This window comes from Bacillus sp. AFS001701, assembly GCF_002559405.1.
Taxonomy (GTDB): Bacteria; Bacillota; Bacilli; order Bacillales; family Bacillaceae_G; genus Gottfriedia.
On the sequence record NZ_NTZO01000004.1, the window covers coordinates 1 to 44,548 of the forward strand.

The 44,548-nt window shown below is 34.4% G+C and carries 29 protein-coding genes and 3 pseudogenes; 8 read left to right on the forward strand and 24 right to left on the reverse strand.

The window, feature by feature from the left end; translation table 11 throughout:
* Positions 1-589: 589 nt before the first annotated feature.
* Positions 590-1,513, reverse strand: a complete 924-nt coding sequence (locus CN514_RS00235; RefSeq protein ID WP_176525732.1) for an FtsK/SpoIIIE domain-containing protein — start codon at positions 1,511-1,513, stop codon at positions 590-592.
* Positions 1,514-1,724: 211 nt separating this feature from the next.
* A pseudogene (locus tag CN514_RS26970) lies at positions 1,725-1,877 on the reverse strand (alpha/beta-type small acid-soluble spore protein); the annotation flags it as partial.
* 1,535 nt (positions 1,878-3,412) lie between these two features.
* Between CN514_RS26970 and CN514_RS00240 the strand changes: the two are divergent.
* The 4 genes from CN514_RS00240 (at position 3,413) to CN514_RS00255 (ending at position 6,496) form a co-directional block, all read left to right on the forward strand.
* Entirely contained in the window at positions 3,413-4,207 is a 795-nt protein-coding gene (locus tag CN514_RS00240; RefSeq protein WP_286141491.1) for a ParA family protein, read from the forward strand.
* Positions 4,179-4,643: a ribbon-helix-helix domain-containing protein gene (locus CN514_RS00245; RefSeq protein ID WP_098230811.1), complete on the forward strand. Its 465-nt coding sequence runs from the start codon at positions 4,179-4,181 to the stop codon at positions 4,641-4,643. Before CN514_RS00240 ends, CN514_RS00245 begins: the two co-directional genes overlap by 29 nt.
* 311 nt (positions 4,644-4,954) lie before the next feature.
* Positions 4,955-6,097, forward strand: coding sequence for a ParM/StbA family protein (locus tag CN514_RS00250; protein WP_098230813.1), 1,143 nt, complete (start codon positions 4,955-4,957; stop codon positions 6,095-6,097).
* 3 nt (positions 6,098-6,100) lie between these two features.
* Positions 6,101-6,496 carry a hypothetical protein gene (locus CN514_RS00255; protein ID WP_098230815.1) on the forward strand — a complete coding sequence of 132 codons (396 nt, stop codon included), beginning with the start codon at positions 6,101-6,103 and terminating at the stop codon, positions 6,494-6,496.
* A 583-nt stretch (positions 6,497-7,079) separates the two neighbouring features.
* Here the strand turns inward: CN514_RS00255 and xerS are convergent.
* From xerS to CN514_RS00310, 11 genes are all read right to left on the reverse strand, one after another.
* Positions 7,080-8,225: a tyrosine recombinase XerS gene (xerS, locus tag CN514_RS00260; RefSeq protein WP_098230816.1), complete on the reverse strand. Its 1,146-nt coding sequence runs from the start codon at positions 8,223-8,225 to the stop codon at positions 7,080-7,082.
* 82 nt (positions 8,226-8,307) lie between these two features.
* A complete protein-coding gene (gene hepT, locus CN514_RS00265; protein ID WP_098230818.1) occupies positions 8,308-8,730 on the reverse strand; it encodes a type VII toxin-antitoxin system HepT family RNase toxin in 423 nt (140 codons plus the stop codon).
* Positions 8,723-9,127: a type VII toxin-antitoxin system MntA family adenylyltransferase antitoxin gene (gene mntA, locus CN514_RS00270; RefSeq protein WP_098230819.1), complete on the reverse strand. Its 405-nt coding sequence runs from the start codon at positions 9,125-9,127 to the stop codon at positions 8,723-8,725. The genes hepT and mntA overlap by 8 nt, the downstream gene beginning before the upstream one ends.
* Before the next feature lie 726 nt (positions 9,128-9,853).
* Positions 9,854-13,954: a S8 family serine peptidase gene (locus tag CN514_RS00275; RefSeq protein ID WP_098230820.1), complete on the reverse strand. Its 4,101-nt coding sequence runs from the start codon at positions 13,952-13,954 to the stop codon at positions 9,854-9,856.
* A 661-nt stretch (positions 13,955-14,615) separates the two neighbouring features.
* Entirely contained in the window at positions 14,616-15,827 is a 1,212-nt protein-coding gene (locus CN514_RS00280; protein WP_098230852.1) for an acyl-CoA dehydrogenase family protein, read from the reverse strand.
* Between the two features lie 104 nt (positions 15,828-15,931).
* The gene (locus tag CN514_RS00285; protein WP_098230822.1) at positions 15,932-16,708 is read right to left on the reverse strand and encodes an enoyl-CoA hydratase-related protein; all 777 of its coding nucleotides are present in this window, start codon (positions 16,706-16,708) and stop codon (positions 15,932-15,934) included.
* A gap of 55 nt (positions 16,709-16,763) precedes the next feature.
* Positions 16,764-17,969 (reverse strand): acetyl-CoA C-acyltransferase, encoded by a 1,206-nt coding sequence (locus CN514_RS00290; RefSeq protein WP_098230823.1) that lies wholly within the window; start codon positions 17,967-17,969, stop codon positions 16,764-16,766.
* Positions 17,966-18,838, reverse strand: coding sequence for a 3-hydroxyacyl-CoA dehydrogenase (locus CN514_RS00295; RefSeq protein ID WP_098230825.1), 873 nt, complete (start codon positions 18,836-18,838; stop codon positions 17,966-17,968). Before CN514_RS00295 ends, CN514_RS00290 begins: the two co-directional genes overlap by 4 nt.
* A 64-nt stretch (positions 18,839-18,902) precedes the next feature.
* On the reverse strand, positions 18,903-20,171 hold the full coding sequence (locus tag CN514_RS00300; RefSeq protein WP_098230826.1) for an MFS transporter: 1,269 nt from the start codon (positions 20,169-20,171) through the stop codon (positions 18,903-18,905).
* Between the two features lie 290 nt (positions 20,172-20,461).
* Positions 20,462-21,652, reverse strand: coding sequence for a CaiB/BaiF CoA transferase family protein (locus CN514_RS00305; RefSeq protein ID WP_098230827.1), 1,191 nt, complete (start codon positions 21,650-21,652; stop codon positions 20,462-20,464).
* 46 nt (positions 21,653-21,698) lie between these two features.
* Positions 21,699-23,498, reverse strand: coding sequence for an acyl-CoA dehydrogenase family protein (locus tag CN514_RS00310; RefSeq protein WP_098230828.1), 1,800 nt, complete (start codon positions 23,496-23,498; stop codon positions 21,699-21,701).
* A 451-nt stretch (positions 23,499-23,949) separates the two neighbouring features.
* Between CN514_RS00310 and CN514_RS00315 the strand changes: the two genes are divergently transcribed.
* The 4 genes from CN514_RS00315 to lhgO all read left to right on the forward strand — a co-directional run bounded on the left by CN514_RS00315 (position 23,950) and on the right by lhgO (position 27,581).
* Positions 23,950-24,681, forward strand: a complete 732-nt coding sequence (locus tag CN514_RS00315; RefSeq protein ID WP_286141492.1) for an IclR family transcriptional regulator — start codon at positions 23,950-23,952, stop codon at positions 24,679-24,681.
* Positions 24,682-24,813: 132 nt separating this feature from the next.
* On the forward strand, positions 24,814-25,128 hold the full coding sequence (locus CN514_RS00320) for a DUF3870 domain-containing protein (protein ID WP_483294989.1): 315 nt from the start codon (positions 24,814-24,816) through the stop codon (positions 25,126-25,128).
* Positions 25,129-25,381: 253 nt separating this feature from the next.
* On the forward strand, positions 25,382-26,317 hold the full coding sequence (gene glaH, locus CN514_RS00325; protein WP_098230831.1) for a glutarate dioxygenase GlaH: 936 nt from the start codon (positions 25,382-25,384) through the stop codon (positions 26,315-26,317).
* A gap of 49 nt (positions 26,318-26,366) precedes the next feature.
* Complete coding sequence (lhgO, locus tag CN514_RS00330) at positions 26,367-27,581, forward strand: L-2-hydroxyglutarate oxidase (protein WP_098230832.1); 1,215 nt, start codon at positions 26,367-26,369, stop codon at positions 27,579-27,581.
* 581 nt (positions 27,582-28,162) lie between these two features.
* Here the strand turns inward: lhgO and CN514_RS00340 are convergent.
* From CN514_RS00340 to CN514_RS00390, 11 genes and pseudogenes are all read right to left on the reverse strand, one after another.
* Entirely contained in the window at positions 28,163-28,597 is a 435-nt protein-coding gene (locus tag CN514_RS00340) for a hypothetical protein (protein WP_098230835.1), read from the reverse strand.
* Between the two features lie 340 nt (positions 28,598-28,937).
* On the reverse strand, positions 28,938-29,255 hold the full coding sequence (locus tag CN514_RS00345) for a hypothetical protein (protein ID WP_098230837.1): 318 nt from the start codon (positions 29,253-29,255) through the stop codon (positions 28,938-28,940).
* Positions 29,255-30,133, reverse strand: a complete 879-nt coding sequence (locus CN514_RS00350) for a ParM/StbA family protein (protein ID WP_098230838.1) — start codon at positions 30,131-30,133, stop codon at positions 29,255-29,257. The genes CN514_RS00345 and CN514_RS00350 overlap by 1 nt, the downstream gene beginning before the upstream one ends.
* A 1-nt stretch (position 30,134) precedes the next feature.
* Complete coding sequence (locus CN514_RS00355; protein WP_098230840.1) at positions 30,135-30,716, reverse strand: hypothetical protein; 582 nt, start codon at positions 30,714-30,716, stop codon at positions 30,135-30,137.
* Complete coding sequence (locus CN514_RS00360) at positions 30,717-31,085, reverse strand: hypothetical protein (RefSeq protein WP_098230842.1); 369 nt, start codon at positions 31,083-31,085, stop codon at positions 30,717-30,719. It lies immediately after the preceding gene.
* Positions 31,086-31,344: 259 nt separating this feature from the next.
* Positions 31,345-31,749: a helix-turn-helix transcriptional regulator gene (locus tag CN514_RS00365; protein ID WP_098230843.1), complete on the reverse strand. Its 405-nt coding sequence runs from the start codon at positions 31,747-31,749 to the stop codon at positions 31,345-31,347.
* A 679-nt stretch (positions 31,750-32,428) separates the two neighbouring features.
* A pseudogene (locus CN514_RS00370) lies at positions 32,429-33,148 on the reverse strand (YhgE/Pip family protein); the annotation flags it as partial.
* Positions 33,149-33,234: 86 nt separating this feature from the next.
* Positions 33,235-34,662 carry a YhgE/Pip domain-containing protein gene (locus CN514_RS00375; protein WP_286141494.1) on the reverse strand — a complete coding sequence of 476 codons (1,428 nt, stop codon included), beginning with the start codon at positions 34,660-34,662 and terminating at the stop codon, positions 33,235-33,237.
* Between the two features lie 865 nt (positions 34,663-35,527).
* A pseudogene (locus CN514_RS00380) lies at positions 35,528-35,980 on the reverse strand (JAB domain-containing protein).
* A 709-nt stretch (positions 35,981-36,689) separates the two neighbouring features.
* Positions 36,690-40,421 (reverse strand): S8 family serine peptidase, encoded by a 3,732-nt coding sequence (locus tag CN514_RS00385; RefSeq protein WP_098230848.1) that lies wholly within the window; start codon positions 40,419-40,421, stop codon positions 36,690-36,692.
* Positions 40,422-40,977: 556 nt separating this feature from the next.
* Entirely contained in the window at positions 40,978-44,493 is a 3,516-nt protein-coding gene (locus CN514_RS00390) for a S8 family serine peptidase (RefSeq protein WP_098230850.1), read from the reverse strand.
* Between the last annotated feature and the right edge of the window lie 55 nt (positions 44,494-44,548).

The window sequence follows — 44,548 nt, forward strand, 5'->3', positions numbered from 1 at the left end:
AGCTAACAAATTTGTTAGCTTTTAAACTTTATTTTTAATTTTTTTCACTTGCATTGCAACAAATAGGATAAATACTTGATTACAAAAGGATATCTTAATCCTTTTTTAAACTATTAATATAGTTAAAAGCTTATGCTACAAGGCCATTTTTTACCAACAAATTTAATTATATTTCCATGGAATTGATAACTAATTTTTTCACGTTCTTATTCAACTAAACTGCCATTTAGTTTAAGTGAAATCTTTCACAAATAATCTTAAATCAGTATTCTACTCTTAACGTTTCCCCCACGTCAAGCCCTTTATATAAAACTTTCTTTAACCAGCCTTGTGATTAGCATTATCTTATATGGGTATGAACTACCCTTATGCTTGATATAGATAACAACCAGTTATGGTGTTGAGTGATAAATGTTCTTACACTTCTTCTTCAAGAGTAGTATGATATTGGCAGTATAATCTTAAATAAAAGTAAGGATTTAATGATTCTCTTCCTAATTAAGAAAAAATTTTTCCCATATTTTTAATGATAAAATTGATCTAAAAATAAAATGAGCTGATTCTATTATCAGCTCATTACATTCTTATGTTAAATTATTTTATATCTTCTTTCTTTACCAGAGGGAGCTTCTAACTTCCCTTCGCTCACTAATTCTCTCATGATTTGAACTAATTCTCCCATATCACCACCAACTTCTTTTAAGATTGAACGTAACCTAGTATCACTTGTACTACTGATAAAATTCCAAACTAGTTCCTTCTTTGTGGGTGGCACATTGGGTATTGGCAATGGGTAGTTTTGTTTTTGTTGCATGCTTTTTGAAGTGATAAGTTGCTCAATTATTGCATCTACTTCACTTTCTGTTGGAGCGACAAGACAGCTTTGTATACGCATAAAGTTTTCCTTACCTTCTAATTGAGCAACACTATCACCCTTTCCCATAAGTACGAATGGTGGCTTTCCATCCAGCACGGTTTTGTAATCATGCATAGTAGTAAGTCTAAATACAACTCGACTTGGGAGATTTGCTTTGACTAAACCTGATACCACATCAACTGATGGTCTTTGAGTGCATATGCACAAAAAAATCCCCGCAGCTCGGCTCTTTTGTGCTAATAAACAGACGTATTTTTCAATTGATTTATCATATAGAAAAAGGTCTGCATATTCATCTATTATGACAACGATGTTCTTTATAATATGCCCTTTCTTACGATAATGACTAATATTGCGAACTTTTTCTTTTTTAAATAATTCGTATCGTTTTTCCATTTCAAGTACTAACGAATTTAATAAATTAATTGCTTTAGCTGATTTTGTTATTACTTTTTCGACAAGTGGTAAATCTTCAAATGGTGTAAATTCAACTTGTTTCGGATCAATTAAATAGAGTAACAGTTCATCAGAACTCTTTGTTAAATGAAAGAAAATTAGTAATGTAGTTAAAAATACACTTTTACCACTGCCAGTCGAACCAGCTACGTGGAGAAAATGAATTCTGTAGCAAAACAAGGAGTTTCTAAAGAACTGGCAAAAGCATTTGCGGAATTTAAAAACAAAAAAAGTGGAATAAAAATAATATCTAAGAAAATTAATAAAGCTAGTAAATAGGGAATCCTACTTACTAGCTTTATTTTTATTTAAATATGTATTTTTGTAATTCTTTAATATTTTGTATCTTTCATTACTTTATGTAATCCCTTAGAGACTAGTTTAAAAAGATTCATTTGTAAATAATTACAGTATGTGAAATTTCTCTTATTCCTAAGTTTGAAGATATATATAATCCACCTAAACTTTGTTCAGCCATTTGAACTAAGCATTTTGTAATTTCTCCACAACCATAAACATTTGCACGAGCAGGTGATTCTGGGCCCTAATGAACTTCAAATTAAGTTGCTATTTCATTTTTCTGTTAATCAATTGCTGATAATTTAGTTCAACTGTTGACTTTTCCATTTACAAACTATCAAACTTTTATTTTTTTCTGGAATGAGTGGAAAAATGAACATAAAAAAGAGACTCTTCTTTTTTGAGCCCTTTATACCTTCGATTTAAAAAATTATCTAGAATACCCACCTAAACTTTGTTCAGCCATTTGAACTAAACGTTTTTTGAATTAGTATTCTAAAGAAATACGATAAAACGCTTCTCAAGAATCTGTTCCTATCACTGTATATCAGTAGCTTCCTCCATTATAGAACCCTTTTGATTTAAGAGCTTTATTTCCTTGGAAAAGCAATCTGTTTTAATAGTCATTTCTATTTCTCTAACGAACGATAAGCCGTTTACGAGAAATTCCCCATATTAGGCAATATCTTTAATGGGTGTTCCATTGGCAGAAAATTAAAATCCAAATTAGTGGAATATTATTAAGTTGATATCAAGTATAAAAACTAGATCATTTTTATTTTTATCAATATCGTCTTAATATATATATAACTTACCAAAGATATTATCTTCGAATTTATGTATTTCGTTATCCTATTTAAAACACTCACGTCATATATTTTATCATATATAATGACATATATTATTTTAACAATATACACATATATCATATTTTCAAATTCGTTAGCAAATTATATATATACATATAACTTGCTAACGATATTACATTCGCAATACTTAACTTTCTTGTTATCTTATTTAAAAACAAAGACATCATATTTATTATCATATATAATGACATATATCACTATAACAAAATATACATATATTATATTTTTATATCCGTTAATATTGTTATGTTATATAAATACATATAAATTGATATCAATATTATATTCAAAATATTTATTAACATTTATATATTACGATATATGTTATCATATACAATATCATATTATTAAATTCAATCTCGTTATCAATTTTAAGGTATACGTATACCTTAAAATTGGTATTAAATTCGTCGTATTTATATAAACCATCTCATTTATTTTATATGTAATATTATTTTTAGGAAATCCACATCAGGCGTATTTTCAAATTCGATCTAGAAAGATCAATATTGTCATATTCATTAAAATATATGACATATTTTGAGATTAAAATGTTCTTATGTCATACTGTCGATTTAAAAAGATCATTATTAATTTACTATACATATTACTCAACATTAGTATTCTAGTTAAAATATATATCAACACAATTTTTAGAAAGTTCAATTCTCAGAAAGGAATTTGTCTCTAAAACTAGAAATCTACTAATTGAACTTTGTAAATCAATTAGATTTTCAATAATAACAACAACCATAACATACGTGTTACTATATATAATGACATATGTTATAATGATAAATCATATACAGTCTAGGTTTTGATTAAAATCTTATATGAACTTAGTAGAAAGATAATCAATGTTCCATTCATTTTTTTAGTCTTATTATTTTTTTTGAAAGAGGTGTTAACCTTGACAGCTAAAATTGTCACATTTGGTATCAGTAAAGGTGGTTGCTCTAAATCGACTAGTAGTGGCATTACATCCTATTTATTAAGTAAAGAGGAGAAAGTGCTGGCTATTGACATGGATGGTCAAGGGAACTTAACTAGTTTCTTAACCGGAGAGTATGACATCTGCAGCGTGTTTGAGGAGAAGAGCATTTTAGAAGCGATCTTAAACGAAGATGCACGTTCTTACATAATTAAAATTAAAGAGAATCTAGACTTAATCCCCTCGAATGATTTTCTAGCAACTTTACCTAGAAGAATGTATGAAAAGGGTTTAAAGTTAGACGCACTACAAAAAGCACTAGAACCTGTAATGGAAGATTATGACTGGATCATTATTGATACGCCGCCAGCGTTATCCGAACAAACTGTTTTGCCGTTAAGTACATTCTCCGAAGCTGGTAGCTACGCAGTTGTCATGTTTGATGGCTCCATGTTTGCTTATTACGCGATTCCAAAGTTTTTGGAGATCATTGAAGGAGCAAAGGAAAGATACAATCCAACCTTAGAAACATCTGGCATTTTGTTCTCTTTGATCGATGCAAGGGCGAAAGAAAATGATGTGATGGAAGAAGCTATTGAAGAAGATTATCCTGGTCTAAAATTCCATTCTATTATTCGAAGAAAAGCCGCTACTAGACGTTTAGCCATTACAGGTTTTGAGGAAAATGCAGAATTAAAAGCAGCATTAGAATACTATATCCCCTTTGTGAAGGAGTTGAAGGAACGTGTCCACAAAAATCAACCTCAAAGATAAAATAAAAAAACCGAATGCTACTCAAACCTTCTTTAATTCATATGATACTGACACGGTTGATGATAAGATTGACGAAAAAGTCGATATCAAAGAAGGGTTAGAAAACAAAAACATAATTGATAACAACAATGAAAACATTGATATAAACAATAAAAACAACGACAATGACATAAAAAATGAAACATATGTCAATAATGACAATGATGTTGTTGTTAATGTTAAAATTGAAGATGAAGAAGATGACTATCTTCGTAATCTCGCTTCAGGAAAAAAGACTTTGAAGAAAAAAGAGAAGAAAGTTTTTACTTCATTTTATATGGATCCCGACTTGGCCACTGAAGTGGATAAGATTGCCGCTAGAGGACAAAAAGGAGACAAATCAAAACTTATTAACCAGGCTTTACGAAAATTATTAGAAGACTATGGCGTATTGTAATCTATTAATTAAAAAAATGAAAAACTAAGAACTATACAATCATTCTATTTATTAATCCTACACAATTCAACGATCTGGGTTTATGAATGAACTCAATAAGCAAGAAAGCTGGTCATAACAGATCAGCTTTTTTATTTTTGCTCAGAAAGCCACTTAGTAAAACATAGAATTTCCTTTCCTAGTTGACTAATAAAAATTGAGTAGTATCAAAAAAGTATTACTTAAGTATTACTAGACAATTGAATAAGTGTTACAAAAGTGTTATTATTTGAACATAAGGTAAATAAATCCAAATTAGGAGATGATTGTCAATGAAGTTTAAGATAGCTTCGCTGGATGCTGGAAATGATAGTTTAAAAGGTTTTATCGGAGGACTTTCTGAGGAAAATCGTATTTACATACCAAATGTGATTAAAAGAATGGATTCACGTTCAATGTTGTCAGATGAAAATGATCCAATTGAAGAACTACACGTTCATGTCACCTCTAGGGCTTTAAAAGAATCTGCAATTTATGCGGTTGGTAATTTAGCAGCAAAAGAAGTAAATAACGATGTCATATCTTCTCGTGTTAAAAAAGGAGATTCTGAACAAACTATCATTCTACTTCTTACCGCTCTTGCATTAGATGCAGCAAAAAATTCAGATAAAGATGTAATAAACGTTAAATACTTATTGAGTACAGGGTTACCATTAGATGAGGTTAAGGATGATGAAAATGCACGGATTAACTTTAAGAAAAAACTAACAGAAAGTATGCATGAAGTGAAATTCGAACAAACTCCTGGAGGATTAAAAGGAAAAACAGTTCGTATCGAGTTTGAGGATGTTATTGTCAGTATCGAGGGTTATGCAGCGATGATCAATCTAACGATGGATGATCATTTTAATAAAAAAAATCAAGAACTCATGTCTAAAAATCTATTAATCACAGACATTGGTGGAAATACTAGAGATAAGGCGATTATCCGAAATGGAAAAATTGATAATGAAAGCTCTGAAGGTGATATTGCTGGAATCGGTAAATACCTTGATTTAATCAATAAAGATTTAGACCGTGAATACAGAAAAACCATTTTTAAATCAAGACGTCAGCTTGTAGAAAACATTGTACGTGAGAATGATCCATTTATTATTAAGCCTGATGGGAAACCTGTATCAATTAAAACGACTGTCAATAAGTATCTAAAGACTTTCGCTCAATTGCAATACAATGATATCGTTAGCACATGGGATAATGTTGGCGATTTAGATGAAGTTTACATAGTAGGTGGTTCTGCAGCAATCATTCGCGAACAATTAGAAATTTTAAATAAAGAAGGAAAAGGGTATGAACTACATTTTTTAGAAGCAGATGAGAGTGTTTGGAGCATTGCAAAAGCATATTTCAAAATCTTATATATCGTTTCTAAAAATAAAGGGATTGAACTGTCGTTACAAAAAGTAGGTGTTTAATGCGTGTCCAGTAAAAAACTATTAGAACCTGGAAAAACATTTTCCGTTAAGCTCCCTGTAGAGATAAGTGATGAAACATTAAAGTTTTTAAATGGATTAGAGAAACGTAATTCAAAAATATTAAGTCTTCTTGATGCAGCAGCAAAAAAAGCAAATGAAGAATTAAATAGTGATGAGTTACATGTACGTTTAGACTATAAACTTACAACAGAAGACAGGAAGTTATTAGATGATCCGGTTATCCAAAAATCAATATCTGCATTCATTGCAATGTTGATCGGAAGTAAAAATACCATCCAAACACAAAGACTCTATCCAACTAATCATAATGAACATACAAATGAAAAGGATACGAATGAAGATTTTTCTGATTTTGCAGGTATGCTTGATTTTGAGTAAACATTAATTAAGAATAAAGAAAATAGTTAAAAATTAGACCTTATTCAAAGATTACTTGCTTTTCTTTTCATTAATAGAAAAATAGCCGATTCCTATTTTCTTTATTATAGGAATCGGTTTTTTTATTATTGATAAGCCTAATGTAAACTAGGTTTATATATAAATACAACATTATTAACATATAAGTTAAAGTATATGTCAACAATGACTTTATTGTTGTTATTGGCACTGACATTAAAAATGATAATTATCTTCGAATTTCTTCTTGGAAAAAGACTTCAAAGATAAAAGTGAAATAGGTTTTTACCTCATTCTAAATAGACCCGGACTTGTAAGTCATATTTTCCACAATGACTAAAATCTTGTTACCATTTCTTGATGTCTTGCACTTGCTTGGAATGCAACCTCTGAAGCGTACATATTACTCTACCAAGCATAGATTCTCTCATAATAATAAGCTGATTATAAGTTCAAAATCATTTCATTAACATTAAAGATACTAGTAGTATGCTCATAAAAAAAAAACAAACCACCATTTATAAAAATTGGTGGTTGCTAGCATGAAAAATATTCCTTAAAAATTTTAATCTTCAAGCTTATCCATGTTTTCCAGATTCTTATGTTGTTTATCCTTTCCAACATGAGTATAACTAGAGGTAATTTCACTTGATGTATGCCCTAATTGGGTTTGGAGTCCAATTAAGTCTTTATTAGCAGTCCAATGCTTTGTAGCAAACGTATGACGTAATTTATGTGGAGTTAATCGTTTATTTGCATTAAATGCTTTCGAATATTTTTCAACTAAATCTTGAATCGATCTGGTAGAAAGGGGAGAGTAACTTCCTTTATATCTAGTGAAAAATACATGCTTTTCATCTGCAGCACAACCATAATTTTCAGTTCTAGTATGTAAGTATTCTTTTAATTCGTCCATTGATCTTGGATTTACAGTAACATATACTTTTCCTGATTGACCCTTACGATAAACCCCTAACAGGTTTTCCTCAAAATTTATATCTTCTAATTGTAAAAATGTTAATTCAGATAAGCGTAAACCGCTGCCTAAGAAGAGTGATAGGATAGCCAAATCTCTATATTTATCTCTTAAGAAAAATCTTAATTGAATAGTCGAGAGGGACTTTTCATATTCAGCCGCAACAAAATCTAAAAAACGTAAATCTTCGTTCCCTTTATATATCTTTTGTTCAAAAGAATCTGCACGTTTTACAGGGTCAGTACTTACCTTAGTTGTTTCAATTTTTGCAAATACATTGCGATAAAAAAAAGGTTCTTTTGTTATTGGATCTTCGGACTTTTGAGTAAGATAATTAAACAAACTCTTCAAAGCACTTATTCTTCGATTAACTGTTCGCGGCTCATATTTCCCTTCTAAATAACCCTGAAACTCTTCAGCTTCTTGTAATGGTAAATCTGCAAGAATAGAGAAAGGTATATCAGCTGGTGAATTAATTTGAACATTTAACTTTTCAAACTGCTCTAAAACCCAAGAGTTATCTAATAAGAAATTAAAAAACAGTTTATAATCATTTGAATAATTAAATAAAGTAGTAGCTGATCGTTTACGATTTCTTTGAAAATATTTAAACACATAGGGTGGAAGAGAAGGGAGCAACACTTTTAATTGCTGAAGGTGTCTTGCTTGTTGTAGATTCTTAGTTTTAACTTCAAATTTTTCAATTTCCTTTAATGTAATAGGTGTATGACTCATAAAATCAGTCCTTCTTCATTACGTTTTTCGACAAAGTTCGCATATAATCCAATTTATACGCGAATTAATTAACAGAATTAGATTATTGGTTAGAATCATTAGATTGTAATAATATGTGTTTCGTAAATTTAGTGAAGTCTCCAAGATGGTTCTCAATGATTTTTTCTACAATTTCTAGGTTAACACTTTGATAATCATGCACTGCGATATTTCGAAATCCGACCATTGCTTTTAATTTATTTGAAAGATCTTGTGAGATTAGGGTGTTAGCTACTAAAATATCAAACGCATCACGACTAGATTGAGGAATTCCTAATTTATTTATCGCTACTAAGTGCATCGCTAAATCTATACAAGCTTCACAGGCTCTTTGAATATTTAAAATAATTGAATCTTGCTTCGTATAATCCTTAAGGTTTAATGGATTATTGTCATAAACTTCATTAATTCTGTTTATACAGCGTTCTATTGTTGATATTTTATTTAAAATAACTTGATTATTCATAAATAGAACCTCTTTTCTTGATATTGTTTAAGATTTCAATTCGTTCTTCATTCAATTTTGCATACATTTTTAGGGTTTGCATTTCAAATTTTTCTCTTCGATTATCATCTGAACAGTAAACTATTTTACCGTTATGAACAATTTCAGCCTGAAATACGGTTGAAGCATCGTTTAAATCAATTAAATCTACGTTTAAATTCAATATATTTGCTAATTCTTGAGACAATAAAAATCGTTCATAATTACTTATTTTGGTATCACTTAAGTATGCTAGATCCAGGTCACTATCTAGTCGCATTCGATTTTCAGCTGCTGAACCAAACAAAATTATTACATAGGGATTAATTTTTTTTATTAACACCTTTATTATTTCTTGTAGTTTTTCTTGAGGAATCATACAGATTTACCTCCTAAAATATGTAAATTATATAAATCATTATACCACATTTCAAATACTTTAAACTACTTCGCGTTTAATTGGAATTATATGCGAAGTTGTTTATTATTATCAATATTCATTATATAACGATTGGGATAGTTGCTGTAGTACTCCCCTCTCTTTTAACCGTAAAACTTCAATAGAATTTATTATTTAATACTCTACAAAAATCTGCTTTTCAAAAAATATAAAAAGAATTGAAAAACGAGCAGATCAAAGACTAGAATTTGAACGAATAAATACTTTAAATCAAGAAAAACCAACATTTTTACTTCTTTGTAAGCGAGTATATGTTGAATAGCCGGCAGTTGTAAAAGAAACTTAGGTAGCAACAGTTGCGGCTCCATTAAGTACAGCAGCTGACTATGCACCTACTTCATTTAGATAAGAAGGCTTATTTATGCTTGCTACAAAGTACTTTCATAAGCATCAATATATCCTTCAAACTTGTCGAGGGTTCTACTATTATTTCCAGAGCTTACTTTTCCAGTAATTTTTACATAGTTATGTGATCCCGAACCTAACGCTTGAACTATTTTCTAACTTTAAATAAATAGAGATATCTGAATTATTACAACATTACTTATTCAACTAAAATACTATAAGTTGAATGAAAAAAGGTAGCATGGTCGCCCACACTACCTTTTGAGTCGCTTTCTTTTAAAATTCTTAATAAATGTTAGATTACAAACCTAGTTCACTCTTTACAATCTCGAGCGTTTTCGTTTTATACTTACTTTTTGGTTTTGGTGCATTTTGTACTGAAGGATTTTGCATTAAATAGTTCTTTTCGACGAATGCAAAATCTTTTGCATCTACTTTACCATCAATATTAATGTCTGCATTTCGTTTGTTTGTTCCCCAATATGTCTGAATATACAGGGCGTCCATGACATCGATTACATCGTCTCCATTAACGTCTCCTCCAAGTAATTTAGGAAGATCAATCTTTTTATATTGACCCATCAATTCTCCGGAATCACTTAGCATGCCAATTTTGAAATCATAAAAACTTCTAAAGTGTCCCGGAACTTTTACAGTCATTCGGAGAGGTTTGTCAGTAAGTGCTAAATGTAAAGCTTCAATTTTTCCATACTTAGTAAAGATTTGATTATACGTATTCCCATTAGCATCTTGGACTGAAACATCTGCTCCCACTAAACTGTAATCTCTTCTACTATCAAACTGTCCACTACTTGTTAATAAACCTTCAGCAAATAAAACAGATTTCATTTTTGAATAAGTCGGAACAAAATCAACAAATGGTGAATTTGTGAGAAGAAAATTGCTCTTACCTGATCGGTCTACATATGAACCGGATGTAAAAACAAGAGAACTATCAGGCCTTATTTCAAAATTATAATCTTTTACTCTATACGTAACCTCAGCTAATGGAATATCTCCATTTAAAGTTTGTGTATTACTATCAGCAGCTTCGAGTGTTACGCTATTTGCTGAAGTTTTTGTGAATTTCATTTCTCCTAGTTTACTAGAGTCTGGGTGTATTTCAATGTTTTCAATAGTTAAGTAGTCTGAAGCAACACTTAAGTTTACAGTTCCCTTTTTAAAATTGATAGCGTTTTTTAATACGATTTTCGCTTTAACTATTTCATCAGGTTTCGCATGATCTTTATCTACGATTGCAACCATGTATGGTGTACCTTTTTTCACAATTTTAATTGTCTTAGGTGTGACACTACCGTTACCTGCAGGATCGACTACAATTAATTTAACAACTTTTATTCCAGTACCAACCGGGACATCGTATTTAAATGTACCATCTTTATTTACAGGTATTTCAATCGGTACTTCTCCTTGTGATGTATCGTAAACCTTGTTAGCAGACTGGTCAATATTCATACCCTCCGCTTTATAATCCTCAATATCCTGGTCAAATACTGATCCAGTTATTGTAACTGACTTTTGCCCTTCCTCATATTCAATCATATCCCCTACTGGTCCATCAATCGTATAGTTAGGCTTTCTATTATCAATTACTAAATCACGAGTTTCTGTGAACTGCTTACCCGTGTCAGATGTTGCAAGCATTTTAATTTTATAGAAGCCTCCATCCGCTACAACACGGGTTGGACTTATACCAGAAGGAGATGAGCTATCGAATGGGAAATACGTACCAGTAAAAAGACTCATATTAACTAGAGCACCTTCATTTATGCTAAATCCATTTACTGTTCCAAGATAACCTATTTCCTGGTTTGTTTTTCCATCTTCCAAAATGAAATCAATATTTCTAACGTTTGATTTCATTTGAACTTGAACATTTAATCCTTTAATTGTGTTCGGGCTTGAATAAGAATCTCGATCTCGATCTACTGACAAGCCTTGTGATGACGTTTCAAATACTCCTATCCCTTCCTCAACAGCATGTACAGCAAAAGGAATTTTATATGTTTCTTTAGGATCATTCTGATTTGTATAAACGATATACCCTTCATAATTACCTTTTTCTGCTATTTTCGGTATAAAGATAGAAGCCTTTGTATTTTTTTGAGAATTTGCAGCTAGTTTAATAGTTGGCTCAATTGTAACATTTACGCCATTTTTCTCAGCATCTTTAGCTCCTCTTAGCCCTGTTTGAAATTTAACTGCTACATCAAATGTTTTTGGTTCATCACCTGAATTTTTAACTACAATTTTACGTTCTTCATTAACATCTGCACTTAGATTGACTGAACCAAAACTAAGTGCACCTGTTTCATCTTTAATCGTTTTTTCTTTTCCATTTTTTATCATTGGCGTTTGATTTTGAACTTTAATTTCAATTGAAGAATGCACCGCTTTATAGGGGTCAACTCTACCTGATCCAGCCTCATATACGCTATATTCCTTACTTAAAGGATCAGCTGTATTCATAAGAATTGTCTTGACATCGCTTGGTTGTATGTTTGGTTTTACTTGAAGTAAAAGTGCAGCCACCCCTGCAACATTAGGTGTTGCCATCGACGTACCTGATAGACGTTCATATGCATATTTATAATCGTATGGCGTATTTTTATTAATGATATAAGCTGGCACAGTTGAGAATACCCCAACACCTGGTGCTGTTACTTCTGGCTTAATGTCGTATGTAATACGAGCTGGTCCACGTGAACTGAAATCTGCTAATTCATCTGCTTTTGTTTGAATTTCATTTAGTTCATTAAATGTAAAAGTACTTGCTGTATTGACTTTTGATTTCAAAGCTAGACCTTGCGCATTTGTTAATGTGAATGTTGGAATATAATCTAAACCTTCACCTAAATAGGAAGGTATTAGCCCTTCATCTGGATTATTATTGAAAAGTAGAGCAGCTGTTGCACCATTTTGTTTAGCAAACTTTACTTTGTCGCTCAAAGCTATATTATTCCCACGACTTATTAATACAATTTTCCCTTTTACGTCTTTATTTTTATAATCAGCCGATGCGCCATAACCAACATCTATAATTGAATATGTTTGACCATTTAATTGCTCCGGATGATCAGTATATCCTTTAGCCATTTCTTGTAAGTCGGCAGAATTTGTTTCAGTACCTGATTGAAGTGTACCCTTATATGTATATACATTATTTGGTTCATTACTTGCACCAACAGTCAGTGCAAGAGCTGCCGCACCAGGAGAGCCTAAAGTGTACATATCATTTCCACTGTTACCAGCAGCAATTACTGCTGTAACTCCGCTAAGGACAGCTTGATTGATTGCGATACTTGTAGAATATAAAGGATTATTAATTCCTGCACCTAAGGATAGATTAATAACGTCCATTCCATCTGCTACAGCTTTATCGATCCCTGCCAAAACGTTATCTTCTGTGCCTCCACCATAAGGTCCTAATACACGATAAGCATATAAATCTACATCAGGAGCGATACCTTCCATTTTGATGTCACCGTCATTTTTCCCTTGTCCTGCGATAATTCCTGCTACATGCGTTCCATGTTCAGTATAATATGGTGCACCTGTTGCCCAGAAAAATTCTGCCCATCCAGATTTTTTCCAATCTTCATATGTTGCTTCCATCGGATCGTTATCATTATTAACAAAATCATATCCACCTTTATATACATCCTTTAAATCTGGATGATTATAGTCAATACCGGTGTCAATAACTCCAACTTTAATCCCTTTTCCAGTAATACCTTCTTGGTGAAGTTTATCTACCCCTAAAAATGAAAGAGCTGATTGATTACTTGATCCTCCAGTTTGCATTTCTTCTTGCGTATTAGCGACTTCTGCATGTACTTCTTCATTACTCCAAACTGCTTTAACAGCTTTCGATTTTAATAGATTTTTTATTTGATTCGCTGGTAAACTCATTGAAACACCATTAAATGCATATTTAAATGAACGTTTAACTTTATAATTTACATTTTTACTATTGTCATTTGTTAATACTTGTCCTAAGTCATTCACAAAAGTTGAATGATCTTGATTAACTAGATTGGACGCTTCGTTCATTGTTAATGACTGGCCTTTTAAGCTTGATTCAACACGTGCTATTTTTGCTGGTTTATTCTTAAATTCAAAAATTACACTCGTTTGGGTAGTAGAATCTAAATCGATATCAGGATTTACTTGAAGTCCCGTTTCATTACTCGTTGAAAGCTGATGAAGTGCTGCCCTCTCGGCTGGTGATAAATTCGCTAGCATTTCATCTACTTTCGAATAAGTTGCAGCTTTTGATGAGATTGTTACATGACCTAAAGAGCCAAGAATAAAGCTGGACGATACCGCTAACACTGAAAAGCTTTTGACAATCTTGCTTCTAGAAATATTTTTCCCCATTTTCTACCTCCCATTTTGAATAAAAAAATCACTTTTATTATTAAATATTCTAAAAATTCAGTTAACATAGGTATCCATGTCCTATTAAATCAACCGTTTTAAATAATTTTTGACGAAGTTTCCCCTTCATTTTACATTCTCCTCCTAGTATCCTTTAACGCAAGTAAAATCTAATGACGACTGCTTATATGAATCTATTAAATATAATTTTTAATGTTCATACTCAATCCTTCACAAAAAGTTACTTTACAAAACCTATTATCAAGAATATTCAGAATTTTTTCAATTGGGTTATAAAATTCTTGTATTTAGAGAGTATTTAGAGGAATAATCCAAATTCTCAACGATGTTCGACATAATTTTCGGAGAAAGTTTATAAACTTTGTATAATATAATCTTTTATACAAGGAATGACTTTGTTAAATAGTTCTAATGATTATGCTCCATTTCCCAAAAACAGTTTATAGTTTATCTGAATTATGACCTGAGCAGTTTAATTAAAAAAAGCTGTCAGCCTTACAAGGCTTACAGCTTTTTTTGTTTGAATATTTCATCTTTACAAGTTACCAAGAAAGGAATCTACTTTATTATGAACAATCAAAATAATTTCCATGAATGTCTCAAATAGTCTTTGGATTGGAATCAAAAATATTAGATCATATTATCTAACACTTTCTAATTTCTCCTCAAATGGCCACGACGGAAGCATTTTGCTTATCGTTTTATCTTCTCGATACCCTAAAGCATATTCTGCCTGCATAATCGTGTGAATTTCCCTAGTTCCTTCATATATAACTGGTGCCTTTGCATTTCGTAAGAATCTTTCTACCGGATATTCATTGGAATATCCATAAGCACCATGTATTTGAACGGCATCACTCGCTGCCTCAAATCCAGCATCACATGAGATCCATTTAGCAAGTGAGGTTTCTTGTGTATTGCGTTTTCCTTCATTTTTCAAACATCCCGCACGATAAACAAGTAAGCGAGAGATTTCCAGATTTGCAGACATTTTGGCAATCATTTGTTGGACCAATTGATGTTTTCCAATTTCTTTTCCAAATGTCTTACGTTCATGACAATATTTAATACTTTCTTCTAAACACGCATTAATTAGACCACAAGCTCCTGCTGCAACCGTAAATCTTCCATTATCCAACGCTGCCATTGCAATTTTAAAGCCTTCACCTTCTTGTCCCAACAAATTTTCTGCCGGTACGTGTACTTCCTCTAAGAAAACTTCACCTGTATTTCCTGCACGAATTCCTAATTTCCCTTTAATCGCCTTTGTTGTAACACCTGGAAAAGTACGCTCTACAATAAAGCAGCTAATGCCATGATGAAACTTATCTTTTTCTGTTTTGGCAAAAATTAAGAAATGATCTGCTACATCACATAAGGAAATCCAGGTTTTAGATCCGTTTAAGATATAATGATTACCTTCTCGTCTTGCTGTAGTTTGCATTGCCGCAACATCTGAACCTGCATTTGGCTCAGTTAGACCAAAAGCTCCTATTTTTTCTCCACGAGCTTGCGGAACTAGATATTTTTCTTTTTGAAATTCATTGCCCCATTGCAACAATGTCATACTATTTAAACCTGTATGAACTGAAACTGCAGTACGGAATGCGGTATCTCCACGTTCTAATTCTTCACAAACAATCGCAAGGGTATTATAATCCATACCGACACCGCCATATTTCTCTGGAATACACACACCCATCAGCTCTAAATCAGCTAATCGTTTTAAGACATTTCTTTCAAAATGTCCCTTCTCATCCCATTCTTGAATAAAAGGATTAATCTCGCGATCAACAAATTTACGGACCATTTTTTTTACCGATTCTTGTTCTTCTGTTAATGAAAAATTCAACATACTAAGTTCCTCCAGATAATTTGTTTTAAAAAAATGAATTAATTATTATTTAATTTTCTAAATACAACAAAATGTCTTGATATGTTCATATTAAAACAGGCTTATTGGCCGGTAAATTGTGGTTTTCTACGTTCGCTAAACGCACTAAGAGCTTCTATACGGTCTACTGTGGGAATCGTAAGTTCATATGCCTTGGCCTCAATAGCAAGTCCAGTTTGCAAATCTGTATTCATTCCATGAGTGATGGCATATTTCGCCTGTTTTAATGCAACCGGACCATTTTTCATCATATCTGCCGCTAATTCTTCACAAACAGCCTTTAGACTGTTACGCGGGACCACTTTTAAAAAGATGCCTAAATCAAGTGCCTCTTTTGCTGTCAACTTTTTAGCAGTAAAGATCAGCTCTTTTGCTTTTGTTTCACCGATTAACCTCGGTAGTCGCTGTGTACCGCCAGCGCCTGGAATGATTGCCCAACTTGTTTCCGTTAATCCCACTAAAGTTTCTGGGACTGCTATGGAAAAATCACACGACAATAGCCATTCAAAACCTCCACCTAGTGCATAGCCATTAACGGCTGCAATTGTCGGCTGAGGAAGTCCTGCAATACTATTAAACAATTCTCGAATTGCTTTGACATTTCTTTTTACTTCCACTTCATCTAACGACTTTCTTTCTTTCAAATCCACTCCAGCACTGAAAGCTTTATCGCCCGTTCCAGTGAAAATAACAACACGTATAGCTTCGTTAGTATAAATCGCATCTACTACTTCCTGCAGTTCAACTAGAGTCTCATAATTAAAACAATTCAATACTTCAGGACGATTTACTGTGACATAACCGATATTATTTTCCACTTTAAAGAGTACGTTGGTCATGAGAATTCCCTCCTATTACTTAAAACAATATCCCTTAACGGACCGAGATTTATTTTTAATCTTCCGTGTTTTCAATGATTGCAGATATGCCTTGTCCAACACCGACACACATGGTAGCTAGTCCATACTGGACATTTCGCTTTTTCATCTCGTGAAGCAATGTTGTTAAAATACGTGCTCCACTCGCTCCAAGCGGATGACCTAATGCAATTGCACCACCGTTTACATTAACTTTTTCTGGATCTAACTTTAATTGGCGGATACATTCAAGTGATTGGGAAGCGAAGGCCTCGTTTAATTCAATAAGTCCAATATCGTCTATTTTCAAATTTGCCCTTTCTAATGCTTTCCGGGTTGAATAAATTGGACCTAGCCCCATAACAGATGGTTCCAAACCGGCAACTGCTCCGACTACATATTTGGCTAGAGGCTTTAATCTGAGTTCCTTAGCCTTTTCTGCACTCATTAATAGTAATGCGGAAGCTCCGTCATTCACCCCAGAAGCATTACCGGCCGTTACAGTACCATCTTCAAAAAGTGGTTTCAGTTTTCCGAGTTTTTCAATCGTTGTATCCGAGCGAGGATGCTCGTCTTGATCAAAAACTACCTCGTTCCCTCTTCGGTCCGTAAATCTAACAGGGACAATTTCATTTGCGAATCGTTCATTTTCAATTGAGCGTTTTGTTTTCTGCTGGCTTTGAAATGCGAATTGATCTTGATCTTCTCGAGAAACAGAGAAGCTCTTAGCAATATTTTCTGCTGTTTGCGGCATTGAGTCTGTTCCATACATCTCTTCTAGCTTGTTATTTGTAAAACGCCATCCAATCGTAGTATCCATAAGCTCCATTGATCCTCGCGGAAAATCACTTTCAGGTTTTGCCATGACATAAGGGGCTCTCGTCATGCTTTCCGTCCCTCCAGCTATGTAGATATCTCCTTCACCTGCAGCAATGGATTTGGCAGCGTACATAACAGCATCAAGTCCAGAACCACATAAGCGGTTAATTGTAGTTCCGGCCACACTCACAGGAAGTCCCGCAAGTAGAGCTGACATTCTCGCTACATTGCGATTATCTTCACCAGCCTGATTGGCATTACCAAAAATTACATCCTCAATTTGTTCTGACGGTAGATTAGGATTTCGTTCAATCAGTGCCTTAATGACGATTGCTCCCAAATCATCCGGACGTACACTCTTTAACGCACCTTTATACCTTCCAATTGGCGTTCTAACAGCATCTATGATCACTACTTCTCTCATTTGCCAACCAACTGTTCTTTCTGCGTATAGTCATATACACCTTTACCAGATTTACGTCCAAGTCGTCCTGCCTTTACATATTGTTCAAGTAAAGGTGCTGGACGATATTTTTCGCCCAATTTTTCATGTAAATAGTTTAAATTATTCAGACGTGCATCAAGACCGACCATGTCTGCCAATTCAAAGGGACCCATCGGATACCTAAGCCCTAGTTTAATCGCTTTATCAATTTCTTCTGGTGTACCTAGTCCTTCTTGAAGCATATAAAAGGCTTCATTACCAACTAGTGCACTAATTCGGCTTGTCACAAATCCAGGGAATTCATTAATAACAACCGTTTCTTTTCCCATCTCTTCTGCCAATTTTTTGATAGCTTCCGCAGTTTCATCGCTCGTTTCAAGGCCGCGAATAATCTCAACTAGTGGCATTTTATGTACTGGATTAAAAAAGTGCATTGCTATGGTCAAAGCGGGACGTTTTGCATAAGAAGCAATTTCCGTTGGGCTCATTGTAGAAGTATTCGTTGCAAAAATACAATGAGCTGGTGCGAATTGTTCGATCGCTTCAAATACCTGTTTTTTAATTTCAGCTTTTTCAGTTACCGCTTCGATAATGAAGTCAGCATTAGAAGCTGCTTTTTGCAAATCAGTCAAATAAGATAAGTTCACTTTTGCCTGCTGTTCCTGTACTTTTGTAAGCTTTCCTCTTAATAGTGCATTTTCAAATATAGTATTCAATTCAGCTTCAGCATTTTTAATTGCAGCTTCATTGATATCAACTAAAGCAACAGTTAAACCGCTAACAGCTCCAACATAAGCAATTCCACGTCCCATTACACCTGAACCGATTACAACCAGATTTTTCACTATTACCCCTCCTAATTCGAATCAAGTTTCTTCATATTAAATAATTGATAAACCAACTAGTTTAAACTTACATAGAACTGATATCACGAACGCTTTCTTTTTGTTCGAAGGAAGCGTTTTCTTTTTTTTCAAAAGGATCATACATTTTTTCTCGAATAAACAGTGCTGGTATAACTGCTGCTAAAACATAGGCAATTGCTAGAGAAGCTAGACCGAATCCAATTGATTGGGATTCCGCAATCACACCGATTATAAAAGGTGCCATCGCTGACCCTACTCTACCAACGTTATACGACCCTCCAACCGCAGTACCACGAATATGAGTTGGAAAACTCTCACTCATGTATGTAGCATTCACTGCATATGGCATACCATAAAGAAAGCCAAGTATAGTTAGTAACACAATAATATTTGCTGGTGAATTATAAAGATAAACAATAGGTAAAACAATTGCGGTGGCTATCCCACCAATAATAAACATCGTACGTCGTCCGAATCGGTCTGCCAGCCAACCTGTAATCATCTTACCTAAAATTGCTGCTGCATAAGTTCCAACAATATATCCTGTCATCTTTTTAAAATCAAAACCTAAATCAGATACAATATACGTTGGAAGCCAGGTACCAATACCATAATAAGCAAATTGTAAGAAGGTAGAAGTAAGTGCCCAGAATATAAAAATTGATCTAGTTTTTGGTTCTTTGAAAATCGTGATCCATTCGTTTTTCTTATCTGCCTTTGGTTTTTGCGTTCTATCTTTCCACCCTTTAGGTTCTGGAATCTTGTATCCGATATAAACTGCCAAAATCACTGGGATAATCGCAATAAAGTAAAGAGGTCTCCAACCGTAAATTGGTAAGATTGCGCCCGCCAATAAAGCTGCTACTAAATACCCCGCTGAATAAGCTGCTTGTAGTGTTCCTAAGATTGTCGTTCTTTTTTTTGTAGGTACGTATTCCGCCATAAGCATAGTACAGATAGTATATTCCGCACCTATACCTATTGCAGAAATAAGACGAATAATAATAAATTGTTCGTATGTTTGGGCAAATCCAAGTAATGCTGTACCGACAGAGAATAGAACCATCATCCAGGTTGCCATCCGTACGCGACCAAGTCGATCAGATAACCAACCACCAATAATTCCGCCGAGAGCCATACCCACTAGGGACCAAGTAGCAATAAGCCCCGCATCAGCTTTACCAATATTAAACTCTTTCATCAGACTAGGCATCGTTATCGACAGCATGATGAGGTCCATACCATCTACTAAAAGTGCTAGAAAGCAAGCAACAAAAACTATAATCCAAGTTCGTTCTAATGTAATTTTACCCATTATTAACACCGCCTTTTTTACACATATTTGTTAAAACTCCCTCAGTTATTGAGTTCTTCTTTTGTAAATGCTGTGTATGGGTGGTTTAAAATCTATTACATAATAGGAATGTATGATAAGTTAGTCTTCATCACAGCTTCATTTTCCAATTTTATTTTTGATTATGCCTATATTACTAACTGCCATTTAATTACTCGGTGATTAAGAGATTTTCGTTTAAAAATAATGCATTTTTAGTAGGGTTCCTCTCTTTACTAAACTAAGTAGTTGGGGAACGATGCATTTTATTTTTAAATGATTTTTTCTTGTTTGAATAATTTGATTTTTTTGCTGTCATACCCTAACTCTAGCAAAACTTCCTCAGTATGCTCCCCATGTAAAGGGGGATGTCTATCAATCGTAACTGGTGTATCTGAAAGTTTGATAGGTGAACCTAATAGTTTAACAGTCCCGACTGTAGGATGTTTTACTTTTTGTATCATTTGCCTTTCATGTACTTGCTTATTATCAAACACTCGATCTAATGTATTAATAGGACCACAAGGAATATTGTTTTCCTGGAAGATCGTCAGCCACTCATCTGCTGTTTTTGTTAACAACAAGCCATTTTGAATCAGAGGGATCAATTTGTCCCTATTAATGATTCGTGCGTTTGCTGTTGCAAAACGCTCATCATGAGCCAATTCATCCACTTCTAATAAAGTACAAAGACGCTGAAACTGTCTGTCGTTACCTACTGCAATAATAATCTCATAATCTTTTGTTTTAAAATTTTGATAGGGTACTAGTGTTGGATGTTGATTACCATAACGAATAGGTAGATTTCCTGTATTTAAAAATCCAGTCCCAATATTAAGTAAAGAAGCTACCATTGAATCCAAAAGGGAGATATCACAATGCTGACCATTGCCTGTATGATTTCTTGCTTGTAAAGCAGCTAATATACTAATTACAGCATGTAGACCTGTATATAAATCGGCCATAGCGATACCAGCCTTTGTAGGTTCACCATCCGGTGTGCCATTTACACTCATAAATCCACTCATTGCCTGAGCAAGAAAGTCATATCCTGGCAACTGCCTATAAGGTCCTGTATGCCCAAATCCAGTGATAGAGCAGTGAATTAATTTAGGATTTAGCGCTTTCATTTCTTCATACCCTAATCCTAATCGTTCCATGGTCCCTGTTTTAAAATTTTCTACAACAACATCTGTATCCTTGAGGATTTCTTTAATGATCCGGATTCCTTCTTCTGTCTTTAAATTCACTGTAATTGCCCGTTTATTTCGATTAACTGCCATAAAATACAAACTTATATCCTCAACATCAGGTGGAAACCAAGTTCGTGTTTCATCTACAATATCTGGACCTTCCACTTTAATTACATCTGCTCCTAAGTCCCCTAACATACTAGTACAAATCGGACCAGCTACCACCCGACTTAAATCGAGAATTTTAATTCCGTCTAATGCTTTAGTCATCGAACTCTCCTCTATTCTATATCGTTGTTATACAACTACTGTTTGTTTAGAGTGTTGTGGATTGTTGCACATTTTTTAACAAACTTTCTACAGCCTTTTCTGGAACTTGTTCCCAATCAACAATCGCATCAAACCATTGTAATAATGATTGATCTGAATAACTAAATTCATCCAAACCATTCGAAAGCAAATAACGATGGATATATTGTAAAGTCATGTATAATTTTCGGTAGCTCCCTTGTTCTGAAATTTGCACATCTGCTTCATCTAGTAAAAGACTGGCAGCAAATACATGGTACATACGGTTCATTAATTGTTTAGCAGGTAGTTCTCTCTCTTGCTCATGGAGATTCATTATTTTTTTCGATTGTGATTCAATTTTATTGATAATTTGTAGAAGGATACTTCTAACCTGGTGAGCCAAAGAATCTGAGATATTTTCATTGAGATTATAAATTGTGCTAAAGAAGATCTCCCCTGCTTGATCTTTCACTAGTGCTCTTATAACATCTAAGGCAACAATATTTGTGGTACCTTCCCAAATCGAACCTACATGCGCATCACGTACAATTTTAGAGTCAACCCAATCCTCAATATATCCATTTCCTCCTCTAGCTTCCATTCCTTCAGAGGTAACATATCTTGCTCGTTTACAAATGTATCCTTTTAATAAAGGTGTTAAAATTCGTAATAGCTTTTCATCGGTTTTACTTCCCTGATCCCATTTATCATAAACAGATGCTGTGTAAAAAGTGATCGCTGCCGCAGCCTCAGAATCTAGTAGTAATTCAAAAAGTGTTTCTTTCATGAGTGGTTTATCAGCTATCGAACTTCCAAATGCAACACGTCCTCGAGCTGAAACGAGTGCTTCTAGAAAGCTTCTTCTCATCATTGCTGTAGAACGTACGGCATTTGATAATCGAGAAGAGTTTACCATCGACATCATTTGTTTAAATCCTGTAGTAATATCACCTACAACATAAGCGGTTGCTCCTTCAAACGTTACTTCACCCGAAGCCATATCTCGCGTACCGAACTTATCTTTTAAACGATTGACTCTATATTTATTTAGAGATCCATCTGGTAATTTTCTTGGCATTAAAAACATTCCAAGACCTTTTGTACCTTCAGGAGCACCTTCAGGACGTGCCAAAACTAAAGCAACATCTGCTGAAACATTGGAACAAAACCACTTGTCGCCCCAAAGCTCCCACTGGTCACCAACTTTTTTTGCCATTACTGTGTTGGCACCAACATCAGAACCTCCTTGCTTTTCTGTCATAAATTGGGCTCCTGTCCATAATTCGTTCATATCAGTGCTAGTCATACGAGTTAAATAAGTTTGCTGCAATTCTTTATTGCCGAATTTTCCTAAGACTCGTGCAGCAGAATCAGTCATGCTCATTGGACAAGCTAAACCGAATTCAGACTGTACAAATAGATACCAAAAACCATACTTAAGTACATGTGGTAGTTTCGTAGAGAACCCTAGCACAGGCTTATGTGACATAGCGACCAAACCAAATTTACTATATCCCAAATATTCCATTTCTTTATAGGAAGGATGGTATTCAACTTTGTCTATACGCTCTCCCTTTGAATTATAATTTATCAATTCAGGAGTGTGCTTGTCTGCAGTGCGTGATAACTCATCTAACCGCGTTCCAGCTAGTTCTCCTAATTCTATTAGGAATGGAAGGGCACGCTCATAGTCTTCACTAGAAAGATAACGTTTAAGTATAAAAGGTAGATTTAAATCTTCTTTTAAAAAGTTTAATCCTACTGTATCTGGCATTGCACCTGAATGAGCTTTTGTAGGATTAGAATTTAATAGATTTACACTCATTTTAATTCCCTCCGATTAATGTTTTTAGTTTTTTCATAATGAAATATCTTGTAGTATTCATCACTTTTTCAAGCTAGTTAGTTAGAAAATTATAAGATACTTGTTTTTTTGATTTTAAATTCACATCCTTCACTACTAAAATAATTAACATTATCGGAATCTAAATTCCTATATTATGAATATATAGATAATTTTCTGAACAGTCAAACTTTTTAAATTAGAAAAATTGAATTTTTTACCAAATACCAACACATATACGTGGAAATACAATTTAACAAAAAGGACGCTCCATAAAGAGCACTTTTCGCGCTCTTTATGAAGCGTCCTTTTTCAAATTATAATAATGACATACAAAAAAAAGACTATCCCTATAGTTTAGCTCATTATTTTAGCATGCTATAATACATTTAATACTTAATACGAAATGGAATTTACTCGGAGGATTTTATTTATGAACTCAAAGATTTCGACAACGGTGCAACGTGCAATCAAAATTATTAATTATTTAAATGAAGCACCCGGTCCACAAGGAATAAAAACTATTAGCGAAAATTTAAATATCTCCCCTCCTATCACACATCGTATCCTTGCTACTTTAAAAATGGAGGGTCTGGTATTCCAAGAAATAAACTCTAAAAAATATTCCCTTGGAACGATTTTTATTGATTATGCAAATAAAATAATTACTGACATATCCCTTATCAATTTAATTGATCCGCATTTAATTAATTTGAGAGATGAAACTAAGGAAACGGTCGGCTTGTATATGTTAACAGGCATGGTTAGGATGTGTGTAGTTGAACACGAAAGTAAACAAGAAATAAGCAGAAGAGCAGGTGTGGGTAACAGAATTCCACTACAACTTGGGTCAAGTGGTCGGGTAATTTTGGCATTCCTTAGTGAAGATTTACAAGGACAAGTATTAAACGCTCTCCCAGAGGAAGAAATAAATTTACTTCGACCAAAATTAGACACGATTGTAAATACCCGTTTCTCAATAAATGAAGAAGAACTTACTAAGAATGTAGCTGCGTTATCAGCTCCAGTCTTCGGTGCAAAAGGAAAAGTCATTGGTGCCATTTCAATTTCCGGACCAGTTTTTCGTTGGAATAAAAAAACAATGGAACAATATATCCCTTTATTGTTAAAAACTGCAGAAGAAATTTCAAAATCCTTATATTAAAGTAAAATTCGCATGACTTTTTTTAAAATAGAGTTTGTAAGAGTTTCATAGAATTCTTAAAACAGTATCTATAAGGTTTTGTATAAAAGACATTTTTTTATCGTTTTTATTATTGAATGGGAGGCAAAGATATTGAAAAAAACAGTGATGTTGGCCGGCCATGCAAAGCTCCCGCAAGGAATGGCTGCTAGTGACATTTATCAAACATTGACAGTAACACTTGAAACAGATTTAAAATATTGGGTCATTCTTGATGCTTCATGTACGTTGGCAACTGGTCATGCACAGAATTTTTTAGGTCAATTACTAAAAGGAAATAGTCTTTTAGACGGTCTGGATCCAATTCTTAATTTAATTGAAAAATATTATTACGGCAAAGCACAATCGGCATTGGTTGCTGCAATTAAAGATGCCTATAAGCACTACGCTCACATGAAAAACAGTTGAAATATTCAAAATCATCAAAAGTTATTGACAAATGAAAGTCAGATACATAAAATAAGATTTATAAATTACTTGTAGAAAGGTATCCCCTTTCACAATCAGTAATTGATGCGACTAAATAATATAAAAATAACTGTAAAGACTATCGGACTTCCCAAAAGAAGCCATAAGTAGTATATAGCCAGTTATATCATTTCAAATTGGAATGGTATAACTGGCTATTTTTATTGCCTAAATTTAAAAGGAGGAAAAAAAAATGAATCTGATTCAAGAAAATTTAAAATCATTTGTAGGAAAATATGATACGTTTGAGGTCAAAGAGCACCCACATCATCATCGCCTTTATTCTATAGAAATTGATAATCAAGCATTAATTGCATTCTTAACGGAAAACAAATCTGTAAATGCACAGCAACTAGAATATGTACCTTTTATGAGAATGGTGTTAGCAGAACGTCTTCAAGAGGTACTTGGTAAATCATTTTCCGAAACTGTGCGTTCTATTTTACACGACCGTGAGTCCGGTGGTTTTACGATCGGAATGCAAAATCAAACAACAGATGACCAGGACTATGTCAAATTTTCAACAGCGCTAACGCACTTATTAGGCGGAGTAAACTTCGATGCAATGTCTGGAACCTATTATGCTAGATTTACTGTAAAAGATACAGATAACAGTGACTCCTATTTGCGCCAAGCATATCGTTTATTTACCCTCCATACAGATGGTACATTTGTCGGTGAGCCTACAGACTGGCTATTAATGATGAAATTTGCAGAAGAAAATGCTGTTGGTGGAGAATCAAGGTTACTTCACCTAGACGACTGGGAAGACTTAGAAAAGTTTTCAAATCACCCAATTGCAAGCTGCCGTATCGAGTACAAAGCACCTTCAAGTAAAAATGTTGAACAAACTATTTATAATCAAACCTTTTATGATCAAAATGGAAAGCCTTGTATTCGCTTTATAGATCAATTTGCTTATCCTACTACATTAGAACAAGCAACCTATTTGAATGAGCTTTCCGACTCAATGGAAAACAGTCCAGCTACGATCGCATTACCACTCCCTGTCGGTGACCTTGTCATGATTAATAATACATTTTGGCTTCATGGAAGAGCAGCTTTTGAGAAGGATCCAAATTTACATCGTGAATTATTGAGACAAAGAGGTTATTTTGCAAAAGTATAAGTAACCATTAGGGATTTAGCATTGTTGGCGTATTATTGGAGGGATAAAAATGTATGATTTTGCAATAGTTGGTGGGGGTATTGTAGGGCTTTCAACTGGGATGGCCTTAACCAAACGGTTTCCAAACGCTAAAATACTTGTGCTCGAGAAAGAATTAGAGTGGGCTGCTCACCAGACAGGACATAATAGCGGTGTAATTCATTCTGGTATTTACTACAAACCCGGTAGCTTTAAGGCAAAATTTGCACGAGATGGTAGTAAATCAATGATAGAATTTTGCCAAGAACATGGAATTGAACATGAAATATGCGGGAAAGTGATTGTAGCAACAAAAAAAGAAGAAGTCCCATTACTTAATAATTTGTATGCACGAGGATTAGCTAATGGACTAGAAATAAGTAAAATCGGATCTGAAGAGTTATTCGAAATTGAACCACACGTCAACGGATTAGTAGCAATTCGAGTTCCGATGGCTGGGATCGTGAACTATAAGCAGGTTTCAAATAAATTTGCATCGATTATAGTTCAAAGTGGCGGAGATCTACGTTTAGGTATCAAAGTTAGCAAGATTATGGAAACCAGCACCGGTGTAGAGATAGAAACCAGTAATGGTTCGTTTCTTGCATCCTTTTTAATTAATTGTGCTGGATTGCAGAGTGATCGGGTGGCTCAAAGTGGCGGAATGAAAACAGATATGAAAATTATTCCTTTCCGTGGAGAGTACTATCAATTAAAACCAGAAAAACAGCATCTTGTTAAACACTTGATTTACCCAGTTCCAAATCCAAATTTCCCATTTCTAGGTGTTCACTTTACACGTATGATTGGCGGTCATGTGGAAGCCGGCCCGAATGCAGTCTTAAGCTTTAAGCGAGAAGGATATCACAAGACTGATTTTAATCTAAAGGATTTTACAGAAGTGATGGCTTATCCGGGTTTTTGGAAGATTGCCGCTAAGTATTGGAAAGAAGGGATGGAAGAAATGGTCCGTTCCTTTAGTAAAAAAGCTTTTGTACGAAGCTTACAACAGCTGATTCCCGAAATTCAAGCTGAAGATCTTGAAATGGCTCCTGCAGGAATTCGGGCACAAGCTCTCAAGGCAGACGGGACATTAGTTGACGATTTCCATCTAATAGAAGGCAAAAATTGCATCCATGTTTGTAACGCACCATCCCCTGCTGCAACCGCGTCGATACAAATTGGGAAAGCGATTGCTGATCGTGTTCCAGAATCGATAGTAGGAAAAGTATATTCTATATCATAATTAATTTTGTTTAATAAAATTTTAAGTTTGCAAAAAGATTTGATTTAGGAGCTGACAATGTCAGTGGAGGTTATCCTGTCTGTCATACTGTATATTCATAAATAAACGGAAAGGGAACTTCAAATGAAGTTCCCTTTCCAATGCGGCTAAGAATAAATTGAAATTGTAAGAAAAGAGTTGTTTTAACAAATGACCTTGAACTAATGCAGAGTGTTAGTAACCGTTAGTTGAACAAGAAATATTTATAATAACTAAGCCTTGTAATATTCATCATAGCTATACCGTCAATTAGTTGTGAATTTCTTTTTGGTCCTTCAATTTTAAAACCCATTTTTTATATAAACCTACTCCTGCTTCATTTTTTTCACAACAGTCAGCCCCAATCTTAAAATACCATGCTTAGCTGCCCATTCTTCTAAGCTTTGAAATAATTTGGTACTAACGCCTTTACCAGTGTGTATTCCTCTATGACCCCAATGGCAAGATAGACCGAATGTTTTTTTCTTATCGCAGTACTCACAATCGCTAACGGACAACCGACTATTATTCGAGAAGTCTTTTCTAAACCCTTCATGCTTTTATTAAATATTCGTCAATCGACTCCTTATTAGTGCTTTATCTAATTCACGAACTTTATCATATGAGTGTAAGAGCTCCTCAGAAATCAATGTTCTTCCATAATCCCAAGCATTCGCTTCTATTATATATTTAAGCTCTTCTATTTCTTCGTCGTCACCATACTTTAGAATTCTTAAATCATGTTTATTTTTCTTAAAATCTAAGTAGTAACCAATCACATGGTAAAGTATAATTTTAACAAAATTTTCATCTGTCTCTTTAATTCTAATATTACTGATATAACCGTTTACTTGAAGATAATTAAATTTTATAGTATTTGTCGATACATTATAACTCATTGGTACTGTGAGATTATTGTAAAATTCATAGTTAATATTTAAATTGTGCTTATCAAGTGTATCTTTAATGAACTTCTCAATATTCCATGTATAAATCATTTTACTATCACTTCCCTTAAAGTATATAAAACTAGTTTTAGTCTACTTGACCTAAAATTAATTATCTAGCGCTGTGTAGTCAAATGACATATAAATAAAGTCTCGTTTAAAGAAATTCAAGTTTATGTTTTAAATGTCCTTCTTTTATTCTACAATTATACCGATTGGCGAAGACGTCTTTTGGTATCTGGTTTGTTTAGGCGCTATTATATTGAGAGGTTAATCAACTGTTTTCATCAATTAGTGAAAGTTTGTATGATATGTTTCGCAAGTATAAAATAAAGTGTTTGAAAAAGCATTGTAAAAAACGCATTAGCAATCGCTAATGCGTTTATATTTATTAATAGTAGAAATCGTCCATTGCGCCAACATCTTCTTGTAAACCTTCCTCATAAACAATCTCTAACCCTTCTGGAACAGTATCAAATCGAAATTCATTATTTCGATCATAAATCTCAACATCATCTATTTTATTCTGCTCTGGAACAAATTGTTTATGAGTCATTCTCCACGCATTTAATAATAACTCCCTACCTGCAGCACTATTACTGGTCGCCTGTGTGATAAACTCATAGATCTCCTTATCTTCTTTGTTTGAAATAAATAATGTAATCTGCACTCTGGCTGTTTCCTGTTTTTTTCTCCCTCGTTTTCCCATTATATTTGCACCAGGTCACTAAATTTTTTCAGAGCCAAATTATACATTCCGACAACATTACTAAAAATTGGTTGAGCGAACTTAATGCCATCAGTTGTCCATATCTGCGGTGTAATTATTTCTGTGTTTTTATAATGATTTTTAATAAAAGGTACAATGATCTCAGCAGGTCCTCCTACCACTTTTACTTTATCGTCTTTTTTCCATTTCTTAGACGTATCACCAATAATTCCTCTTGCAATTGCAAATGGACTCGCTTCACCATACTTACTTGTCAGCATTCCATAGTCTGTTGTAAAGCTTTCTATATCAATAATTCTACCTCTAAGAATACTGATTAAATTCACGGTTCCACTTCCAACGTCAATGATTCGAACTAATTCAGTCGTGTATGGTACTGAATGAAATGCTGCAGCTCCCTCAGCAGCAACAATCACATCTTTAATGACGAACTTCTTCATGTGACCATTTACTTTTATTTCATGCGTTCTAATTAAGGAATTTTTTATGTCTAGTGCTACTTCTTTCGTTAATGAATCATATGGATTACCTACAGCTAGATACACTTCTTTTTCGTTTGTATTTCGGTGTAATGCTAATAAAATCCGCATTGTCGCTTCGAAGTGATTTTTAGAAGCTCCGTACATTCCACTCCCAAATTCGGATTCTATTTTTGCTAATGTTCCTCCGAACCCCTTCACACCCTCGTATTCCCATTCCATGTCATCTGATCCATGTTGTTCCTGTTGTGGTCTTTTATGCCAATCGGCTATCGCGGAACAAAATTTATCTAACTTACTCCCATAACATACCTTTACTTCGTTATTACCAGCATCAATCGCAATAATTTGATTTAAAGGGTTGTAAGGTGTAGTCATTTTAACATTCCTCCCCTAGATCCAGTTTAGTAGTCAATTCTTTCATTACCTTTCCTAGGCCGGATTGTTGAATATCGATGACGAAAGCAGATACTAGGTATCCAATTAATTTTTCGGCTGTATATTCATGCTCATGTAGTACATCTAAATCAGCTAGTATGACTTCTAATCGATAAATATCATCATATTTAAATATGACTCTAGTAGACTGTAAGTTAGAAAAATAGGAATTTGGTAAACTATGAATCTTTGAAACTTCATTATCATTTATCCCAGTAATTTCAACAGAATGGTCCATATTGATAATCCTTCTATAGATATCTTTTCTATTTGCTGTCATAGAGATTTCTTCAATAAAATCTTGAACGAGGAATTCAATTAATTTATTGATGAATATTACTCCACCTGTTTTTTTTCTAAATTCTCGGCAGATCGTAGTTAATCTAGTAAAATGGGCTGAAGGGATTTCGATATTCAATGCCACGCCAAATAATTTATTCATCCCTCTGAAAAACGTTTTACCTTTCCGATTACAATAATCATAATATAGTAAATCAGCTTCGCTATAAGACTTTGTTATCATTTAAACACCCCTTATATACAAAATGTTATTAAAAATATTTGTCGCTGCTTTACGTTTGTTCATCATCCATTCTCCAGCATATCTACCAAGTGTCTCATTATCTTGTTTGCATAGTTTTACATGAACCATGTAATCAGTAATCGTGTATTTGAATTGCTGATAATCATATCCTCTTCGAAACATCACATAAAAAGCATTAGAAACAAGTTCTGTCATACTAATATCCAGTGCACTTGATTTTTTATATAAATAGTTATAAGTATTTTCTGTAACGTAGATTTTAATATCACTTTTTTTATCAGACCTTGTTTTCTTATTAGATTGTCTTTTCTTGTAGTTTTCATTATTGAAAATCGGATTAAGATTCATTCCCTCTCTCTCCTTCCTATAAATCATTTAAAAATTTGCGCTTATCCTTAGGTCGGTCGGTTTTTTCTCTAAGAAGCACCTCTCCCCTACTAAGTTCTGTGTAATTTTGAGTAATAGTAAGTAATTGTGAGTAACTTTTAGTAATTCTTACTCTTTGCTAAAATGTATTAGTTGTCGTGCTTGTCCTATTCCACTAGAATGAAATTTTCAATCCAGTTTGTTGGATTTTTTCTAAATAAAATAAAAAAACCTGCAGGATCTATTCAGATTCCACAGGTTTAATCTTTAATATTTGCTCTATTGGTGGCTTACCTAAAGCTAGCCAAATTCGAATAAAATTCTCTAAGGTAGGAACGGCACCGTTCCAGATATTACTTAAAGTACTTCTGCTTACACCAGTTAATTCTGTAACTTCTTTTTGATTTTTTCCTTGATTCTCAAATATGCTTTGAATCTTATTTTCAATTTTAAAAGATTGATTAGATACTAATGGTCTACCTTTTGCCGGTAACCAGGAAAGATACATTGCGATCGCGCCCTTTATGACATCTTCTATTGTCGCATCATTCTCCTTTCCATATAATAGATTGTTGTGCTTATAGTACTTTACTAACTTTTCTAATTCAGCAACAGTTTCCTCAGACAGATTTATTGTTATTTCCACGAATAGAAATCTCCTTTTCTGTTCATAATGTGAATAAAAAAAGTTGGTGTTACTTTATGTATATTATGGCTGATAAAGACTTTGACAATCGATTAGAAGAAAGTATTGAAAAAGGTAGAAAAGTTTAATATTAATAAACGTATCGAATTTAAATGGATATTAATATCTATTTATTCGATGCGTTTTTTATTTGATCGATTTTGAAAAAATTTTAAATGTTTTAAACTAATATGAGTCCTTTACGTACTAATTCGTTACCAAATATACACTCTCCTTTTTTTGACGATTCCACTTGCCTTCTTACTATAAATTTAAGTCCTTTTTAATCTTTTGATTTATAACGCTCTTAACTCAGATATTTTCATCTTTGAGAATCGGATTAAGATTTCCCCTCTTATCTCTGGGTCGGTCGGTTATGTCGCTAGAAGACCTCCCCCTGCTAAATACTGAGTATTTGTGAGTAAAAATTAGAAATTCTTACTCTTTGGAATTAAAATCTTTCCACTTAAAATATCATTTTCTCAGCATTATTGGTCTTTACACATCCAAGTTCGAACATGCATTTTAACATGATTGAATGTAGCAATCGATTCTTTTAAAATCATTATTTCTATCAATTAGAAAAAAGTCAATATAAAAAAGCCCACTATCTCTATTAAAGAAATAATGGGCATTCATTTTAATTTAATGTTTGCTTAAGTGACTGAGATGTTTTTTTATGTTTTAATTGAAAAACAAAAAATAAGAAAGTGCTAGCATTAAAGACCAATCCAAACACAGCTAACATTAATGCTTGATTCCATACATCGTGCAGACCATTTCCAATCGAGATAAGATCCCTAAATCCTTTTATAGCGTATGTCATTGGAAGGAATGCATGGATATGTTGATAAAATGGGGGTGCTAAAGCTATAGGGAATATACCTGAGCTACCGCCAATTTGTAGTAAGAGTATAATGAATCCAAGCATCTGTCCTATTTTTCCCAAAATGGTACAGAGCATTTGAACCAACGATAGGAAAGTAAGACTCGTCAAAATTGTAAAAAGATATAACCCCCATGCATGTTTAACATCTAGGCCCATGCCTTGAATAAGAATTGTTACTGCTAGAATTGATTGAACCAACCCAACCATAATAACTACACTGTGCTTACTGAGAAACCAAGACGCACCAGATGATGGTTCTAAAGTTGTTTCTTTAAGTTGATAAGTAGAAGAGAAAAATGATGCACTAGCCATCAAGCCAATAGCCAATATATAAGGAATTAATCCTGCTCCATAATCATTTACCTCACTGATTTTGTGAGATTCTAACTTTATTGGATTAGATAACATGTCGTAATTTTTATTATTCAAATTCAGTTCATTCGTTTTAGCAGCACCGAATTGTAAGGAAGAACGTAATTGTTTTGTTCCATCAGAAAGATGGGATGCTCCTTTATATAATGATGCGGAACCAACTGCAAGTTTTTGAGAGCTTTCACTTAATTGATTGGCACTAGAGTTAAGCTTTTAATCCCTTTTGCATATTGATTACTTGCATTATCCATCTTTAAAATACTGTCAGAAACAGCGCTTGTTCCATCGGTTAGTTTGTTAGCACCATTATGTGCTTTGGCTAACATTTGGTTAAATGTTCCTAGATTTGAACTAAAGTTATGTTGCCCTTCTGCCAATTTTTTAGTGCCTTCATACATCAATTGTTGTCCTTTTACAAACTGATCAAGTTGACTTTGCACTTCCTGTGAACCTTGTGAAACGGTTAACAGCATAGACTCAAAATCAGTGATTCCTTGTTCTAACTCAACCGACGCTCCTGCATTGGAAGGAGACAATAAATGATCCAAATTCGAAAGCAAACCTTGTTTCTCTTGCTCTGAAAGACTTTTGCTTTTAATGATCAGTTCTTTTTGTTCATTTACTAGCTGATTCTGAACTTGAATTGTTTGTTGTAAAGAGTTCAGTTGGCTAATTATTTCAGGTTGTTTTTCATTTACTCCCTCCATTGCGATCAATAGTGGGGCAATTTTTTCTTGAAATCTAATTGTCTCTTGGTATGATTGCTGTGAGCTTACTCTTAGATCGTTAGCCCCTTGTTCTAATTCTTTAGAACCTTTAGAAAGATTTTCACCTGTCTTGTTTAAAACACCCAAGCCATTTTCTAAATGATCCATACCACTATTAAGTGTTTGTATCCCATTAGAAAGACGGCCAATTTCGGTTTGAAACTCCTGCGTTCCATTGTAAATTCTTTGTGAGCCGTCTTTAAATAATAAGGTACCAGCAGCAAAACTCTGCAAATAGTCTTGTAGAGTTTTAGAAGCATTTGTAATTTTGTTTGCAGCCTGATCTATTTTATTAGCCCCAGTACTTGCATTTTGTAAATGATCGCCTACTTTATTTATGCGATTAAATAATGTGACTACATATTGTTTTGTGATTGAATTTGATATTTTCTCATTGATTTTATTAATTCCAGAGGTTGCTATTGTTGATGCAGTATAGTTTTTCCCTGGATTTGTGTAATATCTCAATCCCATTTTACTAGGATGTTCATCTAACAATGTAGCTCCATTTTTAGAGAAATCATTTGGAATTTCAACTACCATGTAAAAATCTTCATTTTTTAACCCTTTAAACGCTTCTATACGACTGGTAAATTTCCATTTAAACGAGTGGTTCTGTTTCAAATCATGAACCAAGTCTTTTCCCAGCTGTAAATTCTGATCAGCAAATGCTGATCCCCTATCTTCATTTACTACTGCAATAGGAAGGTCTCCAGTTTTAGAATAAGGATTTCTAAAAGCAGATAGAAAAATGCTGCTATAAAGCAACGGTACAAAAAGAATGGCTATCAATGTTAATCCAGTTTTGCGATGGCTGAAAATATTTCTCCACTCGCCCTTTATCATATCCAACTATATTATCCTCCAATGTTTCCGGTTACAAATTATATTTTGTAGGACCATTAATTCAAAGATTAATTTTACTATATAATATCCTTTAGTGTTAGATACTTTATTTTTCCATTTTGAATACCAATCCGTATTCTTAATGTACTTATAGGTCATACTTCATAAGAAATAGATTGGTTAATAACCGTACGATTTAAAGAAGTATTGATGAAATTAAATTAAAATCTACAATAAGTGCTTTATTAACATTTCCAGAGAACATCAATATATATATTAATAATAACAATATTCATAACTTTAACATTAACAATGTTTATATTAATACTAATGATGATGATTAATCTCTTTTACCATCACAAGAACGATTTCATCAGTAATCGTGTAATTGAATTGCTGATAATCATATCCCTCTTCGAAGTTAGGCCCTTCCTTTTCTAACAATATTTAAATTTCCACTCTTATCTCTGGGTCGGCCGGTTTACTTCGTTAGAATCCCCTCTCCCCTGTTAAATACTGAGTAATTGTGAGTAATTATTACTCTTTGATTATGAAATTTTTCCTTTATTAAAAAATTAATATCCAGCATTACCGAAACGCATCAAAGTTTGAACAAAAAAAACTTATCTTCATAATCAAACGTTTGTTTAATTGATGATTTTTCAATCCGCTTCATTACTTTCTTTCGAATCTTCTTATGAATTTCCTTTTAAAAAAGATGCGCAGCAGCCCCCAGTAGGCTCAATGCATGCTTTCTTCAAAGAAAAGCGTATGCTTTTCTACCATGCGTAAAAAAATCGTTACGCAGATCCCCACCCTATATAAAAACTTCATTTTAACAAAAGGAGGGAATCTCCCTTTTTTGCTACATCTTCCCGTGTTCTTTCAAACTGTAATGATTCCCTTTATAACAAACGATGATATGTTCAAAGACTTCAATTCCCATGATTTTTCCTGCTTCAACAAGTCGCTTTGTGACTTCGATGTCTTCCCTTCTCGGTGTACTATCTCCGCTAGGATGTTGGTGACTGACAATAATAGAAGCCGCATTATTTAAAATGGCGCATTTCATCACGTCTCTTGGATGGACGACGATTGCATTTTAGCTTCCTACATGAGCTTTATGTAACCCAACAACTTCATTTTTTGTATTCAGCATGAGGACAAGAAATACTTCTCTATCTTCGTCTGCAATGAAAGAAGCCGCTAATTTTTGTGCTTCTTGAGGCGATGTAATTCGACCAAATTCAAACGTTTCTGATACTTCCCTAATTTCCTGCTTAATTCGTACCACTTCAAAGATTGACGTTAATTCCATTTTTCAACACTCCTTTCCCTTGTTTTTTTCTTCATTTTTTCTTTTACTTGACGGAAAGATTCGGGTGTCCTACCGGCTGGAAAGTTAGTCGGCTTTCGCTGTTTTACGATTCGGAAGGCAAATGGGAAAAATCACAAACAAAAAGCAGCCGTAATGGCTGCTCTCCTTTTATCTTTTATTCTTTCAATCTTTGATTTTACGGTTTCCGGGCTCGTTCGGTGTGGCGGCCTTGTCGTAAATGGAACAGGAACCTACGGAATATAGGTAGCAATGTATAGACCGTGGTTATCGGTCGATTTAATACCGAAGCGACACATACGGAAATGAAAGTAAGGTACACTTTTCCTTCTATTCAATCCGTTGTGCTGTCCGACCAGATTTTATAATAAAGATGATGAAAAATACTCTAGACCATTACTAATGACTCTCAAATAGAAGAATTGGTTGAGTTCATTTTATGGACATTTATCGTTATGCTGGATTAAACACATTGTTGATTAATCATCGATTACGTCTTGAGTAATTAGTTATTCGAGTTTAAATTCACCATTCCTTTGTTTATTTGTGGCATTTTTCTTGAAGATTTATTTTCAACAGCATGAAGGGAGATTAACTGAAAAGACAATCTCCCTTTATAATACAATTTAAATGAATGAACAAGACTACAAACTAAGTCATTTCCTGTAAAGTTGACAATATTTATACTAACTTATTTTAGACCAAAAGCCTTAATAATTTCTTGTTTAATGCTGTTACCTGCATCATCCCAAGCACTAGCTCTAAGTGAAACAGAAGTTGCACCTTTGCGATTCTCTATTTTCGCTGTCCATCCATCTCCTTCAGAAACTAATTCTACTTTTTCCCATGTCGTACCTTCGTCATATGAAACTTCAAGAGATGCACCATTAATTTTGCCGTTTTCTGGTACGCCAGTTACCTGGATAGCATTCAAGCCTAAATCGATCCATCGGCCTGGTTTTGCGTTACCGTTCATGTCAGTATCCACTTTATAATCAAGTGATATAAATGGAAGTTCTGTCTGTTTATTTTCATGATTTTTAGACCAGAATGTCCACTCTGTATGTGTTCTAACGGATGTGTTCCAGCGTTCTGCGTTGCGCCAAGCATCACTAACTAGTCGGTACTCAGTGTTTTCAATAGGATTATTATTTGAGTAAAGTACATCTTTTGCTTCTTTCACAAGCTTTGATCCTTGATACAATTTAAGTGTTTGATTTTGTTGAGAAGTTGTTTCTGAATAACCAGTATGTCCTAATCCTGAATCAGCCCAAGCAGGTATATTTAATTGGAAGTTGTTACCTTGTCGAACAGGCTTCCAGAAGTTGTCACCTAAACGAGGACGTACAACTGGTGCGAACCATTCTTCATTTAGTGTTTGACCTGGCTTGTAGGTCACTATTGGTTCACGCACTTCCCATGGGCTGTCAAGCACGTAAGCTTTATGATACCAGGAATTTCCATCTTGGGCTGATACCCACTCAGTTCTTACTGATGGTAAATTCAATTTAAATGGGAAGCCTACTGCACTCGAACTATATGCTGGAATATCCCATCTGAACTCAGCTCCTTGTGCAGGGCGGTCTGATTTGTATTGAGCATTAATCTTCACAAGATCTTTCGATTTAGGGGAATAAGTTAAATCAGTTGGAATTGCATCATGATGATGATCGACAAGATCATAAACGTATTCAGTATCAGGGTTACCTTTTACGTTAAGTCTTACGTTGCCACTTTTCGCAGCTTCAATAAGCTCTTGACCCTCAGTTCCACTAATTGAAGCAACCGCAACGGGCGTATCTCCAGTATTTGTTCCTACGTATTCACTGAATTCTTGTGGACCATTATTTACGGTAATTACTAATTTTGCACCTGCTTCATATGCTGCTTGAGCTCGAGCTGGTCCAGATACTTCACTACTACGTTCAACGATAACTGTCTTACCCTTCACATCCAGACCATTGTAATCTTCCGGAGCACCCTTTCCTGCGTAAACAGCTTCAAAGTCGAAGTCACCTTTTAGTAACGTACTTCCAGCTTGAGGGATTTCATCAAGTATGTGGCCACGGAAGTTAATCTCCATTACAGGTTCTACAAGTCTCCAGCGTGTGTTCATTGTGAATTTTCCATTTTTAACTGGCTCAGTTGGTGCAGCATACATTTTATCTACAGTAACTGGCATTACGGAAGTTTCACCAACAGCTTTTCCATTGATCGTACGGAAATATTCCATTTTTCTAAAAGTCACTTCAGTCTTATTTGGAACATTTGCTGTTATTTCAGTTGCTTTACGAGCATCCAATTCAACAGTTTGTGGACCATTCAAGTTAATTTCTGGATTTCCGACAAGTGCAACACCAGCGTGATCTGTTTCACCGTCAACTTTCATCATTGACATTGCTGAATAAGTTCCTGGCTTCAGTCGTAATTCCTTTGTACCATCAATTGCAATAAACTCTGGAACGCCACTTGGTCCAAGTAGATTGATATACGTCAAGGTAGGATTTCCTTCACGATCAATCGCCTTTAAAGTAAGTGGGTATCTTTCATCTTCTTTGATCATAGCCGTTGCAGTATGCACTATCGTTTTACCATCTATATCTGCAGAAATCTGTCCTTGATAGCGTGAACCAAGAGCTCCAAGTTTCGGATCAAGTGTTACAGTAACTTTTGCACTTCCTTTTGCTGGCACTGTAATCTTGTTTGTTGAAAGCTTGAATAAACCTACTGGAGCATCTGAACCACTCTTATCTGTAATCTTTGCTGATAGATCTAGTGTTACAGACTCATCACCATCGTTTGTGTATGTAATCGTTTTATCAACAGGAACATCATTATTATGTGGCCAATCGTAGAAACCAAAGTCCAGTGATCCTGTTGCACGTATATTTCCTAATGTTGCAGCTGCAACATCAAGTCGACCAGTTCCTCCTTCAAGTGGCTTAATATTATCTAGTTTTTTCGTTGTACTCATTAAGGCATCCTTCAGCTGCGCTCCCGTCCAATCAGGATGACGTTGTGCAAGAATAGCAGCTGCACCTGCTACATGTGGCGTTGCCATAGACGTACCACTCATCGAAATATAAGAACCGCTACCTTTAGTTGTATATTGTGAACGAGCAGCGTTAATATTAACACCCGGTGATGTGAGATCAGGCTTTAATCCCGAACTTCCAAAACGTGGACCCCTTGATGAAAAATAAGCAAGTTTATCAGATTTATCAACCGCACCAACTGTTAGTGCCGCATCTGCTGCTCCAGGAGAACCAATACCCTCAGCACCTGTATTACCAGCCGCAATGACAAATAGCGAACCCGTTTCTGCACTTAAGTTATTTACAGCTTGAGACATCGGATCAGTTCCATCACTTGCCTCACTACTACCTAAGCTCATACTTACAATTTTGGCATTATGCGCAGCCCATTCCATGCCGTCGATAATCCAGGATTCCAAACCAGATCCTGCATTATTAAGTACTTTTCCGACAAGTAAACTTGCTCCTGGAGCTACCCCTTTATTTTTTCCACCTGAAGCTGCGCCAGTTCCAAGTACAGTGGATGCTACATGCGTACCATGTGCATTAAAGTCGCGTACATCCTCCCCTGGTACGAAGCTTTTTGCCTCTTTCAGTTGACCTGTTACATCAGGATGTTCCGCATCGATTCCTGTATCAAGAACGGCTACTTTTACGCCCTGTCCATTGAAACCTGAATTCCAAGCAGTAGGTGCCCCAATCTGTGGAACACTTTGTTCAAGGTTAGCTTTAACTCGGCCATCTAACCAGATCTTTTCAATTCCTGGAGTAACAAGGGATCTTGTACTATTAGCAGTAGGTATATTTTTCTTGATGTCTTGCCAGAAATCTTTCGAATCCTTCTTGTCAGCAGAAAGTGCTGCACCATTAATACTTTCAAGTACATGTATCTTTTTCGAAGCTTTAAGTGTTGGCTGAACTGCTGAGCGAGTTTTCGACTGTGTATATTGTACGATTACTGGAAACGTTTCTTGAGAAGCATCATCATATCCCTCAGCAATAAGAGTAGTGATATTGAATAAATTCATATCTAAAACTCCTGAAGCTAAGTAAGGCATTGCTTGATCTGGAATAACATATGTATCTTTATCGACCGTCATAATACGTGTTCCGCCTGCTGCTTTGTCTGCGGGCTCGACACTTATAACACTTTGTCCATCCGCAAATTCTGTTACTGTCACAACATCACCTGTAATAAGCGTAATCATATGTTTTCCAGTGCTTGCTTTTGCGTTAATCCCCTGAAGATTTGTTTCTTCAGAACTATTTGCTCCATTTAAGATTGTATTGCTAGTACCATCAGCAAACGCTTGAAAGGTCGGAACTGCAATAAGAGCCGTTGTCATCATTGCAGTAACATACTTCTTAATCTTCGGTTTCCCTATCATTTACATTCTCCTCCTAGTATCCTTTAACGCAAGTAAAATCTAATGATGACTGCTTATATGAATCTATTAAATATAATTTTTAACGTTCATACTCAATCCTTCACAAAAAGTTACTTTACAAATTTTATTATCAAGAATATTCAGAATTTTTTCAATTGGGTTATATAAACCTTGTATATAGTGAGTATTTAGAGTAATAATCCAAATTCTCAACGATATTCGACATAATGTTCGGAGAAAGTTTATAAACTTGTATAATCTAAAAGACATCAATCTACATTTCATGAATAGTACATTTATTTGAGAAGAATTAACAATAAACCTAACATTTGGTGGAATAGGAAGTTCAATAAAATTAGGAACTTGGCCTAATACAGCTTAAGCATGCGGTACGTTAGAAATTATCAACTACATAATCAGCCCAGTTTTACATTTCAAATTTATTTTCTATTTCTATTTAATATATAAAAAAGCACCCTATAGAGGTGACCTTTTTCAAATGTCTTCTCTATAGGGTACTTTTTAATTTTTCCCTACACTTTTATTTATTAATTCTTTATTGTTGTACTACTGTAACCGTCTGTGCCTTAGTTGTTACTTTAAATCCATCTTTACTAGTTACATCGGCATAAACTGAATACGTACCGTTTGGAACATCTGCTTCTGGAGTCCATTTCAAGTGAATTTCAGTTTTATTTTCCGCATCTAAAGAATCAATTACGTTACCATTAGCATCTTTAACATAAACTTTCCAATTTACAGCGTTACTTGCAAATGCATTGATTCCTGCAGGAGTTTTTGCATTTACATTTTTATTTGGATATACACTGAAATAGCTAACAAGCATTCCATCGTTAATATAAGAAGGGTCTCCCCAAACTGTATAACTTTGGTTTAGTGCATAGTCTGCTCCTAATACTACTACGCTCTTTGGCTCTTCTTTTACTAGAGTAGATGTAGCACCTTGAGGTAATGGCTTATATTTACCGTTATACCAAACGATCGCACCATTATAACCACTTCCAACATCATCCGCTTTGAACGAGATTTCATATTGCCCATCTTTAGGTGTTACTTTTATATCTGAAACAACTGGAGCAACAGAGTCAATATGCAATGGAAGTTTTACAATTTGTGGCTTCGCATCTTTATAATCAAGTGTCGTTTTAATGACATAGTTATAAACACCATCCTTCACTAACTGTCCATTTTGATCCTTTAAATCCCAACCATATCCAGTATTCAAATAGTTTCTGTAAGACATAATGTTTTTACGGAATTTCCACGGCTTACCAGTATATTCACTAAAATCACCTAAGTATTGAAGTAATTCACCTTTATCATTTTCAACGTACATTTCTGTTTTAGCTAAGTTACGAAGTACTGTAAATGATGGGTACACTACTTTCAATGGAGTATTAGGAGACATAACGATTCGATCCATATTAAATCTTCCTGTTCTTGAATCATAGCCTAATGGGAATACATTTTCTGCTCCAATTTCATCATTCCAAAGCGTCGTATAACCTAAGAATGCATCTTTTTCATACGCAGCTGGATCAATATTTTGAGGCTCATCCCATTCACCAAAATATCCCATATAAGGAACTGTTAACGGTACTGCTGAATCGCTATTATTTCCAGACGGAACTAAACGTACATATCCTTCAACAAATGAACCGTTCTTTAAGCTTGATGGAAGTTGAATTTGAACATCAAGATTTTTTTCTTGTCCCGGTTTGATTTTTAACGTCTTTCCTTCCGTGTCTGTTACTGTTTCACCATTTACAGTTACTGTAGCACCTTGGATACGCTCACTTTTTAACGTTAAATATTCTTTTGAATCCAATGTTCCATCATAGTCTAAATCAAACTCTTTTGTTTCTCTGCCATCAGCTAATACATCTACATACACTTGATATTCTAAATCTTTTACATTCAGATTTTGAAGAGCTTCTGCATTTAATTTGAAATGTATATTATTCGTTTTAATTTCTTTTAACGCAACTGCCCCTGCTTTCTCAAGTGGTGTATTCTCACTTGTCACAAGTACAGGCGTTTTGATTGCATTTTTAATTTGCATTAATCCAGATCCTTGAATACGTGGAGAATATGGTACTTCATTATTAGTACGAGGATCCTGTACTAGTTTAGAAGTATTCATTAAAGCAATTTTTGCTTTTAACGCTGCTTCTTCTGAATGTTTTAAGCCTTTTTCGTAAAGCGATTGTAATACTAATGCCGAGCCACCTGCAACATGAGGAGTTGCCATTGATGTACCACTCATCACTTCATAGCCATTACCTGGTACTGTTGAGTAAATATTACCTCCCGGCGCAGAGATTTCTGGTTTAAAGTCTAATGTATGAGGTGCTCCGTAAGATGAGAAATACGACATCGTGTTCTTATCTGGATTGTCAACATACACCCCTTTAGACGGTTTCATTTTTACAATATAACCACTCGTTAACTTCGAAATTAATGCATCACCGATTGCTTTACTAGTCGTAGCTGCTTGCGGAAATAAAGAATAAGTACTCCAATAAACTCTCGGGTAATCAATATCCTCATTTGCAGGAACAAGGATAACTGCTTTTGCTTTCTTCTTGCTTGCTTCAGATTGAATATAAGAGTATGTACCATACTTTACCTTTGGTTTTGCGACAACAATCTTGCCTGTTAAATCAGGAAGATTTTTAAAATCTGCTGTTTTACCTTCTCCAACATATACCATTTCATAAGATTCAAGCGGTGATAATACTTTAGAAAGGTCGAAGTTAAATTGAGTTTGATCTTTATAAGGAAGCTGTAATCCATTTTCTTCCTGAAGTGTATTCATATGTATGTTTGTATTCTCATAAGAAGCAACAGATAACGCGAAAGGACTTACACCTGGTTCTCCAACTGTACCAATATCTGGATTTTCAGCATATGGTTTCGCAGAAGATTGTAACAAATTATTTTGTGTACTATAAGCAGAATTCCCCCCCGCCACAACTACAAGGGTACCTTGTTCAGTCGCTTCACGGATCGCTTTTTGAACTGGATCATCTTCTTCACTAACAAACCCCGAATCAGATCCTAAACTCATATTAATAACATCTGCACCCATTGTGACTGCATGCTCGATACCTGCAATGATGTCATCCTCATACGCACCACTTGCCTTATCTGAGAAAACTTTTTCAGCTAATAGCTGTACGCCAGGAGCGATACCTTGTACTCCATCATTAGATTCATCACCATTTGCACCAACAGTACCAGCTACGTGCATACCATGTTCATTTCCTGCACCATGCGGGATTACATCTGTATCATGATCTGCCCAGTCATAACCAGTTGGAACTTTGTCACTATACCAAACATCACCGACACTTGTTTGATCAAGCTTGCTTTGAATATTTTCTTTCGTATACTTTTCTTTTGCTTTTCCTTTTTCAGTGATCGTCATGTCTTTATGTGTATAATCAATTCCTGTATCAACAACAGCTACTAACAATCCCTCACCTTGGTATCCGTAGCTTTGCCATACTTTTTGAGCTTGTACTAATTCTTTACTTGCTCCCATTGATGGTTGGAATTGTCTCGCGATATGTACATTTGTTACACCCGGAGTTTCTTGAATATCTTTTAAGTTACGGTATTCAGTTTCCATACTAAATCCATTAAATCCTTCAAAAAAACGTTGATTTATTTTAGGAGTTGATCTCTCCTTTGAAATTTGTGAAATTACTTGGTCTTGCTTTTGTTTAAACCGTGTCTTTTTAGTTTGAGTAGAAGTATCTGTAGTTGTAGGTTCCTCGACTTCAACAATTACACGTACTTTATCAGTTGGTTTATATGCTTGTACATTTTTTAAATCTTGATATCCAAATGGGTCTACAGCTTCTCCCACAGCTTGCTTCTGCTCTTCAGCAAAAATCTTTTGACCTTGTTTTACAATTTCATCTACACTTGGAGCTGGTACTTGATTTTCGTTTGTTCCCTCAGCAAATCCTGTCGATGTAAATAACATGGAAGCTAAAGTTGTCGTTGCAAGGACTTTGTAAGGAAAGCTTTTTCTCTTCTTCATTTCTAATCTCCTCTTCAGTAAACTTTAATGTTCTTAATCTATTAAAATAAAAATA

Excerpts from the sequence above, each read along its gene's own strand:
- CN514_RS00250 (WP_098230813.1), top strand. The coding sequence starts at position 4,955 with ATGAAGTTTAAGATAGCTTCGCTGGATGCTGGAAATGATAGTTTAAAA.
- xerS (WP_098230816.1), bottom strand. The coding sequence starts at position 8,225 with ATGAGTCATACACCTATTACATTAAAGGAAATTGAAAAATTTGAAGTT.
- hepT (WP_098230818.1), bottom strand. The coding sequence starts at position 8,730 with ATGAATAATCAAGTTATTTTAAATAAAATATCAACAATAGAACGCTGT.
- mntA (WP_098230819.1), bottom strand. The coding sequence starts at position 9,127 with ATGATTCCTCAAGAAAAACTACAAGAAATAATAAAGGTGTTAATAAAA.
- CN514_RS00275 (WP_098230820.1), bottom strand. The coding sequence starts at position 13,954 with ATGGGGAAAAATATTTCTAGAAGCAAGATTGTCAAAAGCTTTTCAGTG.
- CN514_RS00285 (WP_098230822.1), bottom strand. The coding sequence starts at position 16,708 with ATGACCAACGTACTCTTTAAAGTGGAAAATAATATCGGTTATGTCACA.
- CN514_RS00290 (WP_098230823.1), bottom strand. The coding sequence starts at position 17,969 with ATGAGAGAAGTAGTGATCATAGATGCTGTTAGAACGCCAATTGGAAGG.
- CN514_RS00300 (WP_098230826.1), bottom strand. The coding sequence starts at position 20,171 with ATGGGTAAAATTACATTAGAACGAACTTGGATTATAGTTTTTGTTGCT.
- CN514_RS00305 (WP_098230827.1), bottom strand. The coding sequence starts at position 21,652 with ATGACTAAAGCATTAGACGGAATTAAAATTCTCGATTTAAGTCGGGTG.
- CN514_RS00310 (WP_098230828.1), bottom strand. The coding sequence starts at position 23,498 with ATGAGTGTAAATCTATTAAATTCTAATCCTACAAAAGCTCATTCAGGT.
- CN514_RS00315 (WP_286141492.1), top strand. The coding sequence starts at position 23,950 with ATGAACTCAAAGATTTCGACAACGGTGCAACGTGCAATCAAAATTATT.
- glaH (WP_098230831.1), top strand. The coding sequence starts at position 25,382 with ATGAATCTGATTCAAGAAAATTTAAAATCATTTGTAGGAAAATATGAT.
- lhgO (WP_098230832.1), top strand. The coding sequence starts at position 26,367 with ATGTATGATTTTGCAATAGTTGGTGGGGGTATTGTAGGGCTTTCAACT.
- CN514_RS00340 (WP_098230835.1), bottom strand. The coding sequence starts at position 28,597 with ATGATTTATACATGGAATATTGAGAAGTTCATTAAAGATACACTTGAT.
- CN514_RS00345 (WP_098230837.1), bottom strand. The coding sequence starts at position 29,255 with ATGGGAAAACGAGGGAGAAAAAAACAGGAAACAGCCAGAGTGCAGATT.
- CN514_RS00350 (WP_098230838.1), bottom strand. The coding sequence starts at position 30,133 with ATGACTACACCTTACAACCCTTTAAATCAAATTATTGCGATTGATGCT.
- CN514_RS00355 (WP_098230840.1), bottom strand. The coding sequence starts at position 30,716 with ATGATAACAAAGTCTTATAGCGAAGCTGATTTACTATATTATGATTAT.
- CN514_RS00360 (WP_098230842.1), bottom strand. The coding sequence starts at position 31,085 with ATGAATCTTAATCCGATTTTCAATAATGAAAACTACAAGAAAAGACAA.
- CN514_RS00375 (WP_286141494.1), bottom strand. The coding sequence starts at position 34,662 with ATGATAAAGGGCGAGTGGAGAAATATTTTCAGCCATCGCAAAACTGGA.
- CN514_RS00385 (WP_098230848.1), bottom strand. The coding sequence starts at position 40,421 with ATGATAGGGAAACCGAAGATTAAGAAGTATGTTACTGCAATGATGACA.
- CN514_RS00390 (WP_098230850.1), bottom strand. The coding sequence starts at position 44,493 with ATGAAGAAGAGAAAAAGCTTTCCTTACAAAGTCCTTGCAACGACAACT.